Genomic DNA, 55,980 nt, shown 5'->3' on the forward strand with positions numbered 1-55,980 from the left:
CATGCTTGCGCGCCTTCCGTTCCGCCTCACCCTCCGCCTTGATGCCGGTGCTGCCGATTGGCACGTTCAGCGGGCCGTAGGGGATGTTCGGTTTCAGCGTTCGCCGGCGGCGTCCGGTTCATCTCGGGGTCGAACCAGACCGAAAGCGATCCGCGCCGCTTCAACGCTTCATGGTAAGCCGACCCGTTCGTGGTCTTGTAGTTCGTGGGGGTCCAACTGCTCATGCCTCCCGGCTCTCATGCTGGATGCATGCGGTGAACCCCTCAGTCGATTTGTGCGGCAAAGGCCAGTTGCGACCACCCCCAACGACTATCTCGACGGCTTCATCGACGAGACCGACGCCGCCGATTTCCTGTGCCAGAGCGTGCGCACGATCCAGAAATGGCGCGTCACCGGCTTTGGCCCGAAGTTCTACAAATCGGGCCGCTCGATCCGCTATCGCCGCCGCGATCTGCTGGCATGGGGCGAGACCCGCCGCCGCGCGAACACCAGCCAAAACGCAGCCTGAGTTTTGCCCGCGCGGGGTTGGCAGCGCCGCGCGGGATTTTGGGGCCGGACGGCTTCGACAGAGGATGCGGGCGAAACGGTTCCGCATCCTCGCAACCAACCAACGCAAGAGGACATACCCATGGCAAACCAGCCTGCACAGAAATTCAAGATCGGCCTTGTCACCGCCACGATCTGGCAGAATGACGGTTTCTATTCCGTCGATCTGTCCCGGTCCTACAAGACCGACACGGGCGACTGGAAGAACACCGGCAGTTTCCATCATTCCGACCTGCTCAATCTCGCCAAATGCGCGGAACGCGCCGAAATCTGGATCGGTCGTCAAGTCAATGCAAAGTGATTGCAGCGCCGGGCCAAGGCCCGGCCCCAAAACCGATGCTGCCCCGCCGGAGGCGCAGGTTTCATCGACTACCCGCAAGGGACCATTCATTCATATCGGCACCGCGATACGGGCCGCCATTGAGGGGGGTCTTGTAACACCCCCCTCTACCGATACCAAAGCGAAGGCCAGCGCAAATGGACGTGGACATCCTGCATTCGGGCTTTGACGGTCTGAAATTCACCATCCAGACCGATATCCCCCCGGCCCTGCGGGCGGAACTCGCCAGCGCCAAGGCCCATGCCTTTGACGGCAATGCGGATTGCACCTTGGACATCGGCGGCCAGCCCCTGACGGTGCGCAAGGCGGGCGGGTCGGGCTTCACCGCCCATACCGGCGATCATGGCGCGGTCTGGCTGTTTCAGGACCCCGAAAACCGCATTCCGAACAATCCCGGCATCACCGTCGATTTCCGCGCCTTCGGGCTGGCCACCGGCGGCTTGCAGGGGGCCGAGGATCACTTTCGAACCTGCATGGCGGCTTGGGATATTCCCTACGTCGAAACCCAGCTGCGCCTGACCCGTGCCGATTTCGCCGTCGATCTTCTGGCCCCGTGGTTCGAACCGGACCGGAATGCCTTGGTGCTTCCGCCCCGAACCAAGATCACGGAATACACCGGCGTCGATGAAACCGCGACCATGGCCAGCGGCGCGCGCGTCACCGGGTTGCGCGCTGGGGCCGTCGCCAGCCGTCAGATCGCGATTTACGACAAACGCGCCGAGGTGATCCAGCAAGGTAAGGCCGGTTGGCTGACGATCTGGAACGCCGCCCGCGCCGCCGCCGGAAAACCGCCGCTCGACCTGGCCGACCGGGATCAAAGCCAGGTCTGGCGGTTCGAACTGCGCCTTGGCAGCAAGCAACTGCGCAACCGCTTCGACATGCGCAGCTGGCAGGACCTCAACGACATGATCGGCGACGCCTTCACCGACGCCCTGACCCGCATCCGCTATTGCCAGCCCACTGCCGACCGGAACCGCGCCCGCTGGCCCGCCCACGACCTCTGGCATCTCGTCGAAACCGTCATCGCCATCGACCTGCACCAGAACTGCTGCGGCGTCCTGCCCAGCGACATCCGCGAGGCCAACCGCAGCGAGAAAATGCGCGAAATCGACCGGCAATTGCTCGGCCTCTTCGTCACCCGCGCCGCAATCTCGGACAATCCTCCCCGTTTCAGCGGGGTTTGATCGTAGAATTCACGCGGCCATTTTCATCTTCATGGGGAGTGTGATCCCGCTGATGCCCATGTTGGGGCGTTCGTTGTTGTAGGTCCATAGCCATTCGGTTGCGATCTGCTGCACCTCCTCGATGGTGTCAAAGATGTTGAGGTCCAGCCATTCGTGCCGGACCGTCCGGTTGTAGCGCTCGACATAGGCGTTCTGCTGTGGCTTTCTGGGCTGGATGTAGTTCAGGGCGGCGCCCGGCTTCTCAGCCCAGGTCATCAGGGTGGAACTGACGTATTCGGGGCCGTTATCGACCCGAATTGCCAGCGGTTTGCCACGCCACGCGATGATCCGGTTCAAGGCTCGAACGACACGCTCGGCGGGCAGCGAGAAGTCTATCTCGATACCCAGGCCCTCGCGGTTGAAGTCGTCCAGAACGTTCAACAGCCGGAACTGTCGCCCATCGGCTAGGCGGTCGGCCATGAAGTCCATGGACCAGACCAGGTTCGGCGCGCTCGGCACGGCGAGTTCATCGGGCTTTTCGCGTTTCAGCCGGCGTCGCGGCTTGATCCGCAGGTTCAGCTCCAGCTCGCAATAGATCCGGCGCACGCGCTTGTGGTTCCAGGCATGCCCCTTCACGTTCCGCAGGTGCAGAAAGCACAGGCCGAAACCCCAGGTCTTGTGGACATTGGTCAGCCCGACCAGCAGGTCGGCGAACCTCTCGTTCTCGTCGTCGCGCTTCGGGCTGTAGCGGAAACAAGTCTCGCTGACCCCGACGTCCGGCAGGCCGCACGTGGTGACACCCTTCGTCGCCACCGCATTCTCGCCCAGCTCGCGGCGCTGAGCTGGCCGCGTCACTTTTTCCAAGCGCCTCTCGTAGCAGATCCGCCTGCATGCTCAGGTCCGCGAACATGCGCTTCAGCCGCCGGTTCTCATCCTCAAGCGCCTTCATCTGGCTCATCATGGACGCATCCATGCCGCCATACTTCGCACGCCACTTGTAGAACGTCGCGCTGCTGATCCCATGCGCGCGGCACAGCTCGGACACGGGCATCCCGCCCTCCGCCTGACGCAGCACACCCATGATCTGCGGTTCGGAGAAACGGCTCTTCTTCATCGGAATCTTCTCGTCCATCTTGCCGAGAAATTTCTACTTCCGCAGCCCTTTAAGATCGGGGAGATTACCGATCGGCAACTCGATAGGACGCTTTTTCCCCTTAGTTACGTCAAAGGCTGAATAATGATTTTCGAATGCGACGACTTCATCACCGTCAAACATATGCTAGCGAAACACGGCATAGTTGCTGGAAGGCATTAAAGTGAAACTCCATCTCGACGATGTACCGTTTCAACCTTTCCGGGATTCGTCAACTACGTATGCTCAGGGGATACACCCCACAAAAGGTCTGCCTCGGGCTCCGACATGCCGCCCTGATGGCGTTGCAGAAACCCCGCGAGCGGCTGCCCCCGGCTCCCGACCACCTCCCCGTCGGCGACCGACAGGCGGTCGCGGGCGAACGGGCCGGCATGGCCGTGACACCTGAGGCACCGCGTTTCGAAGAATTCGTGCATGCCCACGTCCTGCGTGGCCCCGGCCAGGGGGGCGCCCCCCCAGGCAACGCAGGCCAGCAGGATGATCCGAACCAGAGACCGCATGTCCAAAGCCCCCTCTTCGCGGCTGCCGGGCCGCGATCCGCTGGCCCAGTCTAGCCCCATCGGCAGGGCGGCGTCTTGCGTCAGATCAAAAAGGCGGGGCGCTCAGGCGACCGGCGCGTCCGCCTCGTAGGCTTCGATGATGGCGGCCACCAGCGGGTGGCGCACCACGTCTTTCGAGGTGAAATAGTTGAAGCCGATCTTCGGGATGGTCTTCAGCAGCCGTTCGGCATCCGCCAGCCCCGACGGCACCCCGCGCGGCAGGTCGATCTGGGTGCGGTCGCCGGTGATCACCATGCGGCTGCCTTCGCCCAGCCGCGTGAGGAACATCTTCATCTGCATCGAGGTGGCGTTCTGCGCCTCGTCCAGCACCACGAAGGCATTGGACAGGGTGCGCCCGCGCATGAAGGCCAGCGGCGCGATCTCGATCCGCTTTTCCTCGATCAGCTTGGCCAGCTGCTTGCCGGGCAGGAAATCGTTCAGCGCGTCGTAAAGCGGCTGCATGTAGGGATCGACCTTGTCCTTCATATCGCCGGGCAGAAAGCCCAGCCGCTCGCCCGCCTCCACGGCCGGGCGGCTCAGGATGATCCGGTCCACATGGCCGCCGATGAACATGGTAACGCCGACGGCGACGGCGAGGTAGGTCTTGCCGGTGCCCGCCGGACCGATGCCGAAGGCCAGTTCGTTCTCGAACAGCGACTGGACATAGGCCTGCTGCGCCGCGGTGCGGGGTTCCACCAGCTTCTTGCGGGTCTTGATCTCGATCTTGCCGCTCTTGAACATCTCGAGCTGGTCGCCGTCGCGGACCCCGGTTCCGGCTTCCGATCCGCTCATCCGCAGTTCCCGGTCGATGTCACCGGTTTCGACCTCGCGCCCCGCTTCCAGCCGGGAATAGAGCGCGTGCAGAACCTCTGCGGCCTGTTTCTGCCCGTCCTCGTCGCCGATGATCGACAGCTGGTTGCCGCGGCGCATGATCTGCACCCCGATCTTCTGTTCGATAGCGGCCATGTTGCGGTCATATTCCCCGCACAGGTCGATCAATAGGCGATTGTCTGGAAATTCGATCAGCACCTCGTGCGGCGCCATGTCGGTCTGCGGTGGGGTCAGGGCGCTTGTGGCCAATCCGCTCTCCTGTACTGCCATTTCGGCCTTCTGAATCGAAGGTGCCAAGTTCCGCCCCGCCATGCAAGCCAATGCACCCGCATTTCATCAAAAATTCACGCAGGACGCGGGCAGAGACCAGAATCCGCGCAGCCTCACGCGGCGGGCAGCGCCTCTCCGGCCAGCGAATTGGTCCCGGAAGACAGGATGCGGACCGGGCGGATGTCGCCGGTCGCCGCGCCGGAGCCGGCCACGTGGACCGCGTGCAGGTAGTCCGATTTGCCGACCATCTGGCCGTCAAACCGCCCCGGTTTCTCGAACAGCACCTTCACCACCCTGCCGACCATGGCGTCCTGCGCCGCCCGCTGCTGCCGGGTGATCAGCGCCTGAAGCCGCTGAAGCCGGTCGGATTTCTCCGCCTCGTCCACCTGGGCGCGCTCCGCCGCCGGGGTGCCGGGCCGGGTCGAATACTTGAACGAATAGGCGTAGCCGTAATTCACCTCTTCGATCAGATCCATCGTGGCCCGGAAATCCGCCTCGGTCTCTTCCGGAAAGCCGACGATGAAATCGCCGGACATCAGGATGTCGGGCCGCGCCGCGCGGATGCGCTCGATCAGGCGCAGGTAGCTTTCCGCCGTATGGCTGCGGTTCATCCGCTTCAGGATCCTGTCGCTTCCGGACTGCACCGGCAGGTGCAGATAGGGCATGAGCTTGGCGCAGGTACCATGCGCCTCGATCAGGTCGTCGCTCATGTCGTTGGGGTGGGAGGTGGTGAAGCGGATGCGCTCCAGCCCGTCGATGTCGTTCAACGCCCAGATCAGCCGGGCCAGCGACCAGTCCCCGTCCGCCCCCGCGCCGTGATAGGCGTTGACGTTCTGCCCCAGGAGGGTGATCTCGCGTACGCCCCGTTCCACCAGGTCGCGCGCCTCGGTCAGGATGCGCTCCGCCGGGCGGCTGACCTCGGCCCCGCGCGTGTAGGGCACGACGCAGAAGGCGCAGAACTTGTCGCAGCCTTCCTGCACGGTCAGAAACGCCGTCGGCCCGCGCGCCGCCTTGGGGCGCGAAGTCAGCTTCTCGAACTTGTCCTCTTCGGGGAAATCCGTGTCCAGCGCCTTTTCGCCCTGCCGGGTTTTGGCCTCCATCTCGGGCAGGCGGTGATAGCTCTGCGGCCCCACCACCAGATCGACCAGCGGCGCCCGGCGCATGATCTCTTCGCCCTCGGCCTGGGCGACGCAGCCGGCGACGCCGATCTTCAGGTCGGGCCGTTCGGCCTTCAGCCCCTTGAACCGGCCGAGTTCGGAATAGACCTTCTCGGCGGCCTTCTCGCGGATATGGCAGGTGTTCAGCAGGATCATGTCCGCATCGTCGGGCGTCTGCGTTTCGACATAGCCCCGCCCGCCCAGCGCCTCGGCCATGCGCTCGCTGTCATAGACGTTCATCTGGCAGCCATAGGTCTTGATGAAAAGTTTCTTCGGGGCCGTCATGGGCAGTGCCTTCTGGGAAGATCGGATCAGCGGCCTGATCTAAACCGATTGCCGCCGTCTTGCAATGCACCCGGAATTAACCAATTTTGGGCCAGGTTTTCGCAACGGCGGCACTCCGGGCAGACATCATGGCAGGCGAAACGCTTGAAAGCTTTCTGAAGCGGCAGAAACGCCGGCCCGCCAGGGGGCCGGTGGCGCTGGTCTTTGCCGAGGACCGGGTGGAACTCGCCAGCACCCTGCGCCACCATCTGAACCTTGGATTCGGGTCGGTGCTCGCCCTGATGCCGGACGCCTTCGACCTGCCGCCGGATCTAAACCGCGAGGTGCAGCGCATCGCCTTCGACAGCAGCCGCCCGGCAGAGGTGTTCCAGGCGGTGAACCGGGTGATCGGGGTTCTGCCCGGCACCTGGCTCTATTACTGCTACAACGCCGAATACCTGTATTTCCCGTTCTGCGAGACCCGCAGCATCGGGGAAATGCTCGCCTTTCACGGCGAAGAACGCCGCGACGCGATGCTGACCTATGTCGTCGACCTCTATGCCGGCGATCTGTCCCGGCATCCGACCGCGGTATCGCTGGACAGCGCCCTGCTGGACCGGTCCGGCTACTATGCGCTGGCGCGGATCGCCCCCGACACCGGCGCGCCGCGCGAACGGCAACTGGATTTCTTCGGCGGCCTGCGCTGGCGGTTCGAAGAACACGTGCCGGAAAACAGCCGCCGCATCGACCGGATCGCCCTGTTCCGGACCCGCCCCGGACTGCGCCTGAACCCGGACCACACGTTCAACGACCAGGAATACAACACCTACGCCTGCCCCTGGCACCACAATCTCACCGCCGCGGTCTGTTCGTTCCGCGCCGCCAAGGCGCTGAAACGCAACCCCGGATCGCGCCACGCCATCGACTCGTTTTGCTGGCGCAATTCGACGCCCTTCGACTGGACGTCGGGCCAGTTGCTCGACCTCGGCCTGATGGAACCCGGACAATGGTTCTGACCGCGTCCGCCTAGGTCGCGCCCGGCGTCTCGATCTTCAGCGTTTCGCCGCAATGCTTGCAGTGCACCGCGTCCATGTCATGGCGCAGCAGCCCGCAGGTCGGGCATTTGTGCGTCACCTTGGACGGGCGCAGGACCGCACCTGCCAGTTGCACGAACAGCGCGACCCCGACCACCATGATCACCACCGACAACAGCTTGCCGCCCGGCGTCGTCGGGGTGATGTCGCCGTAGCCGGTGGTGGTCAGGGTCGAAACCGTGAAATACAGCGCGTCCACGTATTGCGCCGGCCCGGCGCTGTCTTCCGCGAACAGGGCAAAGACGAAGGAGGTGGTGACGAAGATGAAGACGATCAGGTTGACCAGCGCCAGCAGCGCGTCCTCGTGCCGGCGGAAGAACGCGCTGTCCCGGCGCAGATCGCGCAGCAGGTGATAGGAATGGATCAGGCGCAGCCCCCGCAGGATCCGCAGCACCGCCAGGTCGTGCAGATCCAGCAGCGGCGCGACCAGCAGGGTGCCCACAACGATGACATCGGCGATCGTGTAGACCTGCCGCAGCATCCTGGCCCGGTCGTCCGCAACCCAGAGCCGGGCGGCGAAATCCATCAGGATCAGCAGCCCGAGAATCGTGTTGATCACGATCAGCGCCGGCGTCAGCTGCACCGCCACCGTCGCCAGGAAGAACAGGATCGTCACCAGGTCGAACGCGATCAGCCCATAGCGGAACCACGTCGCGCGGCGGCTGCGCCCCAGGTAAAGCGACGTCAGGGTCTTCTTCAGGGACGCCTTCATCGTCCGCCCGGCAAACCGCCGTTCAAGACCGTTCCGCGCCGTTCAGGCACGGTGGATCACCGGGAACCAGTCTTCCCGCAGCGTCTGGCCCGGCTGCATGTCATGGCCCGGAAACGGCGGCGAGGTGGGGCCGGGGCGCTGCACATAGCGCGCGTCGTCCCCGACCAGCCGAAGCGAAAACGCGCGCCGCCGGGTCTGGCTGGTGTTGCCGCGCGCGCCGTGCAGCGTCCGGTAGTGGAACGCCACCGCATCGCCCGGCTGCATCGGGAACTCGACGATCCGCATGCCCTCGGCCTCGGGATCGGGCACCGGCATATACTGGCCGTCGTCCGGAAAGAACGCCGATTCCGCGACCCAGCGGGTCGGCAGCACGTCCTTTTCCCACAGATGCGATCCGGCCACGCAGCGCAGCGCCGCCTCCGTCACCGGGTCCAGCGGCGACCAGAAGCTGACGGTCTGTTTGCCTTCCACGAAATAATACGGCCCGTCCTGGTGCCAGGGCGTCGCCATCGAGGTGCCCGGTTCCTTCACCAGCACATGGTCGTGAAACATCTGCACCCGGCGCGCGCGCATGAGATCGGCGGCGACCTCGGCGGCGGGAGAGCTGCGGATCACCTCGGCAAATTCCGGGATACGGGCCCAGTTGCAGTAATCGTCGAAGAACCGGCCGGAATGGCCTTCCTTGCGGTTTTCCGAGGCATGGGGCCCCGGCTCCGCCATGTTGCGCTCGATCCCGGCGCGCAGGGTGTCGACGTGATCGGCAAAGAGGCCGCGGATCAGCACCACCCCGTCACGCTGGTAGGTTTCGATATCGTCTGCGGTCACGAGCGGGTGGGGCATGGCGGCACTGTCTGCTGTTGTTCGATCGGGCAGAGGCTAGCCTACATTCGGCGGCGCCGAAACGCCAATCTGCGCCGGGCGGCGAATTCCGTCAGGTGCGGCGCAGACGGATCACCACATCGACCGACGCGATCTCCGCGCCGTCGGGCGCATCCGGCACGCGGGTGATGACAAGCTGTTCGGACGGCGCGTCGGTCAGCCGACCTTCGTCTTCCCAGAAGAAATGCGGGTGGTCGTGGGTGTTGGTGTCGAAATAGCTCTTGGAACCGTCGACCGTCACTTCCTGGATCAGCCCGGCGTCGCAGAAGGCGCGCAGCGTGTTGTAGACCGTCGCCAGCGACACGCTGGCCCCGGCGGAACAGGCGGATTCGAACAGGCTTTCCGCCGTCACATGCCGGTGCTGCCCGTCCCCGACCAGCAGTTCGGCCAGGGCAAGCCGCTGCCGCGTCGGACGCAGCCCGGCCTGGCCCAGCCATTCCGTCGCATTTTCCATCGCGTCGCGCGTCACTCTCGCATCCCACATTGCCGTCTGACCTTCTATATAAGGCCGGTAGGGCGGCGAGTTCAAATAAAAATCATTCGCAACACCGCGTCCCCCGAGACTCCGCCGCTTTCGCGGGCGCCGCACGTCTGCGTGAGGCCCGCGCAGGCAACGCGACAGGCGGCGGCAAAAGTGCTAGGCTCAACCCCGGATGGAAATCCAGGGGCCTGCCCAGCGGGTCGTCACCATCACCCGCCCGGATCACGGCCCCGCGATGCAGATCAATGCAAGCGAGGTCAAAATGGCAAAGACAATTGGCAACCCGGCATCCTGGACCGCGCAGATGTTCGGGCGCGGATCACACAGCATCGGCACCGGAACCAGCGAACTTTCCGGACCGGACACCGATCCCATCGTGCTGCGCGACCTGACCACGGCGGACCTGCGCAGCGCGCTGTCCAAGGGATATCAGGACTTCACCGCCCTGCGCACCGACGTGATCTTCATCGTCCTGGTCTACCCGGTGCTCGGTGTGCTGCTCACCTGGTTCGCCCTGAACCGCGACATGCTGCCGCTGGTGTTCCCGATGATGTCGGGCTTCGCCATCGTCGGCCCGGTCGCCGCGGTCGGCCTATATGAGATGAGCCGCCGGCGCGAAGCGGGCCAGCCTGCCGGATGGGGCGACGCCTTCGCGGTGATCGCCTCGCCGTCCTTCCTGCCGATCGTGGTGCTGGGCGGTTACCTGGCGGCGCTGTTCATCGTCTGGATCTTCGCCGCCGGCACGATCTACAAGCTGACGCTGGGTCCGGAAACGCCGCAATCTCTGGGCGTCTTCGTGCAGGACATATTCGGCACATCGGCGGGCTGGACGATGCTGATCGCCGGCATGGCGGTCGGGTTCGTCTTCGCGCTGGCCGCCCTGGCGGTCACGCTGGTCTCGTTCCCGCTGCTGATCGACCGTCACGTGGGCCTGCCGCGCGCGGTCGTCACCTCGGTCCGGGTGGTCCGCCGCTCCCCGGTCGCGGCCCTGACCTGGGGGCTGATCGTGGCGCTGTCCCTGGCGCTGGGCGCGGCGACCCTGTTCGTCGGGCTGATCTTCGTTCTGCCGATCCTGGGCCACGCCACCTGGCACCTCTACCGGCGCGCGGTCGAACCGCGCGGCTGACCGCCTCGGGCACGCTCCCGCGGCCGGGCAAGGGACCCTTGCAGGACCCCTTGCCCCTTGCTAGACGGGTTTGCAACCGCAGATCCGAGCAGGAGAGCCGCCCGCATGGCCCAATACCCCACCAGCTTTGACAAAGAGGGCTTGCTCAAATGCGCCCGTGGCGAACTTTTCGGCCCCGGCAACGCGCAACTGCCCGAACCGCCGATGCTGATGATGGACCGGATCACCGAGATCAGCGCCGACGGCGGCAGCCACGGCAAGGGACATGTGGTGGCGGAATTCGACATCCACCCCGACCTCTGGTTCTTCCAGTGCCATTTCCCCGGCAACCCGATCATGCCCGGCTGCCTGGGACTGGACGGATTGTGGCAGCTCACCGGCTTCAATCTCGGCTGGCGCGGGATGCTGGGACAGGGCATGGCCATGGGCGTCGGCGAGGTCAGGCTCAAGGGCATGGTCAAGCCGGACCGCAGGATGCTGACCTACTACGTGGACATGACGCGCATCATCGACCGCAAGCTGAAGCTGGGCGTGGCCGATGGACGGGTTGTCGCCGACGGTGAAGAGATTTATGCCGTCAAGGACATGAAGGTGGGTCTGGCAACCGCCCAGGCCTGATTGCCCGTCAGGGCCGCCAACGAAGGAGACCGCCGATGCGCCGCGTCGTTGTCACTGGGCTGGGGATCGTCTCGTCCATCGGAAACAATGCGTCCGAGGTTCTGGCCGCCCTGAAATCCGGCGCGTCCGGGATCGAGGCCAGCCCCGAAATGGCCGAACACGGCTTTCGCAGCCGGATCGCCGGCACGCTCAAGATCGACGTGGCCGACCACGTGGACAAGCGCACCCTGCGCTTCATGGGTCCGGGTGCGGCCTATGCCCATATCGCGATGGCCGAGGCGATCGCCGACGCGGGCCTTGAGGAATCCGATATCGTCAACCCGCGCACCGGCCTCGTCGCCGGGTCCGGCGGTCCGTCCACCAGCGCCATGCTGACGGCGCATCAGACGGTGCTGAATTCCGGTGCGACCAAACGCATCGGCCCCTTCGCGGTGCCCAAATGCATGTCCTCGACGATCAGCGCCAACCTGGCCACCGCCTACAGGATCAAGGGCATCAACTATTCCATCACCTCGGCCTGCTCCACCAGCCTGCACTGCATCGGCAACGCCGCCGAACAGATCATGCTCGGCAAGCAGGACGTGATGTTCGCCGGCGGCGGCGAGGAACTGGACTGGACGCTCTCCTGCCTCTTCGACGCCATGGGCGCGATGAGCAGCAAGTTCAACGATACGCCGCAGCGCGCCTCCCGCGCGTTTGACGCCAACCGCGACGGCTTCGTGATCTCCGGCGGCGGCGGCATCGTGGTGCTGGAGGAACTGGAACATGCCAGGGCGCGCGGCGCGAAGATCTACGCCGAGATCACCGGCTACGCCGCCACCAGCGACGGCCACGACATGGTCGCACCCTCCGGCGAAGGCGGCGAACGCGCCATGCGGCTGGCCCTCTCCACCCTGCCCGCGGACCGCAGGGTCGGCTATATCAACGCCCATGGCACCAGCACCCCCGTGGGCGACGTGGGCGAGGTCGAAGCCGTGCGCCGCGTGTTCGGGCAAGGCGCAACGCCGCCGATCAGTTCCACCAAGTCGATGACCGGCCACGCCCAAGGCGCCGCCGGCGCGCTGGAGGCGATCTTCAGCCTCCTGATGCTGGACAACGACTTCATCGCCCGCTCGATCAACGTCGAAACGCTGGACCCGGCGCTGGACGCCTCGGAAATCGCGCTGGAAACGGTGGAAAACGCCGGGCTCGACAGCGTGATGACCAACAGTTTCGGCTTCGGCGGCACCAACGGATCGATGATCCTGTCGAAATTCAACGGATAGGACCGGCACATGACCCAAGCACTCGCAGGCAAGCGCGGTCTCATCATGGGCGTCGCCAACGACCGCTCGATCGCATGGGGCATCGCCCGCGCCATGCACGCGGCCGGCGCGGAGCTCGCCTTCACCTACCAGGGCGACGCCTTCGGCAAGCGGCTGGAACCGCTCGCCGCCTCGGTGGGATCGGATTTCATGGTCGACGTGGATGTGACCGACGACGCCTCGCTGGACGCCGCCTTCGACGCCCTGGCCGCCCGCTGGCCGACCATCGATTTCGTGGTCCACGCCATCGCCTTTTCCGACAAGTCGGAACTGACCGGCCGGTTCCTCAACACCTCCCGCGCCAATTTCAAGAACTCGCTCGACATCAGCGCCTATTCCTTCATCGAGATCGCCCGCCGGGCGCATCCGCTGATGGCGGAAAACGGCGGCACGCTGCTGACCCTGACCTACCAGGGCAGCAACCGGGTGGTGCCGAACTACAACGTGATGGGCGTCGCCAAGGCGGCGCTGGAATCGGCTACCCGCTATCTCGCCAACGACCTCGGCCCCGAAGGCATCCGGGTGAACGCGATCTCGCCGGGGCCGATGAAGACGCTGGCCGGTGCCGCCATCGGCGGCGCGCGCAAGACCTACAAGCACACCGACCAGAACGCGCCTTTGCGCGCCAACGCGACGCTGGAGGCGGTCGGCGGCACAGCCGTCTACCTCGCCTCGGACGCCGGCGCCTGTACCACCGGCGAAATCATCCACGTCGATGGCGGCTACCACGTCCTGGGCATGCCGCAGCCGGAATTCCTCTAAACCGCGCGCCCACAGGCCCCGCCCCAAACCCGAACGCGCCATACCCGCGCATCGCCGCGCCGACGCGGAACGCCCGTCATGCGGACAAAGCTGCCCTTACCAATCGCGTTGAGTTCTTCTGCAGTCAGCCGGAACTCGACATTCGAGCCACACGTAGCGACAACTATGCTGCGAATGCGAAGGGCTCAGTCGATTTCCCCATAAGCAGCGCTCAGGCGATGCAGTTCTGAGCAGGCTTCATGCAGCGCTGAAAAGGCATTGCCGACACCTTGCCTGATATCACCGGCTTCGGCCGCATTCCGCACGGCAGTGATCACTTGCTTCGCAATCTCGGACGCGTACCCGGTTGCCGTGGATTGGACGGCCGCTTCGATCTCATCGATATAAAGCGGTATGTTGTCTTGAATATCGCTTTCAGACAAACGCGCAATGAAGGACTTCGAGGGCAATTCTTCCGCTAGCCTGGCGAGCAGCCGGATGTCACTTTCCAATTCCTCTATTGTCGCTGGGCCATCGATCGGGATTCTACAAGCCACGCAAATCTCCCTGTTTAGGAACCGTAAACTCTCTGGACCCGGCTACCCAGACAGGGCAAGACCAGATAAGATCGCCAAAACAGATTACAACCATCTCGCCGTGTGGCGAGCATTGCCGACCGCATCTAGGCAAGGTTAGTATCTCCAAGTACAAATTGAGGGTGCAACGGCCTCAGCATTTACCCCACCCGTCACATTTCTCAAGGATGCTAAAATTGAAGACCTCTCTAATGACCTGCCTTGCTGTTCTGGGCTTTTTGCAAACCGCGCACGCGGAGGAGGAGAACCGCTGCGGATTGCCGTCTTCTCAGGACGCTGATGATCTTTGCGAGAGGCTGACACATTTGCTCCCTCACTTTGCCGATGACTTCGATTTATCCCGGCTTGATGGCCGGTATGCATTGGCTTGCGGGATGATGGAAGGTATCGAACTCTCCGGCGCGTCTGCCGAGAACGAAACGCGGGTGTTTGTGGATCGGCATGAGGCAACCGGCGTTTTCCACCCTAAAGCCTTTTTTGGCCCCTCGAGCAGCCCTCTGAGCTTCGTCCTGGCGATTTCCTATACGGACCCTCAGACCCGCGAGGAAAAGACCTTTTCGGTTAATGGGGATCATCAAGGGTTTTACATACTGGATGATTGGGACGGAGTTCGAAGGTTATCAAAATGTTCGGAGGCCGCGGAATAGGCCAGGGCATTCCAGAAGGCTCCACAACAATGAACTTCCAAGCTCCCAAGTGAAACCGCTAATTTTGCAGCCTGCTATGCGTGCAACCCGCCAGCAGGTAGAGCTTGAACGGCCAGAACAACGCACACATCGGACAGGAATTCGAAAATGTTCAAGAAGCTGATTTTGCTGATTATTTTTTTCACCGCGCCTTTTGCCGCCTGGGCTGATCCGATCAAGAGTGATATCTATTGGGCCGTCCTCAGATCAGACAGTGCCAACCTGGTACATCCAGGAATCGAGATATTCAGGTTCCAGGAGCAGCGACAGTTTTCCAACGAACTTTCGAACAGTGCTTGTGAGGGCAATGAAGTTGCGCATGGCAAACTTGAAGCGGCTGCGGCTTTGGGTAATGCAACGGCGAATACCGCTCTCGCATGGCTTTACGGAAAACGGCACTGCCACTACTTTCAGAACAACCCTGAACTGGTCACGAGCCTGTACAAGCGCGCTGCGGAACAAGGGTACCCCATTGCAATGACCAATTACGGGATCAAGTTGCTTCGAGGCGAGGGAACCGCCAAAAATCATTATGTTGGAACCGTTTACCTGTTGAACGCTGCCATATCCGGTTGGGGTAATGCGGGCTTGTTCCTCGCCGAGCATATTCTTCTCGGTGTGAATGCAGAATATGACCGGGACGTCGCGCAAGCTCTCTATGATGAATTCCGCACCAGCGCGTATAATGACGAACTGATTGGAAGCGTTGAAAACCTATTGGCGCAACACTGAGCAGGCGGCGTCAACATAGGTGAAATCTGCGGGGTAGATGATGCCCGTTTCACAAGCATTCTCTTCCAGACTGCACGTGCCCATTGAGCGGTACAAGCAAGCTCTGGAAGGTCTCGCCCGCCGTGCAGATGCCTGCGGCATATCAGGCTATGAAGAGGAGGGCGATATCGTCCTTGCTTCGCTCTATGATAGCGAAGCGCATGTTGAATTTTTTGACGGTATCATCCGGCAACCGGAGCAGTATCACGCGTTCCTGTTGCTGCAAAAGGTGAACCTGCTGGAGGACACCCTAGGATATCTGCAGCGGTTTGGTGAGCCTTATGCCGATACGACCATTCAGGAGTTGATCCGCGTTTTGCGAGGTCCGGCGATGGGTATTGCCCCCATAGATCCTGAAGCCTAAGGAGCCGGATCCCTCCGGGCTAACCGGCGCGAGGGAAATCCCCGTTTTTCGGGGCTTGGTACGGAATTTCTGCGGCCATTTTCAGTGTTTGGGCAGGCGGTCATCCCGCCGTTACTCAACTTGGGACGATCATCTTTGTCCCGCAGTGTGTGAATTCACCAGCGCCACAACCTCGCAGTCGAAGCGAACGGCAGAAACGGCGGGCTGCACCGCAGCAGAAAACCTCGGCTGGTTGCGTTAAGCGGCCGAGGTTGCAATGGGCGCTTCCTGCGCATCGAAGTCATTCGCGCCTGACGCAGCATCTGTGACTTTGGGCTCAAAGCGGGCCGCCCCCGCGCACGCCCAGCCAATCCTTGAACTCGGTTCTGCACTCCCCGCAGGCCGCTTCAAGCCTCTCCGTCAGAACAATCCCGTGACCTTGCGCAGCCGTCACCCGGTGCGCGGCAGACGGTCCGCCCCGCCACTTAACCCATCCGCAACCTTCCGGCATCGCGCGCCGCGTTAACCCGTCGCCGGGGGCCGGAACCGCACGCCGCGTATGCACACGGTATGCACGGGATATGCACGCCCTGCACAGCCCGCGGATCCTTGCAGACAAGGGCATTAACGCGGTTTCGCCGGAAAACCGCCGCCCCCGTTGCGCGCGCGCCGGACCATTGCGTCAGGATGCGACCGACACCAGTTCGATGTCGAACACCAGATCCTGCCCCGCCAGCGGGTGGTTGGCGTCCAGCGTCACCTCGGTCTCGCCGACCTCGACCACCGTGACCGGCATCACCTGCCCTTCGGAGGACTGCATCTGAAGCTGCAACCCGACTTCCAGCGGGATTTCCGCCGGGATGTTGTCGCGCGGCACGCCCTGGCGCATCTCCGGCCGGACCGGGCCATAGGCGTCCTTGCAGGGCACGTTCACCGTCTTCCTGTCGCCCACTTCCATGCCCGGCAGCGCCACGTCCAGCCCCGGAATGATCTGGCCGGACCCGACTTCGAACTCCAGCGGTTCGCGCCCGCGGGAACTGTCGAAGGTGCTGCCGTCGAGCAGGGTCCCGGTATAGTGGATGCGAACGGTGTCGCCGGTCTTGACCTGGGTCATGATGTCCCTCCCTCGGGCTCGGTGTCGGATTTGACCAGCCCCTCGGGCCGGCAGAAACGCCCAACCTAACCGCTCTGCCCCACATGTAAACCCGCTCCTCCCCAGTTCTTCATCTTTGTCGAAATACTCCGGGGGAGTCGCCGACAGGCGACGGGGGCAGCGCCCCCACCCCCGAGCGAACCCGGCACTTTCAACCCCGCCGCGCCTGTGCCACTCTGCACCGAAATCCGGAGCCCGCGATGCCCATCACCACCTGTATCTTCGATGCCTACGGCACCCTGTTCGACGTATCCGCCGCCGCCCGGCAGGCCGCGTCCGATCCGGCGTTTCCCGCCCTCGCGGACCGCTGGCAGGACGTGGCCTCCCACTGGCGGCTGAAACAGCTGCAATATACCTGGCTGCGGGCCGTGGCCGGCGCCCATGCGGATTTCTGGGAGGTCACGCAGAACGGTCTGGACTGGGCGCTCGACGCCAACGGGCTTAATGGCGACGCGGCGCTGCGCCAGCGCCTGCTGGATCTCTACTGGGAACTGTCCGCCTATCCCGAAGTGCCCGCCATGCTGGCCGCGCTCAGGGCCGCGGGCCAGCGGACCGCCATCCTGTCCAACGGCTCGCCCGCGATGCTGGACGGCGCGGTGCGGTCGGCCGGGATCGGGCCGCTGCTGGATGACATCCTGTCGGTGGAAAGCGTCGGCGTCTTCAAACCGGCCGCCGCCGTCTACGATCTGGTCGGGCAGCGGTTCGGATGCGCGCGCGACGCGGTTCTGTTCGTGTCGTCCAACGGCTGGGACGCGGGCTGCGCCACCGGCTACGGGTTCCGCACCGCCTGGGTCAACAGGGCCGGAGAGCCCCCGGACCGCCTGCCCTGGACCCCCGCCCATACAGTGCCGGACCTGACCGCGATTCCCGACCTGGTGCGCGGCTGATGGCGCGGTTCCGGACCTCCGACGGGCTCGGCCTGCACTTTGAGGACAGGGGCGCGGGGCAACCGCTCCTGTGCCTGCCCGGCCTGACGCGCAACACCCGCGACTTCGATTTCCTAGCGCCGCACATGGCCTCCCGCCGCATGATCGCGATGGACTATCGCGGGCGCGGGCAATCGGATTTCGCGGAGGATTTCCACAGCTACAACGTGATGCGCGAGGCGCAGGACGTGGTCGGCCTGCTCGACCACCTGGACCTCGGCGCGGTCACGATCCTCGGCACCTCGCGCGGCGGGCTGATCGCTATGGCGCTGGCGGCGGCGCATCCGGACCGGGTGTCGGGGGTGATCCTGAACGATGTCGGCCCGGTGGTGGCCGCCGACGGGATCGCGCGGATCATGGAGTATGTCGGCCGCCCGCCCGCAGCCCGGTCTCTCGATGCGGCAGCGGAATCGATGCTGGCCGCGCTGGGACCGCAGTTCCCCGGCGTGCCCGCGGACAGGTGGCGCGCGCTGGCGGCGGCCCAGTTCGCGGACACCGGCGAGGGGCTGGCCCTGCGCTATGACCCGCGCCTGCGCGACGCGCTCCTGGCGCAGGCAGAAGCCGGTCCTGTCCCCGACCTCTGGCCGCTGTTTGCCGCGCTCGCCGGGCGACCTTTGGGCGTGCTCCGCGGCGCCAGTTCCGATATCCTGTCGCAGGACACGCTGGCGCGGATGCAGGACCACAACCCGGCCCTGATCGCTGTCACAGTGCCGGATCGCGGCCATGTGCCGTTTCTGGACGAACCCGAAAGCCTCGCCCTCATTCACCGCATCCTGAAGGACACCGCATGAGCGACATCGCCATGATCGAAGCCGCCGCCGCGCGGCTGACGGGCCGTGCCCGCCGCACGCCGCTGCTGAGTTCGCCGTTCCTGGACGAGATCGCGGGGCGGCGGGTGCTGGTCAAGGCGGAATGCCTGCAACACACCGGCAGCTTCAAGTTCCGGGGCGGCTGGTCCGCGGTATCGGCGCTGCCGCCCGAAGCCCGCGCGCGCGGCGTCATCGCCTATTCCAGCGGCAATCATGCGCAGGGCGTGGCGCTGGCGGCGCGCGAACACGGCGCGCCGGCGGTCATCGTCATGCCCTCGGACGCACCGGCGGTGAAGATCGGCAACACCCGCGCGCTCGGGGCCGAGGTGGTGCTCTACGACCGCGCCACCGAAGACCGCGACGCCATCGGCGACCGGCTGGCCGCCGAACGCGGTCTCACCCTGATCCGGCCCTTCGACGAACCGCTGGTGATCGCGGGACAAGGCACGACCGGGCTTGAGATCGCCGAACAGGCGGCCGAGGCCGGCGTTGACGAGGCCCATGTCCTGGTCTGTTGCGGCGGCGGCGGGCTGGCGTCTGGCATCGCGCTGGCGCTCGAATCCCGCGCCCCCGGCCTGAGGGTGCGGACGGTGGAACCCGAAGGCTTCGACGACGTGGCGCGATCGCTCGCCGCAGGCGCGATCCGGCGCAACAACCGGACATCGGGCAACCTCTGCGACGCGATCCTGACGCCGCAGCCGGGCGACATCACCTTCCCCATTCTCCGCCGGCTCTGCGGTCCCGGCCTCGCCGTGACCGAGAACGAGGCGCTCCGGGCGATGGCGCTCGCCTTCGCGCACCTCAAGGTGGTGCTGGAACCCGGCGGCGCGGTGTCGCTGGCAGCCGCGCTCTTCCAGCCCGATCGGATTGCAGACCCGGCGGTGATCGCGGTGGCGACCGGCGGCAATGTCGATGCCCCGGTCTTCCGCGACGCGCTGCGCCGGTTCGCCCCCTGACCGGCAACCGGAGCTTTGCCTTTCTCCCGCGCAGGCGCTAGGCTCCGCCGAAACAGCGACAGGATCCCCTTCATGCACATCGCCGAACTGGACGACGTAAGGCTGCACTACCGGATCGACGGCGACCCGGACGGAGCGCCGGTGGTGTTCTCGAACTCGCTCGGCACCGACCTCCGGCTCTGGGACGCGGTCCTGCCCTTGCTGCCCGAGGGGCTGAAATTCATCCGCTACGACAAGCGCGGGCACGGCCTGTCCTCGGCCCCGCCCGCGCCCTACACGATGGGCGCGCTGGTGCGCGACGCGGAACGGCTGCTGGATCACCTCGGCGTGCGCGACTGCGTATTCGTCGGCCTGTCCATCGGCGGCATGATCGCGCAGGGGCTTGCGGTCAAGCGGCTGGATCTGGTCCGGGCGCTGGTGCTGTCCAACACGGCCGCCAAGATCGGCACCCCGGCCATGTGGGAAGAGCGGATCGCGGCCATTCACGCGGACGGCATCGAAAGCCTTGCCGACGCGGTGATGGAGCGTTGGTTCAGCGCTGCCTTCCGCAAGACGCCGGAACTCGAACTCTGGCGCAACATGCTGGTGCGCCAGCCCGCCGCCGGCTACGCAGGCTGTTCCGCCGCGATTTCCGGCACCGATTTCTTCACCCCGACCAGCGGGTTGCGCCTGCCGACGCTGGGGATCGCCGGCGATCAGGACGGATCGACGCCGCCCGACCTGGTGCGCGAAACCGTGGAGCTGATCCCCGGCTCGCAGTTTCACCTGATCCGTGGGGCCGGTCATCTGCCCTGCGTCGAGAACCCCGAGGACTACGCGCGGGCGCTGACCCGATTCCTGACCGAAACCGGCCATGTCTGACCGTATGACCCGAGGGCACAATGGCTAGGTTTCTTCTCGTTCACGGCTCCTGTCACGGCGCCTGGTGCTGGCGGGACCTGATCCCGCAGCTGGAATCGCTCGGCCATGCGGCCATCGCCATCGATCAGCCGGGCAGCGGCGACGACCCGACGCCTTATGCCGACGTCACCCTGGGCGCCTGCCGCGACGCGGTTCTCGCCACCAGTGCGCCGGACACCATCGTCGTCGGCCATTCCTGGGGCGGCTACCCGATCAGCGCGGCGGCGGAACGGGACCCGGACGCGATGCGCGCGCTGGTCTTTCTCTGCGCCTATGTGCCGGAACCGGGCCTGTCGATGGTTGACATGCGCAAGCGGGGACCGCGCCAGACCATCGCCGATGCCGTGGTCCGCGCGCCCGACGGGCTGACCTACACGATCCTGCCCGACCGGGTGCCCGACCTCTTCTACCACGATTGTCCGGCGGAAACCGTCGACTACGCGCTGGCGCGTCTCGGCCCTCAGCCGATCCTGCCGCAAACGACTCCGCTGGATCTCACCGAGCGGTTCCATTCGGTGCCGAAATTCTACATCCGGGGCGACGAAGACCGCACCATTCCGCCGGAATACCAGATCGCCATGACCCGGAACTGGCCTTCCGAAGGGGTTTTCGCCATGCCAACATCGCATTCTCCGTTCTTTGCCGATCCGGCCGGGCTGGCCGCCCGGCTCGACCGGATCGCCGGGGCGATCTGATGGCCGCCTCGGTGTTTGACAGCACTCTCTACGCCCGGCTTTTCCCGTTGGGGGAGGTCGGCCGGTTGTTTTCGGACAGCGCCGAAATCCGCGCCATGCTGCTGGTCGAAGGCGCGCTGGCCAGGGCGCAGGGCGCCCGTGGCATCATTCCCGCCGACAGCGCCGAGGCGATTGCCCGCGCCGCGATGGAAGTGCAGATCGATCCGGCGAAGCTGGCGGCGCCGACCGGCGAAAACGGCGTCTGCGTGCCGGGTCTGGCCGCCGCTTTCCGACACGAGATGCAGGCCCCGGATCACGCGCAATACGTGCATTGGGGGGTTACGTCGCAGGACATCATCGACACCGCGCAGATGTTGCGGTTGCGTCAGGCGCTGGCGCTGATCGAAACGGATCTGCGGGCGGTCCTGACCGGTCTTGCGCGGCTGGCCCGCACCCATGCCGAGACGCCGATGGCCGCGCGCACCTATGGGCAGCACGCCACGCCGACCAGCTTCGGCGCGGTGGTGGCCAGCTGGGGCGACCCGCTGCTGGACCTGCTGCGGGAACTGCCGGCCCTGCGCGAGACCAGCCTGCTGGTGTCGCTGGCCGGGGCCGCGGGCACCGCCTCCGAACTCGGCCCCGACCCGGCGGGACTGCGCGCCGATCTCGCCGCTGCCTTGAACCTCGGGGATCCGCGCCGTTCCTGGCACACGGACCGCACCCCGGTCCTGCGCATCGCCGACTGGTGCACGCGGCTGACGCTGGCGTTGGGCAAACTGGGCGAAGACGTCGCCGCGCTGACCCAGACCGGCATTTCCGAGATCACGCTGGGCGGTGCCGGCGCGTCCTCGACCATGCCGCAGAAGCAGAACCCGGTGGTGCCGTCGCTGCTCGTGGCCCTGGCGCGCGCCACGGCGGGCCAGATGGCGGTTCTCAACGGCGCGGCGCTGCACCGGTATCAACGCGACGGCGCGGCCTGGTTCACCGAATGGATGTGCCTGCCCCAGATCGTTCTGGGGGCGGCCAGCGCGGCGCAGGCCGCCGGGCCGCTGAGCGCGGGACTCGCGCCGGACACGGGCCGGATGGCCGCGGCGCTGACCGGAGAGCTTGGCATGATCCATGCCGAAGCGCTCAGTTTCGCGCTGGCCGCGCAACGGCCGCGCCCCGAGGCGCAGGCCCTGGTCAAGGCGCTCTGCCGCGAGGCGCGGGACAGCCGGATGCCGCTGGCCGACCTGGTGCGCCGCGATCATCCGGACATCGACGCTGCGGCGCTGTTTTCCCCGGCCCGGCAGATGGGCGAAGCGCCGGCCGAGGCGCGCCGCTTTGCCGACAGCGCCACGGCGATCCTTGCCGGCGGCACCTGATCCCGACCTCCGGCTGCCGGTTTCCGCCTTGCGATGCGCGGCCGCCCGGTCCACCCTGTGCGCGACAGACAACGGGAGACTTCCATGCAGACCATCAAAGCCGCCGTTTGCCGCGAGTTCGGCAAGCCGCTCGTGATCGAGGAGATTCAACTGGCCGCACCCGGAACCGGCGAAGTCGAAGTCAGCCTCGACGCCGTCGCGATCTGCCATTCCGACATATCCTATGCCGAAGGCGCATGGGGCGGGCATCTGCCCGCCGTCTATGGCCATGAGGCCGCCGGTGTCGTGACCGGCATCGGTGCGGGAGTCGCCGGGTTCGACATCGGCGACAGCGTGATCGTCACCCTGATCCGCGCCTGCGGCACCTGCCCGAACTGCGCCAGCGGCAAGCCGACGATCTGCGAGACCCCCAGCGACGGGGTGCAGGGGTCGATCAGGACGGCGGACGGGGGGCCGCTGCTTCAGGCCATGGCCTGCGGAGCCTTCGCCGAAAAGGTCGTGGTGGACCACAGCCAGATCGTGAAGATCCCCGCCGACATGCCCAAGGACTCCGCCTGCCTGCTGTCCTGTGGCGTCATCACCGGCGTCGGCGCCGCCGTCAATGCCGCCGGGCTGCGCGCCGGACAGGACGTGGTGGTGATCGGTGCCGGCGGCGTCGGGCTGAACGCCATTCAGGGCGCCCGCATCGCCGGCGCGCGGCGCATCGTGGCCGTCGACATGACCGAGGAGAAACTGGCGATCGCCAGGGAATTCGGCGCGACCGATGGGGTTCTGGCCACCGCCCCGAAACCGTGGCGCGCGGCGCAGAAGGCCTTTGGCGGGCGCGGGGCGGATGCGGTCCTGGTCACGGTCGGGGCCGCGGGCGCCTATAACGACGCGCCGCGCTATCTCGGCTGGGGCGGCAAGGCGATCATGATCGGCATGCCACACGCGGACGCCAACGCCGAGTACAACCCGATGGGCATGTCCTATCAGGGCCAAGGCCTGATCGGGTCCAAGATGGGGGACACGGTGATCCAGCGGGACATTCCGTGGATGGTGGACCTTTACCGGCAAGGGCGGCTGAAGCTCGACGAACTGATCTCGGGCCGCTGGACGCTCGACCAGATCAACGAGGCCATCGCCGACACGAAGTCGGGAAGCGCCAAGCGCAATGTCATCCTGTTTCACCGGTAGCAGGGGCTTTGCCCCCGCCGCCTGCCGGCGGCTCCCCCAGAGTATTTCCGCAAAGATGAAGGAGCGCGGGGCGGAATGAAACTGCAGGATCTCGATATCATCGTGACCGCGCCGCCGGCTCCGGGGTGGGGCGGGCGCTACTGGATCCTCGTCAAGGTGACGACGGATACCGGGATCACCGGCTGGGGCGAATGCTATGCCGCGTCGGTCGGGCCCGAGGCGATGCGGGCCGTGATCTCGGACGTGTTTGCCCGGCACATGCTGGGCGAGAACCCGGAGAATATCGAACTGATGTTCCGGCGGGCCTATTCCAGCGGATTCACGCAGCGTCCCGACTTGACCGTGATGGGCGCGTTCTCCGGCCTCGAAATCGCCTGCTGGGACATTATCGGCAAGCACCGCGACCGACCGGTACATGCGCTGATCGGCGGGCGGATGAACGACCGGATCCGCGCCTATTCCTATCTCTACCCGCTGACGCAGCACAATCTGACGGATTTCTGGACCGCGCCGGACCAGGCCGCCGAGAGTGCGGCCGAACTGGTGCGGCAGGGTTATACGGCGGTCAAGTTCGACCCGGCGGGTCCCTACACGATGCGCGGCGGCCACATGCCGGCGATGCGTGACATTTCGATGTCGGTCGCCTTCTGCGCGGTGATCCGCGATGCGGTTGGCGACCGGGCCGACCTTTTGTTCGGCACCCATGGGCAGTTCACCACGGCGGGGGCGATCCGCCTGGGGCAGGCGCTGGAACCCTATATGCCGCTGTGGTTCGAGGAACCGGTGCCGCCGGACAACATCGATGAAATGGCCCGCGTGGCGGCAACGGTGCGCATTCCCGTCGCCACCGGCGAGCGGCTGACGACCAGGGCCGAGTTCGCCGCGGTCCTGCGCTCCGGCGCGGCCAGCATCCTGCAACCGGCGCTGGGGCGGTGCGGCGGGATCTGGGAAGCCAGGAAAATCGCGGCCCTGGCCGAAGCGCATTGCGCGCAGATGGCGCCGCATCTCTATGCCGGGCCGGTGGAATGGGCGGCGAATATCCAGCTGGCCGCCTGCATTCCCAACATCCTGATGTTGGAATCCATAGAGACATCTTTTCACGCGGCCCTGATCAGGGGGACGATTTCGGTTCAGGACGGGTTTGTCGAACCGCCGGAGGCGCCGGGTCTGGGTATCGATGTCGACGAGGATCTGGCGCGGGCGCACCCCTATACCGGCAGCGGTCTGCACCTGGAAATGCAGGAAGCGCCCTGCGATTATGTGAACGGCAACGCGTTTCAGGGGGGTGCGCCCGCGACAGAGGGGTGACAGCGGGGCCAAGGTTGGGGCATGATGCATGCCATGGATTCAATTTTCGGGATTGCATTGTCGTGACACTTCAACCTGTGGAAGGGATTTCTGCCGAAAAACCAATGGATATGGCGGCGCGCGCCTGCGAGGCGGCGGCCTACCTCAAGACGCTGGCCCACGAGGGGCGGCTGATGATCCTGTGCCATCTCGGCGCGGGCGAAAAATCGGTGGGCGAACTGGAGCAGCTTCTGTCCATCCGCCAGGCCGCTGTCAGCCAGATGCTGGCCCGTCTGCGCGAAGAGGGCCTGGTGGCCACGCGGCGGGACGGCAAGACCATCTATTATTCCTTGTCCGATAACAACACCGAACAGGTCATCGAATTGCTCTATTCGCTGTTCTGCAGTCCGGATTGAGCCTCTGACAGGACCCGCTGCCGCCGCGCCGACCGGGTCGTAACCCGGATCTGCGACAGATCACGGGTGGCCGCGGGCAGGAGTGGCTATCCGTTCACGTATCCGGCAACCACCTGCAACAGCTTGAACGCGGTCGCGGCGTCGTTCTCCACCACAGCCAGGAATTCTTCGGCCCCAAGGCGCAGGCATTTCAGATCGGTGGCGGCGACCATGCTGAGTGCGCGGGGTTCGTCGCGGATCAGCCCGAGTTCCCCGACCAGCGTTCCGGGACCGACCGTGGCGATCAGCTGGTCCTGTTCGCCGGTCTTCGGCAGGATCAGGTCGGCTTCGCCTTCCAGCAACACATAGGCGCCATCGGTGGGCGCATCACCCTTGGAAAAGACGACATCGCCCTTTTCGGCCTGGAACCAGCGCGCGCCGAAGGCGAGCAGGCGCAGCTGTTTCCGGTTCAGGCCCGAGAACATGTCGGTCTGTTCCAGCGCCCGCAGCTTGCGCGCCAGATCGGCGCTGGCGACGCTGTCGCCATCGACACCCTCGGGCATCTCGCCGCTGACGATGCGCCCCTGGCGCAGTTCAAAAACCGCGTCGAACACGGCCTCCCGTTCAAAGCCCTCGTTCAGGTAGACCAGCGTTGATTCCGGCAACAACCCCCGCAACCGATTGTGAACGGAGACCTGCGTGGCCATGTCATAGCTGGCCAGGGCGCGGTCCATGATCAGGATGTCCGGCCGTTTGATCGTCGCGCGACCCAGGGCCAGGGGCTCTGCGAACTGGGTCGGAAGATTGGTGCCCCCCAGCGCGATCGGAAGGTCGTAGACCAGCTGGATCACCAGCCGCTGCATGCCGTTTTTCAGAAGAACATCGGCGACCAGCTTGCGGATTTCCTGACCCTTGGCGCCTGCCGTATCCGATACCTTGCCGAACAGAGCGTTGTCCTGCACCGACAGGCCGGGGGCGAAAGCGTCCGGGGCAAGCGGCGCGAAAAGATCGCCCAGCCCACGCTGCAGATCGCTGGCGTGGACCTGGCGCAGCTGCAGGATGCGGTCTTTCATCGCGTCCGGAAACGCCGGGCCGATCTGCTCGGCGGTGATCTGGAACGGCACCGTCAGCAATGTCGCGACCTGGTCCGCGGTCAGGCCATCAATGCCGCCCTTGCGGCTGCGCTCCACCAGGTCAAGCGCCGCCTCATAGGTTTTCGCATCCAGCCCGAGCCTGCGGAACAGGGGGTGATCGGTGCCGTCGGTTCCGAATATCTGCCGCAGCAAGTCGATCACGTCCTGGCTGAGCGCGATCAGGTCGCGGTCCAGTTTCAGTTTCTTCAACTGGTCGATGAAACCGGTCTGCTCGGCCAGCATCTGCTGGGTGATCGGACGGCGCGGTGTGGCGAGCAGAAGGTTCTCCGCGACCGGGAGGCCGGGGTTGTAAAGCTCCGGACTGAAGAAGAACACATGGGGCCGCAAACCGGCATCGCGTATCGCCTGTTGCACCGCGGGCCGCAACCGGACCAGCCGTTCCGCGAGTTCGGGATGAGCTTCGGCGTCGAAACGCTGTTCAAGTCCCCGCTGGAACAGGGCCGTTCCGGATCCCATGCCTTCGACCAGTTGCAACCACCAGTCGCGCAGCGCCTCCGGGTCGTCCGGCCCCGCGATGGCGGGCGTGGTCCAGTCGCCGTGCAGCGGATCGCCGCTGTTGCCGGCCCGGATCGCTTCCCGGATGGCGTCCGAATCCACTCCTTCGGCTGGGGGCTGGATCTTGACCGGCATCATCACGTTGTCCCCGAAAGTCCCCTGAAACAGGACGGGATTGGACGTCGCGTGGCCGATCCGCGCAGCGATGACGGCCTGATGAAGCTTCGCGAGATCCCGCCCCCCGACAGAGACCCTGCCCGTGCTCGGCATGACTTCGCGCGTCAGCAGCTGCGCGAAGGCGCGGCGATCCTCTGAGCTGGGCGCCGCGACCGCGATGACCTTGCCGCCCGGCAGCGTCACGGTCAGATCGTCGAGCACGGTATTGCCGTCCGTATCACGCACGCTGACGTGATCCAGAACGATGTCGCCGGTCAGATGCGGGATCTCGTCCGGCATACCCTCGATCAGCCGTTCATCCACCATGCCTGCGGGATCGAACCGTTCGAGGATGATATCCCAGCGCACCGCCATGTCCTGCGTCTGGTTATAGTAGTCCAGCAACTCCTTCCACGGGCTGGACAAATCCTTGTAGGCGGCCAGCGCCGCCACCAGCGCGCCCAGCGAGACATTCCCCTGAAGCACGAGATAGCCGCCGATGGAAAAGAAGAAGAACGGGGTCAGCTGGGAAATGAAGTTGTTGAGGAACTTCATGAAGAATTTCTTCTGGTAGATCACGAAGCGGATGTCGAACAGCCGGCCCAGCTGGTCGGTGATCTCGGCCAGCCGGTAGCGCCAGCCGCCGTTGCTGCGCAGGGTCGCGGCCCCCGCCGCGCTTTCCCCGATGGCCGAGGCCAGGACCCGCACCTGCTTGATCCGGTCCTTGTTCAGCATGTTGATCTGGCGTTGCAGCATCGGGATCAGCCAGGCCTGCAACGGGATCAGGGCAATCGCCGCCAGCCCGAACCAGAAGCTTTGCAGGAACAGAAAGGTCAGGATGGTCAGCATCTGGCCGCCCTGCAAGACCGGCTGGCTGATCGCATCCCCCATGAGGCCGCCCATCGGTTCGCTTTCCGCCGTCACCATCGACACCAGTTCGCCCTGGCTGACCCTTTCGAAATAGGGCTGCGGAAACCGCAGGATACGCGAGATCATCTGGTACCGGTAGCGGCGCAGCATCCGTTCGGACAACACGCCCTTCATCGTGTTGATCCGCATTTTCATCAGCCCGTGCAGAAGCACGGAAATCAGGAAGGCGGCGCAGAGAACCCAGAGAAACGCCACCTGAGACATCTGGATGCCGGCGAGTTCGACGGTGCTGGTTTCCGATCCGATCGCGTCATTGATGATGCGCTTGGGCAATTCCAGCGTCAGGTAGAGCAGCGGGAAAAGCATTGATGTGACGACCAGAAGGATCAGCTGATCGCGTTTCGAGTATTTCCAGATGAAACCGAAAATCGTACGTTCTATAATGCCATTCCAAATCCGCGGCAGCCGCCCGGAAAACCGGGCGCACCGCCTCTTCTCCCCTAATCCGCGAGCCTAGCAATCAGACCCGTCCCGACGCAATGGGCAAGGCGTGCGCGCCCCCGGCGTTACTTGGACAGGTCCTTGACCCAGGACATCTGCTGCTTGGCCTTTTCGAATTCTGCCTTGACCGTGTCGACCTCTTTTGCATCCTTCCCGAGGTAATTCTTGATCCGGTTCAGAATCCGATCCATTGCCTCGGCCGAATTGAGGTAACTCTGCTTTACATACTGCGCGGCCTGTTCATGGCCTTTCTGAGCCTTCCTGGTCGTGAGGCCGAGGTATAAAAGCTTCTTTTCAGCGGCCTTGCTGGCCTTTTCATAGGCTTTGCCGGCGATTTCCGCCTTCATCTTGTCGCCGGAGCTGTTCGACTTGTTGGCCTTGTCGATGGCCTTGGCCAGCGTCGAATACATGTCCTGCAGCGCGCTCGCCGTTTCCGTCGCGTCCCGAAGTTCGCTGGTATAGGTCTTGGTCAGATTGCGCAATTCGGACGCCGCGCCTTTCATGGCATCGGCCGTATTCGATCCGTAATTGGAAGCCCTAGCCATCTGGTCGAAAAACCTGGTGAAATCCTTCTGCAACTTGTCGGTTTGCGGTGGGACGCTCTTTATCGCCCGGTCCAGTTTGTCCGCGTCCCGATCGATCTCGTCGGCAGCCTTGTCCAGCCGGTCCGAGATCTTCTTGAACGACTCGATTTTCGTTTCGCCCGTGCATCGTTTCATCAGAACCGAAGGAGCGTCGTAATCTTTCAGGTTCATGGATCGTCCTTTCAGGAAATGGGTGCTTCGGAAATACGCGGTGACGCCGGTCCGGCCGTCTGCCGCGTTTACCCTGTCGCCAGCTTGCGCACCGGTCAAGAACTTGCTGAAGGCACGGACCGGTGCAGCGGTCCGTCCAGGCGCATCCGGACGCCGCACCCCTTTTTCGCAGTGGCGGGCCTCCGCCAACGCGATTGCGGCAGGGACCCGAAGCCCCTAAGCTGATCGCATTGCGAAACGGGAGGCGACCGTGTCCGACGTAACCAGTTCGATGTTGCTGCTTTTCTGCCTGTTGCAGATCAAACATATGTTTGCCGACTATTTCCTTCAGACCTCGGCGATGCTGGCCGGGCGTGGAGCCTATGTTCACCTGGGCCGGGCGCAGCACGCCGCCGTGCACGCGGTCGGCTCGGCCCTCGCCTTTGCCCTGGTTGGTGCGCCGGCTCTGTTCATCCTGGCGATCTGCGCCGCCGAATGGGCGGTGCATTTCCACATCGACTGGGGCAAGGCGAAACATTCCGAAATGGCTCAACTCGGCCCGAAGGATGCCGGATACTGGCGCGCCGCCGGGCTGGACCAGGCGCTGCACCAGTTCACCTATATCGGCATGGTCTGGGCCTGGCTCCATTTCACCGTGCCGGCGGCCTGACGCGGCGGCGGCGCCCGCCGCGCCCGCTGCCGTTTACCGCCCGATGTGATGGGTGTCCTGCAAGCCGTAGACCGGCGTGTCGATGCCTTCCATCCGCGCCTTCAACTGGAGCGACAGGAACTGCGAATAGTGCCGTGACTGGTGCAGGTTGCCGCCGTGGAACCACAGCGCCTCCTGCTGGGTCGGTTTCCACATGTTGCGCTGTTCGCCTTCCCACGGCCCCGGATCCTTGGGCGTGTCCGATCCAAGCCCCCAGACCTTCCCGACCTTGTCCGCGGTTTCCTGGTCGATCAGGTCCGCAACCCAGCCGTTCATCGATCCGTAGCCCGTGGCATAGACGATCAGGTCCGCGTCCAGCCGCGAGCCGTCCTCGAAGATCACGCCGTTTTCGTCGATCTCGCTCACCTGCCCGGTCTTCAGCTTGATCTTGCCGTCGATGATCAGCTGGCTGGCGCCCACGTCGATGTAATAGCCCGACCCGCGGCGCAGGTATTTCATGAACAGCCCCGACCCGTCCGCGCCCCAGTCGAGCTGGAACCCGGCCTTTTCCAGCCCGGCATAAAACTCTGCGTCGATCTCCTTGATCCGGTCGTATACCGGGATCTGGAATTCATGCATGATCCGGTAAGGCAGCGAGGCAAAGATCATGTCGGCCTTCTGCGTCGTCACCCCGGCCTCGACCGCGCGTTCGGAATAGAGATCGCCGAGCCCGATCTCCATCAGCGGCTCAGAGCGCACGATATGGGTCGACGATCGCTGCACCATCGTAACGTCCACGTCGTTTTCCCAAAGTGCGGCGCAGATGTCATGGGCCGAATTGTTCGACCCGATCACCACCGCCTTCTTGCCCCTGTAGGCATCCGGCCCCGGATGCTTGCTGGAATGGTGTTGATCGCCCTTGAACTTCTCCATGCCGGGGAAATTCGGCATGTTGGGCTTGGCCGACATGCCGGTGGCAAAGACCAGCTGCTTCGGTTTCAGCGTCACCTTTTCTCCGTCCCGGTCCACGGTGACGGTCCATTCCTTGGCGGTCTCGTCGAATTCCGCATGCTGCACCGTGGAGCGGGTCCAGTAGTTCAGCTCCATGATCTTGGTATACATTTCCAGCCAGTCGCCGATCTTGTCCTTGGGTGCGAAGACCGGCCAGTTCGGCGGAAACGGCAGATAGGGCAGATGATCATACCAGACCGGATCGTGCAGGCAGAGCGACTTGTAGCGGTTACGCCAGCTGTCGCCGGGCCGGTCGTTCTTTTCCACGATGATCGTCGGCACGCCCAGTTGCCGCAGCCGCGCCCCCAGCGCAATGCCGCCCTGCCCGCCGCCGATGATGACCGTATAGGGCTGGGTGGCGTATCCGAGTTCCGCCTGTTCCTTCTCGCGTTCCTCGGCCCAGGACAACCGTCCCTTGCCCGCGCCATGCTTGGCCCCCAGCGGGCGTTCGTAGCCCAAGGGTTCCTCGTGGCCTTTCAGTTCGGTCATCGAGGTCAGCAGGGTCCAGATCAGCCCGTCCTTCAGACGGATCAGCCCATAGCCGCGCGCGACTCCGGTTTCGAAGGTGATCCATGCGGTGGTGATCCCGCCCTCTTCGGTCGCGGTTTCTCCCTCGGCGACCTTCCATCCGCCCGGCCGTATCGCCGGCAGTTGCGCCGCCAGCATGTCGCGGATCTGCGCGCGGCCTTCCAGCGTCTTGATGTTCCAGGTGAAGGTCACGAGGTCGCGCCAGTAGCAATCGTCCTGAAACATCGCCACCGCGGCGTCGACATCGCCGCGTTCCAGAGCACTGCCGAAATCGTCCAGAAAGGTCTGGACCTGATCGTTGATCGTCGAGTCGAGCATGCGATTCCTCCCAAAAGCTGCCGGGCGGAGTGTTGCACGGGCAGCGTTGGTCAGGCGAACCCTTTTATGCGGGGGAAGTTCGTTCTTTCGTATGGGATCGCTTCGCGTCCGGACCGAAGGACGCGCGTTCCTGACCGGTATCCAGGGTCCTGGCGCACCACGACGGCGTTGGGGGGCAACAAGCCGGTCTCGATCTACATTGCGAGGTCGAAGACGTGTTTCCCATGTGCTATGGCAAGGCTCCGGGTCCGGACAGGACCGGTGGTGCGCTGAAACATGGCAGCGGGTTCCCGGCCCGCCGCCTATCAGCAGTCGCCCTACAATAGGCGGATTCGCATCAGCCTAGTGAGCGACCGCATCGCACAGGTCAGGAGAACGGGACATGACGGATTTCCGAAAGGGCAAGAGCAACGATATCGAGGCGCTGGAACGGCTTTATCCGGCGGCCTTCCCGGATGAAGACCTACTGCCCCTGGTGCGCGCCCTGACGAACGCGCCCGGCGTTCTGTCCGTCGTGGCCTGCGACGGCACCGACCTGATCGGGCACGCCGCCTTTACCCGCTGCTCGGTGGCGGGAACGCCGGTCGCGCTGTTGGGTCCGGTCGCGGTCGCCCCGGCGCGGCAGGACAAGGGGCTGGGCGGCGCGCTGATCCGGCAGGGACTCGACGATCTCGGGCAGGCGGGCGTCGCCCAGGTCATGGTGCTGGGCGATCCGGCCTACTATGGGCGGTTCGGGTTCCGTGCCGATGCTGCGGTTGCCGCGCCCTATCCGCTGCCGGAGGCGTGGGCGGCGGCATGGCAGTCGCTGCACCTGGGCGATGGGCCGGCTGCACAGGGCGTGCTGGAGGTGCCGGACCCCTGGCGCGACCCGGCACTGTGGTCCTGAGCGGCCTACAGCGCCTCGACGATGGTCACGTTGGCGATGCCGCCGCCCTCGCACATGGTTTGCAGCCCATAGCGTTTGCCGCGCGCCCGAAGGGCATGCACCAGCGTCGTCATCAGCTTGGCGCCCGACCCGCCCAGCGGATGGCCGAGCGCGATGGCGCCGCCGTTGACATTCAGCCGGTCGGGGTCGGCGCCGGTGTGTTTCAGCCAGGCCAGCGGCACCGGAGCAAAGGCTTCATTCACTTCGAATAGATCGATGTCGCCGATGTTCATCCCGGCCTTTTGAAGCGCCCGGTCGGTGGCGAAAAGCGGTTCCTCGAGCATGATCACCGGATCGCCCGCCGTGACCGTCAGATGATGAATGCGCGCCAGCGGCGTCAGCCCATGCGCCTTGACCGCGGCGTCGGAGGCGACGAGAACCGCCGCCGCGCCGTCGCAGATCTGGCTGGCGTTGGCGGCGGTGATGCGGCCGTTTTCCACCAGGGTTCGGACCGATCCGATACTGTCCATCGTGGCGTCGCGGCGAATGCCTTCATCCGCGTCATGCACGTCGCGCCCGGCCTCGGTCCGGATATCGAGCGGCAGGATCTCGTCCCGGAACGCGCCGCTGTCGGCGGCGGCGGCGGCGCGCCGGTGGCTGGCCAGCGCGTAAGCGTCCAGATCGGCGCGCGACAGGTCCCATTTCTCGGCGATCATCTCGGCCCCGGTAAACTGGCTGAAGATGGTTTCCGGGTAAGCGCGCGCCAGTCCCGGACTCGTCGGACTGCCCGGCGTGGCGCGGCGTGCCCAGCGTCCGGTGGAGCCCATGGCGACGCGGCTCATGCTTTCCGCACCGGCGGCAATGACCAGATCCTGGGTCCCGGACATCACCGCCTGTGCGGCAAAATGGATCGATTGCTGCGAGGACCCGCATTGCCGGTCGATGGTCACGGCGGGCACCGAGCGGGGCAGGCTTGACGCCAGCACCGCGTTGCGCCCGAAATGCATCCCCTGTTCGCCGACCTGGCTGACGCAACCCATGATGACATCGTCGATCGCGTCCGGCGCGACGCCGGCGCGCGCCACCACGTCATCGAGCACGGCGGCGGCCAGGTCGACCGGGTGCCATCCTGACAGGCGGCCTTCGCGTTTACCCCCGGCGGTGCGGGTGGCGGCGACGATATATGCTTCGGGCATGGGTGCTCCTTTCCGGGTCAGAGACCGGCGCTGGGACGCGCCGCGATATTGTCGAACCAGGTCCGCGTGGCGGTGTTTGAATCGGGAATGCGGGTCTTGATGACGCGGGCGAAGTCGATGAAGACAAAGGCGGTGATATCGGCCAGCGTCAGGTGGTCGGTGGCGATGAACGGACTTTCGCCCAGACGCCGTTCCAGGTCGTCGAAAAACGCTGCAAGCCGCGCATGGCCGCGTTCGGCCAGTTCGGGGATCTGGGCATAGTTCCGCGGCCCCGGCAGGGCGCGGTCCTTCATCGCCGGATGCGAATTGCGGAACGCCTCGCCGACGGCCATGCCGCAGTGCTGTTCCGCGATCGCGTTCCACATCAGGACCAGCCCCCTTTCATCCGGGGTGCGTCCCATCAACGGGGGGTCCGGACGCAGGGCTTCCAGACAGGCGGCGATGGCGATGTTCTCGCTCAGGGTGACGCCGTTGTCGGTGACGAGCACCGGGATCGTCGCGCGCGGGTTGACCGCCAGAAAACCGGGTTTCAACTGTTCGCCGTCCCGCATGGAGATGTCGCGGGTTTCGATTTCCAGCCCCTTTTCGGCGATGAACATCCGGGCGCGGCGCGGGTTCGGAGCGGTCGAACAGTCGTAAAACAGCATGGCGGGTCCTTCCGGTCAGTCGGTCAGGGCGGCAGCGACGGCGCGGGCGATCACGCGTTCCTCGTCCGTCGGGATCACCAGAACCCTAACAGGTCCGGCGCCGATGGAAACCGCGCCCGCATCGTTCGACGCAGCGTCCAGTTCGACACCGAGAAACCCCATCTGGTCCAGCACGCGGGCGCGGATGGGTGCTGCGTTCTCGCCGATGCCGCCGGTGAAGACCACGCCGTCCAGCCCGCCCAGAACGGCCGCCATCGCCCCCAGTTCCCGGCGGATGCGGAACACGTAGTAATCGATGGCTTCGGCGGCGCGCGGATCGTCGCTGGCCAGCAGGGTGCGCATGTCGTGGCTGATCCCGGACAGGCCCTTGAGCCCGCTTTCCGTGTAGAGCAGGTGGGCGATCTGATCTCCGGTCATGCCCTGGTCGAGCATGTAGAGCAGCACGCCGGGGTCGAGCTGGCCGCAGCGGGTGCCCATCGGCAAACCGTCGAGCGCGGAAAACCCCATGCTGGAGCCGACGCTGCGCCCGTCCTTGACCGCGCACATGGAAGCCCCGTTACCAAGATGGCAGATCACCGTGCGCCCCCGCGCCAGATCCGGCCAGTCCCGCGCCAGAACGCCCGAGATGTAATCGTAGGACAGGCCGTGGAACCCGTAGCGGCGCACGCCCTGTTCATAGAACCTGCGCGGCAGCCCGAAGGTGTCGTTCACGAAGGGATGGCCGCGATGGAACCCGGTGTCGAAACAGCCGATCTGCGCCGCCTCGGGAAAGGCCTGTTGCGCCGCGCGCAGGGCCGACAGGTTGTGCGGCTGGTGCAGCGGGGCCAGCGGGATCAGCGCCGCCAGTTGCGCGACGACGGCTTCGGTCAACCGCACCGGCGGGCCAAAGGCCTTGCCGCCATGCACGATGCGATGTCCGACGCCGGCGACGGCATGCCCCCCCAGCACCGGCGCGGCGGCGTCGAGAATCGCCCGCACCGCAACGCTGTGGTCGGCAGGGCCGATGTCCCGCGGATCAGCACCCTTGACCGCGAGACGCGCCACGGGGCCGAGGTTCTCCACCTGCCCGGTCAGCAGCAATTCCGGTTCCGTCGCCGTCGCGTAGACCGCGAATTTCAACGATGAACTGCCCGCGTTCAGGGTCAGAATCGCGCTCATGGCGCGGCCCAGGCGGCGTTGAGCGCGGCGATCGCGCAGGATACCAGGCGCGACTTGTCGTCGTCGGACCGGCTGGTCAGGATGATCGGGCATTTTGCCCCGATGACGATCCCGCCCGCCTGCGCCTGCGCCAGGAAGGTCAGTTCCTTGGCCAGCATGTTGCCGGCCTCCATGTTGGGCGCGACGAGGATTTCCGCGCGTCCGGCCACGAGCGACGTGATGCCCTTGGTCGCCGCCGCGCCGAGGTTCACGGCATTGTCCATCGCCAGCGGCCCGTCCACCAGCCCGCCGGTGATCTGCCCGCGATCCGCCATCTTGGACAGGATCGCCGCGTCCAACGTCGAGGGAATCGCCGGGTTCACCGTCTCGACCGCCGAGAGCACCCCGACCTTGGGTTGTTCGATGCCGAGCGACAGCGCAAGGTCGATGGCGTTCTGGCAGATATCCGCCTTGACCTGGAGATCGGGTGCGATGTTGATCGCGGCGTCGGTGACGAAGAGCAGGTGATCCAGGCCCGGCACGTCCATGACGAACACATGGCTGACGCGGCGCCCGCCCCGGCGCAGCCCGCCGTCGCGTTTCAGCACCTCGCTGAGCAGGATATCCGTGTGCAGGTGGCCTTTCATGATCGCCGCCGCCTGGTTTTCCAGCACCATCTTCACCGCGATCTGGGCCGCGATCCGATGATCGCGCGCTTCGACGATGCGGTAGGGCGTGAGGTCAATGCCTTCGGCCAGCGCCGCTTCGGTGATGCGGTCGGGATGACCGATCAGGATCGGGTCGATCAGGGTGTGGCGGGCGGCCAGGATCGCCCCGGCCAGCGCGTCCGGCTTTTCCGGCGCGACCACGGCGGTGGCCAGCGCGGGCAAGGGTTCCGCCCGTTCCAGCAACTTGTCGAAATGCACATGGCTCTGCACCGTCAGGCCCGGCACATCGGCGGCGTCGAACCTGATCAGCCGGTCCGGCGCGATGACCTCGGCCTCTCCCTCGACGATGCGGGTGCCGTCGGCGGTCTGCACGACAGTGTGAAACCGCACCATGCGGTCCGGCCCCTTGGCGATCAGCCGCACCCGGACGATCAGCGTGTCGCCCGGATGCGCCCGGCCAACGAACCGCAGCGTCTGGGAGTGATACAGCGTTCCCGGCCCCGGCATCTGGCAGCCGAGCACACCCGAGATCAGCGAGCCCACCCACATCGCCGGGGCGACGGATTCCGGGATGCCGTCACCATCGCCGTCCGCCTTGGGCAGATGCAGCGGATTGAGATTGCCCGACGTGTTGGCAAAGACGTAGAGATCCTCCGCGCGGCAGATCCGGGTGGTCTCGGCCTCCATCCCGATCCGCAGGTCGTCGTAGGGAATGTTCCGCATCTCGTGCCCTGCCGGTTGCCGCGCTGCCATGCGCGAAGGGTGGCGTATCGCGGCGATCAGTCAACCGCTTTCTGATAGACGAAGCAGCGCCCCTCCACCGCGCCCGCAGGCAACGGCAATTCCATGAGGCCGTCGAAATACATCCGGTCGCTGGACACCATCATCCCGCCGGGGGCCAGCAGCGGTTCGACCAGCGGCGATATCAGGCGCGCGAACCGGTCGTTCTTTTCCAGGTTGTGCCCGCCGAGATCCGCGTGGATCAGGCTGGCGACCGGACCCATTCCGGCCAGCGTCTCGGGCAGCGTATCGGTCACGTCCCCGTGGATCGTCCGGTCTTCGGGCGGGGTGCTGTCGGGATGGGACGCCACCGCGCGTTCGAAAACGTAGATGTCCCGTCCGGCGACCCGGCTGCGGATGTGGTGATAGGTGCGTCCGTTGCCCAGCCCCAGTTCGAACACGGGCCCGGCCATCGCCGCGGTTTCGGCGATGGCGAAATCCAGACAGGCGCGCTGGGACACCATGCGGTCGATGAAAACATCCAGGCGGCTGGACATGGCGTTCTTCCCTTCTTGCTGATCCATCGGGACGCGGCTTCGCCCGGCCCACCGGTCCGTCATGCCAAAGTTGCAGAGCGATGTGTAGGGTGCAGATGCGATTCCGTTCGCATCCCCCGAGCCGGGAAAATGTTGTTTGACTAGCGCCCCGATGCCAAGCGAAGGTATTTCGGCGCGGCCGGAGGGGAACACAGGGACGCCATGCCGCTGGTTTTTGGTCAAAGGGGATCGTCCGCATGACTCCGCTGCTGTCCGTGAGGGATCTGTCCATCGGCTTTGGCCGCGGGCCGGACGTGGTCCGGAATGTCAGCTTCGACGTGATGCCGGGGCAGACGCTCGCGCTGGTCGGAGAATCCGGATCGGGCAAGACCGTGACCTGCCGGGGAATCCTGCGGATCCTGCCGAAAACCGCGCAGATCCGGTCGGGCGAGATCGTGCTGAACGGGCGCAGCGGCGGACTGGATCTCGCCAGCCTGCCGGAACGCCGGATGCGCGATGTGCGCGGCGATGCGGTGTCGATGATCTTTCAGGAACCGATGCGGTCGCTGTCGCCGCTGCACAAGATCGGCAACCAGGTCAGCGAAGTGCTCTGGCTGCACAAGCACATGAACGAGAAGGAAGCCCGCCGGCAGGTGCTGGACACCTTCGCGCGGGTTGGTTTTCCCGATCCGGAACGCGCCTACGATTCCTACCCGTTCGAGATGTCGGGCGGCATGCTGCAGCGCGCGATGATCGCAATGGCCATGGTGTCCAAGCCCGATCTGATGATCGCGGACGAACCAACCACCGCGCTGGACGTGACCACGCAGGCGCAGGTTCTCGGGCTGATGAAGGATCTGCAGCAGGACACCGGCATGGCGATGGTGCTGGTGACCCACGATCTGGGCGTGGTCGCCAACATGGCCGAACAGGTCGTCGTGCTGAACAAGGGCCGCGTCATGGAATCGGGCAGCGCCGCGCTGGTCCTGAACGACCCGGCGCATGCCTACACGAGACAGTTGTTCGATGCCGCGCCCGCCATCCCCGAAGTGGCCGAACTCGCGCCGGCCCTGGTCGAGGAAGACCTGATTCTCGAACTCAGGTCCGTGTCCAAGACCTACAGGATGCGCAGCCAGTCGGTCTGGAAACCCGATGTCCTGATCCACGCCTGCCGCGGCGTCGATCTGAACCTGCCGCGCGGCAAGACGCTCGCCATCGTGGGCGAAAGCGGGTCGGGCAAGACCACCGCGGCGCGGATCGCGCTGGGGGCGGAACCGCCCGACGCGGGCGGCGAGGTCCTATTCCGGCCCGAACGCGGCGCCGACACCGTCGCGGTGCACAAGATGTCCCGCGCGGAACGCACGGCATTCCAGAAACAGGCGCAGATGGTGTTCCAGGATCCCTATTCGTCGCTGTCCCCCCGGATGCGCATCCTCGACGCGTTGACCGAACCGCTGGACATCCACGAAATCGGCACCCGCGCCGAACGGCGGGAGATGGCCGAGCGGAAACTGCTGTCGGTCGGCATGAACCCCGACATGCTGCAACGCTATCCGCACGCGTTTTCCGGCGGCCAGCGGCAGCGGCTTTCCATCGCGCGGGCGCTGATGCTGGACCCGGCGCTGATCGTCTGCGACGAACCGACATCGGCGCTGGACGTTTCGGTTCAGGAACAGATTCTGTCCTTGCTGGAAGACATCCGCGACGAAATGAACCTGTCCTACCTGTTCATTTCCCACGATCTCGCGGTGGTCGCCCGCATCGCGGACGAAGTGGCGGTGATGCGCCAGGGGCTGGTGGTGGAACAGGCGCCGCCCGACACCCTGTTCTACAACCCGAAACACCCCTATACCAAGGCGCTGATCGCGGCGCAGCCGACGCCCGACATCAACCGGCCGATCAACCTGAAACTGGTGGCGCAGGGGGCCGGGTCGCCCGAGAGCTGGCCCGAGGCCTTTCGTTTTTCCGGCACCGTGATACCCTCGCTCATGCAACTCGAACCCGGCCACAAGGTGCGATGCCATGTTTGACCCTATCCGACGTTTCCTTCTGATCGCCGCGGGCGCGGCTCTGGCGGCGACCGCCGCTTTCGCGACACAGCCGCCCAACCTGCAGGAAAGCAGCTTCTGGGCGCATGAGGTCGAACGGGGCGACCTTCCGCCCATCGCCGAGCGCCTGCCCTCCGAACCGCTGGTCGTCGACCTTGCAAGCCGGGGCCGCACGCCTGGCGTGCAGGGCGGCACCCTGCGCACCCTTGTGAGCCGCAGCAAGGACATACGGCAGATGGTGGTCTACGGCTACGCGCGGCTGGTCGGTTACAACCATCTCTATGAACTCCAGCCTGACATCCTTGCCTCTTATGACAACGTCGATGACCGCAAGTTCACGTTGCGCCTGCGCCCCGGTCACAAATGGTCGGACGGCTCGCCCTTCACCTCGGCCGATTTCGAATACTGGTGGAAGGATGTCGCCAACAACAAGCTGCTGAGTCCGGCGGGTCCGCCCGACGTGCTGCGGGTCGAAGGACAGCTACCGACCGTCACCTTCCCGGACGAAACCACGGTGATCTACGAATGGGACCATCCGAATCCGAATTTCATCGCCTCGCTGGCGATGGCACGGCCGCCGTTCATCTACCGCCCGTCCACCTTTCTGAAACAGTTCCACGGCGACTACGCAGACCCGGCGAAACTTGAAGAGATGATCGAAGAAACCCGTGTGCGCAGTTGGGCGGCGTTGCACAACAATCTCGACAACATGTACAAGTTCGACAATCACGAGCTGCCCACCCTTCAGCCCTGGATGAATTCGACCTCGGGCAAAAAGGTGCGCCACCTGTTCGTGAAAAACCCGTACTACCACCGGATCGATCCGAACGGGGTTCAGTTGCCCTATATCGACGTGGTCGAAATGGAAATCGTCAGCCCCGGCCTGATCGCGGCGAAATCCAACGCCGGTGAGACCGACCTTCAGGCGCGCGGACTGGATTTCCGCGACATTTCCATCCTGCGCAAGGGCGAGGCGGACGGCGGCAACTACAGGACGCTGATGTGGGGCAATGCGGTGGCCAGCCAGATCGCGATCTATCCGAACCTCAACTACAATGACGATGGCTGGCGCGCGGTGTTGCGCGACGTTCGGGTACGCCGCGCCCTGTCGCTGGCGATCGACCGGGACACCATCAACAAGGCGCTGTTTTTCAACCTCGCCAAGCCCGGCGCGATGACGGTGCTGCCGGCCAGCCCGTTCTTCAGACAGGAACACCGCGACGCCTGGGCGTCGCTGGACCCGGATCAGGCGAACGCGCTTCTGGACGAGGCGGGTCTCGACAAACGCGGCCCGGACGGTATCCGGCTGCTGCCTGACGGCCGTCCGATGGAGATCGTCATCGAAACCGCCGGCGAACGGCAGGAAGTCGAGAACGCGATCCAGATCATCACCGACGACTGGCGGCAGGTCGGCGTCAAGCTGGTGATGCGCCCGCTGGACCGGGATATCCTGCGCAACCGGATCTTTTCCGGCAACACCATGGCGGGCGTCTGGTATGGCTGGGACAACGGTATACCCCGGCCCTACACCTCGCCGGAATATGTGGCGCCGCGCCAGCAGGAGTTCTTTGCCTGGCCGAAATGGGGCCAGTATTACCAGACCAACGGCGCCGCGGGGGAACCGCCCGACATGCCCGAGGCCATCCGGCTCATGGAACTCGCCCATGACTGGGACGTGGCGACCACGATGGACCAACGCACTGCCGCCTGGAACGAGATGCTGGCGATCCACGCCGACCAGATCTATGCCATCGGCACGCTGGCCGAAGCGCCGCAGCCGGTGGTGGTCAACAAGGCGCTGCGCAACGTGCCGGAAACCGGGCTCTGGGCCTGGGATCCGGGGGCGCATTTCGGCATTCACCGCATGGACGAGTTCTTCTTCGATCCCGACGGAACCCGCTGATGAGCATACTGCGCTATGCGGTGTATCGTTTCGGAACGATGCTGCTGACGCTGCTGGTGGTTTCGGCGCTGATCTTCCTGATCATCAACCTGCCGCCGGGTGACTACCTGTCCAACCAGATCGCCGAACTGCGCGCTTCGGGCCAGTCCGCCGGCGTGGCCAAGGCCGAATTCCTGCGCAAGGAATATGCGCTGGACCGGCCGCTCTGGCAGCAATACCTGATCTGGATCGGCTTCATTCCGGGACCGCAGGGGTTCTCCGGCCTGATCCAGGGGGATTTCGGCTGGTCGTTCGAATTCGACCGGCCGGTGGCCGATATCGTCGGGGAATCGCTTTGGCTGACGGTGCTGGTCAACCTGGCCGCGGTTCTGTTCGTCTATCTCGTGGCCCTGCCGCTTGGCGTGCTCGCCGCCGCACGGTCCAAGACCTGGGTCGATTACACCTCGGCCTTTGTCGGCTATCTCGGCCTCGCGACCCCGAACTTCCTGCTCGCGCTGATCATGTTCTACTACGGGCACAAGTATTTCGACCTGCCCATCGGCGGGCTGATGGACCCGATCTACGAAGGCCAGCCGATGACCTGGGACAAGGCGAAATCCATCCTGATCCACCTGATCGTGCCGACCTTCGTGATCGGCACCTCGGGCGCCGCGGCGATGATGCAGCGATTGCGCGCCAACATGCTGGACGAACTGGGCAAGCCCTATGTGGAAACCGCAATAGCCAAGGGGATGAGCCCGCCCCGGATGCTGGCGAAATACCCGCTGCGCATGGCTTTCAACCCTTTCGTCGCGGATATCGGCAACCTGCTGCCGTCGATGGTGTCGGGCTCGGTCCTGGTGTCTGTCGTGCTGGGCCTTCAGACCATCGGGCCGACTCTGCTGACCGCGCTCAAGACCCAGGACCAGTTCCTCGCCGGCTTCGTGCTGATGTTCGTCGCCCTGCTCACCCTTGTCGGCACCATGATCTCGGACCTGCTACTGGTCCTGCTTGACCCGCGCATCCGCTACGAGGGGCGCGACGCATGACCGAGCTTCCCGATGGCCGCTATGTGGACGACGAACCCTTCGATCCGAAGGCCAATATCCAGGCGCTGGAACGGCGGGACCTGGATGCGCCGAACCGGGTCCTGGTCTGGCGGAAGTTCAAGCAGCACAAGCTCGGCCTCGTGTCGGGCATATTCCTGCTGTTCTGCTACCTGATCCTGCCTTTCGTCGGCTTTGTCGCCCCCTACACGGCAAACGAGCGGAATTCCGATTATCTCTATGCGCCACCGCAATCGGTGCACCTGCTTCACGAAGGCAAATTCATCGGCCCCTTCGTCTATCCGACCGTGGCCGAGGCCGATCTCGTGACCTTCCAGTGGAAATTCGTCACCGATACGACTCGGCCGATGCCGCTGCAATTCTTCTGCGAGGGCAGCGACTACCATCTGGCCGGGCTGATCCCGTCGAACAGGCACCTGTTCTGCGCGCCCGAAGGCGCGACCGTGTTCCTCTGGGGGTCGGACCGTCTGGGCCGTGACGTGTTCTCGCGCATTCTCTATGGCGCGCAACTGTCGCTGACCGTGGGCCTGATCGGCATTTCGGTATCCTTCTTCCTGGGCATCGGTTTTGGCAGCATCGCGGGCTACTTCGGCGGCAAGATCGACTGGGTGATCAACCGGGTCATCGAGATCCTGCGCTCGCTGCCGGAACTGCCGCTCTGGCTGGCGCTATCGGCGGCGGTGCCGTCGAACTGGGGACCGGTCGCGGTGTTCTTCATCATCTCGATCATCCTCGGAATACTCGACTGGCCCGGCCTCGCACGATCGGTCCGCGCGAAATTCCTGAGCCTGCGCGAAGAGGAATATGTCCGCGCCGCCGAAATGATGGGAGCCAGTTCAGGCCGGGTGATCCGCAAACACCTGCTGCCGAACTTCATGAGCCACCTGATCGCTTCGGCAACCTTGTCGATTCCGGCGATGATCCTCGGCGAAACCGCACTCTCCTTCCTCGGGCTCGGCCTGCGGGCGCCCGCGGTGAGCTGGGGGGTGATGCTGAACGACGCGCAGAACCTCGCCAGCATCGAGATCTATCCCTGGACGGCGATCCCGATGCTGCCGATCATCGTGGTGGTGCTGGCGTTCAACTTCCTCGGCGACGGGCTGCGCGACAGCCTTGACCCCTATGCGGACTGATCCGGGCCGGGTAGCGGTCCTTTGCGCCAGCCTGATCGTTGCCTGCGCGCCAGCCCTGGCCGGCGATGTCACGGCGGACGCCTGGACGCGGCAGAAATGCGAACTTTACAACACCGCCTGGCAAAGCGTTTCGGAGAACCACGACATGACCGGGGTGAGCCCGCAGTTTCTGGCCCGGCATCGGGACTTCATCGATTCCGGCTGCAGCAGCGACGAAAAGATCTGCGCCGCCACCGCCAGCGACCTGGACCTGGCCGACCTGATGACCATCCTGTCGATGAACGAAGGCATGGCGAGCACCTTCGTCCCGTTCGGATGCCAGGACTGACCCATCCGGGTATGGTGGGCGCCGCACCCCGTTCCAACCGACGGCGCATTGGTTTCCCAGCCCTCCGCGTGGCGGACTTCGTCGAGCGGAAAGCCACCGCGCAGGACGATATCCATGTGAAAGTCACGGCAAACATCCCGTGTTTCCTGCCAGCCGCCCTTACCAGTCGATTTTCCTACGTGTATCTCGAACTCTACTGGACACGGTTTCGCAGGCCCTATCTCGACCGGACCCCGGCAGGAGCGATGGACCCCCGATAGCGGCGTCCGGAACCGGGACCGCCGCGCGGCACGCGCGGCCCGGCCCAACGCCGAACCGGTCCCGCAAGGGGCCGGATGAGGGGGCGGGAGCCGCCTGCCTTTCGCCGCCAGGCGGATCGGTCAACGATCGTCGCCGCCTGGGCCGATGTCGTCGAGGTCATCCTCGTCGACCGCACCCTGAACTGCGCCCGCGACCGCTTCCTTTTGCGCCGGGGTAAGATCCTCCGCCTTTGCATCCGCCAGGCGGACCGTCACCTCGCGATGGGCGAAATGGATACCTTCACGGGCGAAGAGTTCGCGAATTTCCTCGTAGACCTTCTTGCGGACCAGCCACTGGTCCCCCGGCTTGGTCATGAACTTGACCCGGATGATCATCGCGCTGTCCTGCATTTCGATGACCCCCTGACTTTTCAGCGGCTGGATGAAATTCTCGCCGATCACCGGATCGCTCAGCAACTCCTGCCCCAGTTTCTTGATCAGCTTGCGCACCTTTTCCACGTCGGTGTCATAGGTGACGCGCAGGGGCAGCTTCATGATCACCCAGTCGCGCGAATAGTTCGTCAGCACCTTGATCTCGCCAAAGGGGATGGTGTTGAGCGCGCCGAGGTGATGGCGCAACTGGAACGACCGGACGGAAATCTTTTCCACCGTGCCCTTCACGTCGCCGATGTCGATATATTCGCCCTTGCGGAAGGCGTCGTCGATCAGGAAGAACGCGCCCGAGAAGATGTCCCGCACCAGCGTCTGCGCCCCGAAACCCACGGCCAGACCGACCACGCCGGCGCCGGCGAACAGCGGGCTGACGTTGATCCCCAGTTCCAGCAGCGCGATCAGAACGATCGACACCACGACCACCGCGAGGATGGCCCCGCGGAACAGCGGCAGCAGGGTCGCAAGGCGGCTGGCACTGGCGGCCCCGCCCTCGTCGCCCAGTTCCGCCTCGGTCTCGTCCACGGTTTCCTCGGCGATCTTGCTGTCGATCCAGATGCGGAAGAAATTGTAGAGCACATAGCCTATGAACAGGATGGTGATGACATCCAGCAGGTTGCCCAGAACCGAATCCGGAAGGATCGCGTTTTCCGGATCCCAGACCCGCAGCAGGGCATAGGCTCCGGCAACGAAAGCCAGCACGCCCGCGACCCGCCGGGCCAGCGCTTCGTAGGTCATGATCTGGTAGCCGCGCGCAGGCGGTGTTTCGGGCGCATCCTCAGCGGCGCGCTCATCGGCTTCGGCGGCAGCCAGTTCGCTGTTCATCCGCGCCAGTTGCCGGGACCGGTCAAAGAAGCTTTCGATCACGTAGTTGATGCCGCCATAAACCACGATGATCGACAGGAAGACCGCATAGGCCCCGGCGATCATCGGAATGGACGCCTCCTGTTCCAGCACCAGGTCAAAGGCCAGTTCGAACCATCCGAAGATGATGTAGCCGACCAGCAGGGGCGCCCAGGCAAAGGACAGGAAGCGGGTCAGCCAGGCGACTTCGCCCGCCGGGCGTCCGCCGCGAATGGCATCCGAAATCGCGCCGGCATTGAACAGGATCATCAGGATGTTCGCGACCGCCCCGACCAGGGACAGTACCCCGTAGAGAATCGCGTAAGCGTTGTAGTTCAGACCGAAATCCGCGATCCAGGTGCTGAACATGATGGTGGCGATATTGTAGGTGGCCAGCACCGCCGCCCAATAGTAGATCCGTCGGGCCTGCCGGTCGCTGAGCACCGGGATCCGGTACTGGCTGATGAACGGTGCCAGGATCATGCGCCACAGATCCGACACCGTGCGCGACAGGAAGAACGCGGCGTAGATCGCCGCGATGGTCAGTTCGATCGACTGATCCTCGACCGAACCGAAAATGAGATACCCGGCCACATAGGACAGCAGCATCACCAGCACCGTGCCGCCGATCCCGAGCAGGAAGCGGAACACCAGGAGCGGGATCTTCTCGCGGTAACCTTGCGGGTTCTCCAGCGACCGCGCCAGCATCAGGCCAAGGGCGAACCGCCGGCCATAGGCATATCCCACGATCACCCGCGAGACGGCGAACAGGAGGAGGGTCCAGATCAGGACCTCCACATAGGTCATGATCCGCCCGTCCGGGCTGGTCGCGCGCAGGATGAACGCGACCTCGTTCAGCGACGTCGGCAGCGCCTCAAGGCGGCTGGCAAGCGTTTCGCGGAATTCCTCGACCTCGGACTGCGCCCGCATCAGCGGCGACGGGTGGTCCATCGGATGAAGGGTTGGATCCTGTTCCGCCGTGCCGCCGGATTGCGACGTGACCGCGCCGACAAGTTGCCCCGCCCCATCGATCACGATGACGTTGACGCCGCTTTCGGCGGCCTCGCGGATGGCGGAGGCCAGCGGCGTTTCCGGCTGGGCGGCGGCGGCTTCCCTGCCGCCGCCCAGACCCGGAAGGGACTGCGCCGAAACCGGAAACGACAGCAGGATCGTCAGCAGGCCGGTCAGTGCCACGCAGAGCAGGAAATGGCGCATTGACTGGCTGAGTCCCCGAAATGTTCAATCGTTGCAACGCTACAGGACGAAACATGCGGGTGTAAATGATTTCGCGGCAACGCCCCCGTTCCGGCCAGATTGGGGTTTGCTTTCAAGCCCGGTTTCAATAGTAGGAAACACACGGGCCTCATTGGTCGACTCGGTGCGCCGTCACCCGCAACCGGCCGGGACCCGATCCAATTGCGACGGCTGCGGGGGCGGCTGCGGGGACGAATATGGGACATGACATGGCAAACGATCCGTGGCCGGAGCGCCTTGCGCGATGAGTCCGCACAAGTCCCGCGAGCCGCGCATCATGCTCTACAGCCACGACACTTTCGGGCTGGGTCATCTGCGCCGGTCCCGCGCGCTCGCCGAAGCGATCACCCGCGCCGATCCTTCCGCCTCGGCCCTGATCCTGACCGGCTCGCCTGTCGCCGGTCGTTTCACCTTTCCGCCACGTGTCGATCACATCCGGCTTCCGGGCGTCACAAAGCTGCGCGATGGCAGCTATGTCTCGCAGACCATGGGCATGGACATCGAACAGACGACCGACCTGCGGGCCGGACTGATCAAGACCACTGCGGAACAGTATGATCCCGACATCCTGATCGTCGACAAGGAACCGACCGGATTTCGCGGGGAACTCCTTCCGACGCTCGATCTGCTGGCCGCGAACGGCCGGACACAGCTGGTGCTGGGATTGCGGGACGTGCTGGACGAACCGGAAGTCCTGTCCGCCGAATGGGAGCGCAAGGGCGGGATCGCCGCGACCGAAACCTACTATCACGAATTGTGGATCTACGGGCTGCGATCCGTCTACGACCCGACATCCGGTCTCCCGCTGAGCCGGGACGTCCAGAACCGGATGCACTGGACCGGCTATCTGCGGCGCGACAGCAGTTCCCGGGCGACGGCGCCGCAGCGCCCCTATATCCTGGTGACGCCGGGCGGCGGAGGCGACGGGCAGGCGATGGTCAATCTTGTCCTGTCGGCCTACGAGCACGACCCGGATCTCTCCCCGCGGGCGATCCTGGTCTACGGCCCTTTCCTGTCCGGCGACACCCGCGCGGATTTCGAGGCCCGCGTCGCCAACCTGAACGGGCGTGTCACGGCGGTCGGGTTTGAGTCACAGATCGAGACTCTGTTCACCGGCGCGCAGGGCGTCGTGTGCATGGGCGGATACAACACCTTCTGCGAGGTGCTGTCATTCGACAAGCGCGCCGTGATCGTTCCGCGCATGGTGCCCCGGCTGGAACAGTATATTCGCGCCAGCCGCGCCGAGGATCTGGGCCTCGTGCGCATGCTCGACGAATCCCGCGACGGTCTGACTCCCGACTCGATGATCCGGGCGATCCGCGCCCTGCCCGACCAGCCGCTGCCGTCGGAAGCGATTTCGGACGGTCTGCTGGACGGGCTGGATTATGTCACCCGACGGGTCTCGGCACTGCTGTCGGAGCAAGCGAGACAGGCGGCGGAATGACCCACAGACTGGCCGTCGTGGTCAAGGGCTGGCCGCGCCTGTCCGAAACCTTCATCGCCCAGGAACTGGTGGCGCTGGAAGCCGCCGGACACGCGTTCGACATCTGGTCGCTGCGCCGCCCGACCGACACCAAGACCCATCCGCTGCATGACCGCCTGCGGGCGCGGGTCCGCTATCTGCCGGAATATCTTCACGAGGAACCGGACCGCGTCTGGCGCGCCCGCGCCATCGCCCAGAGACTGCCCGGATACCAGCGCGCCTATGAGATCTGGCGAGCGGATCTGGCGCGGGATCGTGACAGGAACCGTATCCGCCGCTTCGGGCAGGCCTGCGTCATGGCCGCGGAACTGCCGCCGGAAACCCGCGGGCTCTATGCGCATTTCCTGCATACCCCGGCCTCCGTCGCCCGCTATGCGGCGATCATGCGCGATCTGACCTGGGGGTTTTCGGCCCATGCCAAGGATATCTGGACATCGCCGGACTGGGAAATCGGCGAGAAGCTGGCCGCGGATGACACCGGCGCGGCCTTCGGCGCCACCTGCACCGCCTATGGCGCGGCGCGGCTGCGCGGTCTGGCGGACGACCCTTCCCGCATCGACCTGATCTATCACGGGCTGGACCTGTCGCGGTTTCCGGCTCCGCCCGACCGTGCCCCGCGCACCATCGGCGCGCCCTTGCGCTTGCTGTCGGTCGGACGGCTGGTGGAAAAGAAGGGCTTTGACCGGCTGATCGCTGCGCTGGCGCTGCTGCCGGCGCGTATCGACTGGACCTGGACCCATATCGGCGGCGGCCCGCTTGGCGAAAGCCTCGCGCGGCAGGCGGCCGAGGCCGGCCTGACCAGACGGATTCACTGGCGCGGCGCCTGCGATCAGCCGCAGGTGATCGAAGACATGCGCGCCGCCGATCTTTTCGTGCTGCCCAGCCGGATCGCAGCGGATGGCGACCGGGACGGCCTGCCCAACGTATTGATGGAAGCGGCCAGCCAGCGCTTGCCGATCCTGTCAACGCCCGTCGCCGCGATCCCCGAGTTCATTGCCACAACCGTGCATGGCACCCTCAGCGATGACGGCCCCGGCGACCTGGCGGCTGCGATCACGATGCTGTCCGACAATCCGGAGCAGGCGCAACGGATGGCCGACGCCGCATTGAAGCGCCTGCGGTCGGAATTCGCCATGCAGCCGGGCATCGACCGGCTTTCGCGGCGGCTTGACGACCTGACATCCTGACCCCATGCGCCGCATCGCCTTCTATGCCCCGATGAAACCTCCGACGCATCCGGTCCCGTCCGGGGACCGGGCCTTTGGCCGCGCGCTCATGGCCGCCATGGCGACGGAGGACGTCGCCGTGGATCTGGTGTCCGAGCTTCAGCTTCACGATGGCCGGGGCGATGCGCTGCGCCAGACCGAACTGCGCGACCTGGCGCGCAGGGAAACGGCGCGGCTCATCGACCGGCTCGGGTCCGACAGGCCGATGCTCTGGGTGAGCTATCACAACTACTACAAGGCACCCGACCTGATCGGCCCGGCGGTCTGTGCCCGCCTGGGCCTGCCCTATGTTCAGATCGAATCCAGTCGGGCGAAAAAGCGGCTGGCCGGCCCCTGGGCGGGGTTCGCAGCCGCGGCGGAGGCCGCGACAGATGCCGCCGACATGGTCTTTCACGTCACCGCCCACGATCTCATCACCCTGAAGCGGGACCGCCCGCCGGGCCAGACACTGGTCAGCCTGCCGCCGTTCCTGCCGCGCGCCGACCTGCCCGAAGCGGCCGATTGCGGCGGGACGGGCCGCCCGATCCTCGCCGCGGGCATGATGCGGCAGCGGGACAAGCTGGACTCCTATGCGATCATCGCAGAGACGCTCGCCCAGCTGACCGACCCCGGCTGGCATCTGTGGATCGCCGGCGACGGACCCGCGCGGGCAGAGGTCGAAACGCTGATGGCGCCGTTCGCCGGGAGGGTCCGGTTTCTCGGCCGACTGGACGCGGACGGCATGGCCGACGCATATGAACAGGCCGCCCTGTTCTTCTGGCCGGGCGTCAACGAAGCCTTCGGAATGACCTATCTTGAAGCGCAGGCCGCCGGATTGCCGGTCGTGGCGCAGGATCGGCCCGGCGTGCGCGATGTTCTGGCCCCCGGCGCCTATCCGGCGCCCGAAGACGGCGCCACGGCCCTGGCGCTGGCCATCGACGCCCTGCTGTCGGACCCGGCGCTGCGCCGCACACGCGGCGCTGCCGCACGCCGCCGGATCGGTCAGGATCACCTGCTCGGCAGCGCCCGCGACAGGTTCTGGTCGGCGGTCGCCCCGCTTGTCGGAGGCGTCCGATGATCCGCCTTGCCCTTCTGCGCCATGGACACACCGCCTGGAACCGCGCCGGACGGATCCAGGGCCGCAGCGACATCCCGCTGGACGACGCAGCGCGGCGCGACATGGCGAAGCTCCGTCTTCCCGCCCCGTGGGACGAGGCGGAGCTGTGGTCAAGCCCGCTGTCCCGCGCCCGCGAAACCGCGGAGATCGTCGCCGCCCGCCCGCCGCGCGTCGCCGAGAGCCTGACCGAGATGCACTGGGGCGATTGGGAAGGCCAGCGGGGCGTAGACCTTCTGGCGGAACCGCGATCGGGGTTCCGCCATATCGAACATTGGGGGTGGGACTACCACGCTCCCGGCGGTGAAACGCCCGCCGATGTCGATGCGCGTCTGCGGCCCTGGCTGGCGGCGTTGACACGGGACGCGGTCGCCGTCTGCCATATCGGCATCATGCGGGTGTTGCTGGCGCGGGCGCATGGCTGGGATTTCGACGGCGATGCGCCGTTCCGGATCAAGCGCAACCGTCTTTATCTGATGGCAGTCGACGGTGACAAGTTGCGGGCCGATCCGGACCCGGTGCGGCTGGAGCAGCGGCCATGAAAGTAATGATCGTGGTCACGCATCTGCTGGGCACCGGGCACCTGCGCCGGGCGGCGGTGCTGGCCCGCGCATTCGCCGATGCCGGGCATCGGGTATTGCTGGCCAGCGGCGGAATGCCCCTGCGCGACCTGGGTTTGGGCGGGGCCGAACTGCTGCAACTGCCGCCGGTCCGGTCGGACGGGGTGGATTTCGCGCGGCTGCTGGATCGCGACGGGCAGGCGGCCGATCCCGGCCTCCTGGACGCGCGCCGCGATGCGCTCTGCTCGGCCGCCGGGGCATTGATGCCGGACATTCTGATCACGGAACTCTACCCCTTCGGCCGCCGGGTGTTGTCCGGCGAGTTCCAGGCGTTGTTGCTGCAAGTGCGCGGCCTGCCCCGGCAGCCGCTTGTGCTGGCCTCGGTGCGGGACATTCTCGCGCCGCCGTCCACTCCGGCCAAGGCCGAACGCACGGATCGGATGATCGCTGAAAACTACGATGCGGTTCTGGTGCATTCCGACCCGGGGGGAGTGCCCCTGGAGCAAAGCTGGCCCGTCGGTCCGGCCCTCGCGGGCAAGCTGCGATATACCGGCTACATCGCGCCGCCGCCGGCAGGGCCGCATCCGGACGGCACCGGCGCCGGCGAGATACTGGTCAGCGCCGGCGGCGGCGCGGTCGGAACGCCGCTGTTTGAAACCGCGATCCGGGCCGCCCGCCTGATGCCGGACCGGGTCTGGCGTCTGCTGGTCGGCGGGTCGGATGCCGGTCGGGTACGGAACCTCGCGGACAGCGCCCCGCGCGGCGTCATTGTAGAAGCCGCCCGACCGGATTTCCGCCAGATGCTGACAGGTGCCGCTGCTTCGGTCAGCCTCTGCGGCTACAACACCGCGCTCGACATCCTTCAGGCCGGCACGCCCGCGGTTTTCGTGCCTTTTGACGACGGCAACGAGGTCGAACAGACCCTGCGCGCCCAAAGCCTCGCGCAGTTGCCGGGTCTGACGGTTCTCAGGACGGCTGACCTGACGCCCGAAGCTCTCGCGAAGGCGGTTTCCGGGGTGATCGCCGCCCCGGAACGCAGCCCGTCATCCTTGCGGTTTGACGGCGCGGCACAATCCGTGGCAATCGCGGTCGCGATGGCGCAGGCAAGAACATGACCCCGAACTGGACCCCTCTGGACGACGAACTGACCCTCTGGGCCGAGGCTGGGTTGCGCCTGCCGCTGTGGTGGCGCGATGACGACGCGATTGCCCCGACCCCGGCGCTTTCCCGGTTGGACAAGATGGCGGCGAATCTCGGGATGCCGGTGCATCTGGCGGTGATCCCGGCGCGGGCCGAGGGCGGCCTCGCCGATGCGCTGACGCCGCGCTTGGTGCCGGTGGTGCATGGCTGGACGCATGACAACCATGCGCCGGGCGGCGAGAAGAAAGCCGAGTTCGGACGCCACCGGCCGCTGGTGCCGATGCGCGCCGAGGCAGAGGCCGGGCTGGGGCGCATGACCGGCCTGTTCGGCACCGACCTGGTGCCGATGTTCGTGCCGCCCTGGAACCGGATCGACCCGGCGCTGCTGCCGTCCCTGGCCGCGCTCGGATACCGCTGGCTGTCCACCTTCACGCCGCGCGCCACGGCCGAAGCCGCGCCGGGCCTGACCTGCATCAACACCCATTTCGACCCGATCGACTGGAAGGGACACAGAGGCCTGGCCGATCCCGACAAGCTGATCGCGCAGGTTGCCCGGCAGTTGGGCGACCGCCGCAGGGGGCTGGCGGATTCCGCCGAACCCTATGGCATCCTGACCCATCACCTCGTCCATGACGCCGCGATCTGGGCGTTTTGCGACCGGCTGCTGACCCGGTTGCTGTCCGGCCCGGCGTTTGTGATGCCCTCCCTGAAAGGACCGACCTCATGAGCCGACTGGATTCCATGCTGCGCCGCCTTGCCGCGCAACGCGACGGGTTGAACTGGGCGGCCCGGGACATTTCCGATCTGCCGGGAGAGGTGCTCGACCTCGGCCTTGGCAACGGGCGCACCTATGACCACCTGCGGGAAATCCTGCCGGATCGCCGCATCCGGGTGATCGACCGAATCCTGCAATGCCATCCGTCCTGCACCCCGCCGGCAGAGGATTTCTTGCAGGGCGAGGCCGAACCGATGCTGAACCTGCTGCTGGAAGAAGGTGTGCGCTTTGCCCTGGCGCACTACGATTTCGGGAGTGGAATCAAGGAACAAGACGTGGCCGAGGCGGCACGCCTCAGCCCGCTGATCGCGCGCCTGATGGTGCCGGGCGGGCTGATCGTCTCCGGTCAGCCGCTGGTCGGACTGCCCCGGATCGCGGGACCGGACACGATCGCGCCGGACCGCTACCTGTTCTACCGTGCCTGACGGCCCTACCCTCCGGGCGGCGCCGCGCCTATATTGCAGCATGAACCCCTGAAAGGTGTCCCATGTCCTTTGACCGAAAGATCAAGATCGCCCCGTCCATCCTGTCTGCCGATTTCGCCAATTTCGGCGCCGAATGCGAAGCCATCGAGGCGCAGGGCGCCGACTGGGTGCATGTCGATGTGATGGACGGGCATTTCGTACCCAACATCACCTTCGGTCCCACCACATGCGCGGCCATTCGCAAGCATATTCAGGGCGTCATGGACGTTCACCTGATGATCGCGCCGGTCGATCCCTATATCGACGCCTTCGCCGCCGCCGGGGCCGACGTGATCACCGCCCATCTCGAAGCCGGCCCGCATATCCACCGCACGCTGCAGGCGATCCGCGCCAGCGGGGCGAAGGCGGGGCTGGCCCTGAACCCCGGCACCCCGGCCAGCGCCGCCGAACCGCTGCTGGACATGGTGGACCTGATCTGCGTGATGACCGTAAACCCCGGATTCGGCGGACAGAAATTCATTCACAGCCAGATCGACAAGGTGAAGTCGCTGCGGGCGATGATCGGCGACCGGCCCGTCCATATCGAGATCGACGGCGGGGTCGATCCGACCACCGCGCCGCTGGTGGCGCGGGCCGGAGCCGACGTCCTCGTGGCCGGATCGGCGGTATTCAAGGGTGGGTCGGCGGCGGCCCCGGACGCGTATGGCGTCAACATCCGCGCCATACGCGAAGCCGCCGAAGGGGTCTATGCCTGACGGTTTCCGCCGTTTCCTGCAAACCGGAACAGGCAGAACAACCGCCTTGAGAATGTCTCTGCGGCAGGGTCTTGGCGCTTTGCGGGCGGTGTCGGCTGAACGGCAAGGCCCGGCCGGGTCCCCGTCGGGACCGGGCCAGGCCCTGGCACCGGTCAGACGAGGTGGGTCGCCTTGCAGCGCAGGTAATAGATCGCCCCGCCGAGAATCGCGCCGACGATCCAGGCGTAGCCGGACAGTTGCACCAGCGCCGGCACCCAGACCGTGGCGATCGAGAACACGGCCGCAATGCCGAAGGCCACCAGCGCATTGTCGTTCCAGCCATTGTGGAAATGGTAGGTGCCGCCGTCCATGTCATAGAGATCGTCGCGCTTGAGTTCCTTCTTCCGCAGCAGGTAGTAGTCCACGATCATGATCCCGTAGAGCGGCGCCAGCGTCGCGCCCAGTGTGTTCACGAAACCGCCGATGCCGAACTGGCTGATGAAGCTGGTCCACAACCCGCCGATCAACAGGGCGAAGCCCGACGTGATGAGACCGGCCTTGCGGAACCCGATCCTGTTCGGAGCGAGGTTGGCGATGCCATTGACCGCCGGGATGAAGTTGGCGACCAGATTGATGCCCACGGTGGCGGCAAAGAAGGTGATGGCGGCGATGACGCCCAGAAGCACGCTGTCGGTGCGCGCCACGATCTCGGTCGGGTTGGTGATCTTTTCGCCATAGACCACTGCGGCCCCGGCGGTGGTCAGCAGCGCGAGCGCCGAAAACAGGATCATGTTGAAGGGCAGACCGGCCAGATTGCCCTGCACCATCGCCTTTCGATCCCTGGCATAGCGGGAAAAGTCGCTGAAGTTGATCATCACGGCGGCGAAATAGGCGACCATCGTGCCGATGATCGCGATGAAGCCCGACAATTCCGTGCCCCAGGTCGCTTCGGGATTGGCGAAGATCGTCTGCGCCTGCGACAGGAGCTGGCCGTCGGACTTGACCCACAGGACGATCACGAGCCCGATCATCACCGCATAGACGAAGGGACCGGCGATGTTCAGGAAGGTTTCCACCCAGTTCATGCCGCGCCAGAAGATCACGATGTGAAAGGCCCAGACGATCACGAACGACAGCCAGTCGATCGCATCCAGGCCGAGCGTTTCCGCGCCGGGCGCGATGCCCGTGATTGAACGGATCAGCAGGGCGACGGCGGTGGAGGCGAAATAGACCTGCACCCCATACCAGAAAACCGCCACGGTGGCGCGCAGCACCGCCGGAAGCTTCGCCCCCGCCGTCCCCATGCTGGCGCGGGCAAATACCGGGTATGGAATGCCGTAGCGTTCGCCCGCATCCCCGGACAGGTTGACGAAGAACATGACCAGAAGTCCGGCCGCGATCAGGGCTGCGAAGGCTGTCCAGCCGCTGACGCCGTAGGATATGAACAGCGACGCCACCAGAGAATAGCCAAAGAGCGACTGGATGTCGTTGGCCCAGATGTTGAAGATCGCGAACCATCCCCAGGTCTTTTCCTCCTTGCGGACCGGGTTCAGCGTGTCGGTATCGGCATGCAGCGGGTCAGCCTGCGCGTGTGTGGCATTTGTCTTGTCCATGAATCTCCATCCCATCTTTTAGATCTGGCTGGCGGATCCCGCGCGGAGCCGGCCCATCTTCCTGAAACAGGCCCCGCCCCTTGAAGAAGGCCGGACCTTGCCGAATTTCGTGCCGCCGCGAGGGAAGCGGCCCGTCGCATTCTATCGTTGCAGAATTTCAGAAATTCCGCCCGACATGCCCGATAGAATGCCACAATGATGACTATACACGAATGGGATTTCAGGAAATTCCTGAAAATGATCGGCGA

The 55,980-nt window shown here is 65.3% G+C and carries 55 protein-coding genes and 1 pseudogene; 36 read left to right on the plus strand and 20 right to left on the minus strand.

Going from position 1 to position 55,980, the window contains the following annotated elements; genetic code table 11:
• Positions 1–224, minus strand: a pseudogene (locus QO034_RS16655) (hypothetical protein); the annotation flags it as partial.
• 14 nt (positions 225–238) lie between these two features.
• Between QO034_RS16655 and QO034_RS16660 the strand changes: the two are divergent.
• From QO034_RS16660 to QO034_RS16670, 3 genes are all read left to right on the plus strand, one after another.
• Positions 239–508, plus strand: coding sequence for a helix-turn-helix transcriptional regulator (locus QO034_RS16660; RefSeq protein ID WP_284486659.1), 270 nt, complete (start codon positions 239–241; stop codon positions 506–508).
• 120 nt (positions 509–628) lie between these two features.
• The gene (locus tag QO034_RS16665) at positions 629–847 is read left to right on the plus strand and encodes a hypothetical protein (RefSeq protein ID WP_284486660.1); all 219 of its coding nucleotides are present in this window, start codon (positions 629–631) and stop codon (positions 845–847) included.
• Between the two features lie 176 nt (positions 848–1,023).
• Complete coding sequence (locus tag QO034_RS16670; protein ID WP_284486661.1) at positions 1,024–2,070, plus strand: hypothetical protein; 1,047 nt, start codon at positions 1,024–1,026, stop codon at positions 2,068–2,070.
• Between the two features lie 9 nt (positions 2,071–2,079).
• Here the strand turns inward: QO034_RS16670 and QO034_RS16675 are convergent.
• The 4 genes from QO034_RS16675 to miaB all read right to left on the minus strand — a co-directional run bounded on the left by QO034_RS16675 (position 2,080) and on the right by miaB (position 6,284).
• A protein-coding gene (locus tag QO034_RS16675; RefSeq protein ID WP_284486662.1) for an IS3 family transposase occupies positions 2,080–3,163 on the minus strand; the annotation gives its coding sequence in 2 pieces (ribosomal slippage) (positions 2,080–2,908 and positions 2,907–3,163; 1,086 coding nt in all).
• A 254-nt stretch (positions 3,164–3,417) separates the two neighbouring features.
• Positions 3,418–3,702 (minus strand): hypothetical protein, encoded by a 285-nt coding sequence (locus QO034_RS16680; RefSeq protein ID WP_284486663.1) that lies wholly within the window; start codon positions 3,700–3,702, stop codon positions 3,418–3,420.
• Between the two features lie 102 nt (positions 3,703–3,804).
• Positions 3,805–4,821: a PhoH family protein gene (locus tag QO034_RS16685; RefSeq protein WP_407696778.1), complete on the minus strand. Its 1,017-nt coding sequence runs from the start codon at positions 4,819–4,821 to the stop codon at positions 3,805–3,807.
• A 134-nt stretch (positions 4,822–4,955) separates the two neighbouring features.
• Complete coding sequence (gene miaB, locus QO034_RS16690) at positions 4,956–6,284, minus strand: tRNA (N6-isopentenyl adenosine(37)-C2)-methylthiotransferase MiaB (RefSeq protein WP_284486664.1); 1,329 nt, start codon at positions 6,282–6,284, stop codon at positions 4,956–4,958.
• A 128-nt stretch (positions 6,285–6,412) separates the two neighbouring features.
• Between miaB and QO034_RS16695 the strand changes: the two genes are divergently transcribed.
• Positions 6,413–7,279: a glycosyltransferase family protein gene (locus QO034_RS16695; RefSeq protein ID WP_284486665.1), complete on the plus strand. Its 867-nt coding sequence runs from the start codon at positions 6,413–6,415 to the stop codon at positions 7,277–7,279.
• 10 nt (positions 7,280–7,289) lie between these two features.
• Here the strand turns inward: QO034_RS16695 and QO034_RS16700 are convergent, their stop codons facing one another.
• From QO034_RS16700 to irrA, 3 genes are all read right to left on the minus strand, one after another.
• Positions 7,290–8,069, minus strand: coding sequence for a potassium channel family protein (locus QO034_RS16700; protein ID WP_284486666.1), 780 nt, complete (start codon positions 8,067–8,069; stop codon positions 7,290–7,292).
• Between the two features lie 42 nt (positions 8,070–8,111).
• Positions 8,112–8,909 (minus strand): phytanoyl-CoA dioxygenase family protein, encoded by a 798-nt coding sequence (locus QO034_RS16705; protein WP_284486667.1) that lies wholly within the window; start codon positions 8,907–8,909, stop codon positions 8,112–8,114.
• Positions 8,910–9,000: 91 nt separating this feature from the next.
• Complete coding sequence (irrA, locus tag QO034_RS16710) at positions 9,001–9,432, minus strand: iron response transcriptional regulator IrrA (protein WP_284486668.1); 432 nt, start codon at positions 9,430–9,432, stop codon at positions 9,001–9,003.
• Between the two features lie 259 nt (positions 9,433–9,691).
• On the opposite strand from irrA, the gene QO034_RS16715 reads away from it, so the two are divergent.
• From QO034_RS16715 to QO034_RS16730, 4 genes are all read left to right on the plus strand, one after another.
• Positions 9,692–10,555, plus strand: a complete 864-nt coding sequence (locus tag QO034_RS16715; RefSeq protein ID WP_284486669.1) for a DUF2189 domain-containing protein — start codon at positions 9,692–9,694, stop codon at positions 10,553–10,555.
• Between the two features lie 105 nt (positions 10,556–10,660).
• On the plus strand, positions 10,661–11,173 hold the full coding sequence (fabA, locus tag QO034_RS16720) for a bifunctional 3-hydroxydecanoyl-ACP dehydratase/trans-2-decenoyl-ACP isomerase (RefSeq protein ID WP_284486670.1): 513 nt from the start codon (positions 10,661–10,663) through the stop codon (positions 11,171–11,173).
• Between the two features lie 35 nt (positions 11,174–11,208).
• Positions 11,209–12,438, plus strand: a complete 1,230-nt coding sequence (fabB, locus tag QO034_RS16725; protein WP_284486671.1) for a beta-ketoacyl-ACP synthase I — start codon at positions 11,209–11,211, stop codon at positions 12,436–12,438.
• A 9-nt stretch (positions 12,439–12,447) separates the two neighbouring features.
• Positions 12,448–13,239, plus strand: coding sequence for an enoyl-ACP reductase FabI (locus QO034_RS16730; protein WP_284486672.1), 792 nt, complete (start codon positions 12,448–12,450; stop codon positions 13,237–13,239).
• 185 nt (positions 13,240–13,424) lie between these two features.
• Here QO034_RS16730 and QO034_RS16735 read toward each other — a convergent pair whose 3' ends face one another.
• Complete coding sequence (locus QO034_RS16735; RefSeq protein ID WP_284486673.1) at positions 13,425–13,775, minus strand: hypothetical protein; 351 nt, start codon at positions 13,773–13,775, stop codon at positions 13,425–13,427.
• Between the two features lie 215 nt (positions 13,776–13,990).
• Here QO034_RS16735 and QO034_RS16740 point away from each other — a divergent pair, with 215 nt between their 5' ends.
• From QO034_RS16740 to QO034_RS16750, 3 genes are all read left to right on the plus strand, one after another.
• Entirely contained in the window at positions 13,991–14,461 is a 471-nt protein-coding gene (locus QO034_RS16740; protein ID WP_284486674.1) for a hypothetical protein, read from the plus strand.
• Between the two features lie 147 nt (positions 14,462–14,608).
• Positions 14,609–15,232, plus strand: a complete 624-nt coding sequence (locus QO034_RS16745) for an SEL1-like repeat protein (protein ID WP_284486675.1) — start codon at positions 14,609–14,611, stop codon at positions 15,230–15,232.
• 37 nt (positions 15,233–15,269) lie between these two features.
• Positions 15,270–15,635, plus strand: coding sequence for a hypothetical protein (locus tag QO034_RS16750; protein ID WP_284486676.1), 366 nt, complete (start codon positions 15,270–15,272; stop codon positions 15,633–15,635).
• Between the two features lie 661 nt (positions 15,636–16,296).
• On the opposite strand, the gene QO034_RS16755 is transcribed toward QO034_RS16750, so the two are convergent.
• Positions 16,297–16,728: an FKBP-type peptidyl-prolyl cis-trans isomerase gene (locus QO034_RS16755; RefSeq protein ID WP_284486677.1), complete on the minus strand. Its 432-nt coding sequence runs from the start codon at positions 16,726–16,728 to the stop codon at positions 16,297–16,299.
• Positions 16,729–16,967: 239 nt separating this feature from the next.
• Here QO034_RS16755 and QO034_RS16760 point away from each other — a divergent pair, with 239 nt between their 5' ends.
• The 9 genes from QO034_RS16760 (at position 16,968) to QO034_RS16800 (ending at position 25,275) form a co-directional block, all read left to right on the plus strand.
• A complete protein-coding gene (locus QO034_RS16760; protein WP_284486678.1) occupies positions 16,968–17,654 on the plus strand; it encodes a haloacid dehalogenase type II in 687 nt (228 codons plus the stop codon).
• On the plus strand, positions 17,654–18,484 hold the full coding sequence (locus QO034_RS16765; RefSeq protein ID WP_284486679.1) for an alpha/beta fold hydrolase: 831 nt from the start codon (positions 17,654–17,656) through the stop codon (positions 18,482–18,484). Before QO034_RS16760 ends, QO034_RS16765 begins: the two co-directional genes overlap by 1 nt.
• Positions 18,481–19,458, plus strand: coding sequence for a threonine ammonia-lyase (locus tag QO034_RS16770; RefSeq protein ID WP_284486680.1), 978 nt, complete (start codon positions 18,481–18,483; stop codon positions 19,456–19,458). Before QO034_RS16765 ends, QO034_RS16770 begins: the two co-directional genes overlap by 4 nt.
• Positions 19,459–19,530: 72 nt before the next feature.
• A complete protein-coding gene (gene pcaD, locus QO034_RS16775; protein ID WP_284486681.1) occupies positions 19,531–20,319 on the plus strand; it encodes a 3-oxoadipate enol-lactonase in 789 nt (262 codons plus the stop codon).
• Positions 20,320–20,339: 20 nt separating this feature from the next.
• The gene (locus QO034_RS16780; RefSeq protein ID WP_284486682.1) at positions 20,340–21,053 is read left to right on the plus strand and encodes an alpha/beta fold hydrolase; all 714 of its coding nucleotides are present in this window, start codon (positions 20,340–20,342) and stop codon (positions 21,051–21,053) included.
• Complete coding sequence (locus tag QO034_RS16785; protein ID WP_284486683.1) at positions 21,053–22,396, plus strand: class-II fumarase/aspartase family protein; 1,344 nt, start codon at positions 21,053–21,055, stop codon at positions 22,394–22,396. The genes QO034_RS16780 and QO034_RS16785 overlap by 1 nt, the downstream gene beginning before the upstream one ends.
• Positions 22,397–22,480: 84 nt before the next feature.
• A complete protein-coding gene (locus tag QO034_RS16790; protein ID WP_284486684.1) occupies positions 22,481–23,572 on the plus strand; it encodes a Zn-dependent alcohol dehydrogenase in 1,092 nt (363 codons plus the stop codon).
• Positions 23,573–23,647: 75 nt separating this feature from the next.
• On the plus strand, positions 23,648–24,880 hold the full coding sequence (locus QO034_RS16795; RefSeq protein ID WP_284486685.1) for a mandelate racemase/muconate lactonizing enzyme family protein: 1,233 nt from the start codon (positions 23,648–23,650) through the stop codon (positions 24,878–24,880).
• Between the two features lie 110 nt (positions 24,881–24,990).
• Positions 24,991–25,275: an ArsR/SmtB family transcription factor gene (locus tag QO034_RS16800; protein ID WP_284486725.1), complete on the plus strand. Its 285-nt coding sequence runs from the start codon at positions 24,991–24,993 to the stop codon at positions 25,273–25,275.
• 86 nt (positions 25,276–25,361) lie between these two features.
• Here the strand turns inward: QO034_RS16800 and QO034_RS16805 are convergent, their stop codons facing one another.
• Positions 25,362–28,295, minus strand: a complete 2,934-nt coding sequence (locus QO034_RS16805) for an ABC transporter transmembrane domain-containing protein (RefSeq protein ID WP_284486686.1) — start codon at positions 28,293–28,295, stop codon at positions 25,362–25,364.
• A 200-nt stretch (positions 28,296–28,495) separates the two neighbouring features.
• Positions 28,496–29,185: a hypothetical protein gene (locus QO034_RS16810; protein WP_284486687.1), complete on the minus strand. Its 690-nt coding sequence runs from the start codon at positions 29,183–29,185 to the stop codon at positions 28,496–28,498.
• A gap of 250 nt (positions 29,186–29,435) precedes the next feature.
• Between QO034_RS16810 and QO034_RS16815 the strand changes: the two genes are divergently transcribed.
• Entirely contained in the window at positions 29,436–29,834 is a 399-nt protein-coding gene (locus QO034_RS16815; protein ID WP_284486688.1) for a DUF3307 domain-containing protein, read from the plus strand.
• A 33-nt stretch (positions 29,835–29,867) separates the two neighbouring features.
• Here QO034_RS16815 and QO034_RS16820 read toward each other — a convergent pair whose 3' ends face one another.
• The gene (locus QO034_RS16820; protein ID WP_284486689.1) at positions 29,868–31,670 is read right to left on the minus strand and encodes an NAD(P)/FAD-dependent oxidoreductase; all 1,803 of its coding nucleotides are present in this window, start codon (positions 31,668–31,670) and stop codon (positions 29,868–29,870) included.
• Positions 31,671–32,052: 382 nt separating this feature from the next.
• On the opposite strand from QO034_RS16820, the gene QO034_RS16825 reads away from it, so the two are divergent.
• Positions 32,053–32,556, plus strand: a complete 504-nt coding sequence (locus QO034_RS16825; protein WP_284486690.1) for a GNAT family N-acetyltransferase — start codon at positions 32,053–32,055, stop codon at positions 32,554–32,556.
• Positions 32,557–32,561: 5 nt separating this feature from the next.
• Here QO034_RS16825 and QO034_RS16830 read toward each other — a convergent pair whose 3' ends face one another.
• From QO034_RS16830 to QO034_RS16850, 5 genes are read right to left on the minus strand one after another with little or no spacing between them, the layout of a single operon-like run.
• Positions 32,562–33,731: an acetyl-CoA C-acetyltransferase gene (locus QO034_RS16830; RefSeq protein ID WP_284486691.1), complete on the minus strand. Its 1,170-nt coding sequence runs from the start codon at positions 33,729–33,731 to the stop codon at positions 32,562–32,564.
• Between the two features lie 17 nt (positions 33,732–33,748).
• On the minus strand, positions 33,749–34,378 hold the full coding sequence (locus QO034_RS16835; protein ID WP_284486692.1) for a glutathione S-transferase: 630 nt from the start codon (positions 34,376–34,378) through the stop codon (positions 33,749–33,751).
• Between the two features lie 15 nt (positions 34,379–34,393).
• Positions 34,394–35,536, minus strand: a complete 1,143-nt coding sequence (locus QO034_RS16840; RefSeq protein ID WP_284486693.1) for an acetate/propionate family kinase — start codon at positions 35,534–35,536, stop codon at positions 34,394–34,396.
• Positions 35,533–36,906: a bifunctional enoyl-CoA hydratase/phosphate acetyltransferase gene (locus QO034_RS16845; RefSeq protein WP_284486694.1), complete on the minus strand. Its 1,374-nt coding sequence runs from the start codon at positions 36,904–36,906 to the stop codon at positions 35,533–35,535. The genes QO034_RS16840 and QO034_RS16845 overlap by 4 nt, the downstream gene beginning before the upstream one ends.
• Positions 36,907–36,962: 56 nt before the next feature.
• The gene (locus QO034_RS16850; RefSeq protein ID WP_284486695.1) at positions 36,963–37,460 is read right to left on the minus strand and encodes a class I SAM-dependent methyltransferase; all 498 of its coding nucleotides are present in this window, start codon (positions 37,458–37,460) and stop codon (positions 36,963–36,965) included.
• A 236-nt stretch (positions 37,461–37,696) separates the two neighbouring features.
• On the opposite strand from QO034_RS16850, the gene QO034_RS16855 reads away from it, so the two are divergent.
• From QO034_RS16855 to QO034_RS16880, 6 genes are all read left to right on the plus strand, one after another.
• Entirely contained in the window at positions 37,697–39,469 is a 1,773-nt protein-coding gene (locus tag QO034_RS16855; RefSeq protein ID WP_284486696.1) for an ABC transporter ATP-binding protein, read from the plus strand.
• Positions 39,462–41,390 carry an ABC transporter substrate-binding protein gene (locus tag QO034_RS16860; RefSeq protein ID WP_284486697.1) on the plus strand — a complete coding sequence of 643 codons (1,929 nt, stop codon included), beginning with the start codon at positions 39,462–39,464 and terminating at the stop codon, positions 41,388–41,390. The genes QO034_RS16855 and QO034_RS16860 overlap by 8 nt, the downstream gene beginning before the upstream one ends.
• Complete coding sequence (locus QO034_RS16865) at positions 41,390–42,418, plus strand: ABC transporter permease (RefSeq protein WP_284486698.1); 1,029 nt, start codon at positions 41,390–41,392, stop codon at positions 42,416–42,418. The genes QO034_RS16860 and QO034_RS16865 overlap by 1 nt, the downstream gene beginning before the upstream one ends.
• Positions 42,415–43,569, plus strand: a complete 1,155-nt coding sequence (locus QO034_RS16870) for an ABC transporter permease (RefSeq protein ID WP_284486699.1) — start codon at positions 42,415–42,417, stop codon at positions 43,567–43,569. Before QO034_RS16865 ends, QO034_RS16870 begins: the two co-directional genes overlap by 4 nt.
• Entirely contained in the window at positions 43,559–43,897 is a 339-nt protein-coding gene (locus QO034_RS16875; RefSeq protein ID WP_284486700.1) for a hypothetical protein, read from the plus strand. Before QO034_RS16870 ends, QO034_RS16875 begins: the two co-directional genes overlap by 11 nt.
• Positions 43,898–43,965: 68 nt before the next feature.
• On the plus strand, positions 43,966–44,157 hold the full coding sequence (locus QO034_RS16880; protein WP_284486701.1) for a hypothetical protein: 192 nt from the start codon (positions 43,966–43,968) through the stop codon (positions 44,155–44,157).
• Positions 44,158–44,277: 120 nt separating this feature from the next.
• Here the strand turns inward: QO034_RS16880 and QO034_RS16885 are convergent, their stop codons facing one another.
• Positions 44,278–46,644, minus strand: a complete 2,367-nt coding sequence (locus QO034_RS16885) for a mechanosensitive ion channel family protein (RefSeq protein ID WP_284486702.1) — start codon at positions 46,642–46,644, stop codon at positions 44,278–44,280.
• A 283-nt stretch (positions 46,645–46,927) separates the two neighbouring features.
• Between QO034_RS16885 and QO034_RS16890 the strand changes: the two genes are divergently transcribed.
• From QO034_RS16890 to rpe, 8 genes are all read left to right on the plus strand, one after another.
• Positions 46,928–48,127: a glycosyltransferase family protein gene (locus tag QO034_RS16890; protein WP_284486703.1), complete on the plus strand. Its 1,200-nt coding sequence runs from the start codon at positions 46,928–46,930 to the stop codon at positions 48,125–48,127.
• The gene (locus QO034_RS16895) at positions 48,124–49,353 is read left to right on the plus strand and encodes a glycosyltransferase (RefSeq protein WP_284486704.1); all 1,230 of its coding nucleotides are present in this window, start codon (positions 48,124–48,126) and stop codon (positions 49,351–49,353) included. The genes QO034_RS16890 and QO034_RS16895 overlap by 4 nt, the downstream gene beginning before the upstream one ends.
• Positions 49,354–49,357: 4 nt before the next feature.
• Entirely contained in the window at positions 49,358–50,449 is a 1,092-nt protein-coding gene (locus QO034_RS16900) for a glycosyltransferase family 4 protein (RefSeq protein WP_284486705.1), read from the plus strand.
• Complete coding sequence (locus QO034_RS16905; protein WP_284486706.1) at positions 50,446–51,027, plus strand: histidine phosphatase family protein; 582 nt, start codon at positions 50,446–50,448, stop codon at positions 51,025–51,027. Before QO034_RS16900 ends, QO034_RS16905 begins: the two co-directional genes overlap by 4 nt.
• Positions 51,024–52,160: a glycosyltransferase family protein gene (locus tag QO034_RS16910; protein WP_284486707.1), complete on the plus strand. Its 1,137-nt coding sequence runs from the start codon at positions 51,024–51,026 to the stop codon at positions 52,158–52,160. Before QO034_RS16905 ends, QO034_RS16910 begins: the two co-directional genes overlap by 4 nt.
• Entirely contained in the window at positions 52,157–52,912 is a 756-nt protein-coding gene (locus QO034_RS16915; RefSeq protein ID WP_284486708.1) for a polysaccharide deacetylase family protein, read from the plus strand. The genes QO034_RS16910 and QO034_RS16915 overlap by 4 nt, the downstream gene beginning before the upstream one ends.
• Complete coding sequence (locus QO034_RS16920; protein WP_284486709.1) at positions 52,909–53,385, plus strand: class I SAM-dependent methyltransferase; 477 nt, start codon at positions 52,909–52,911, stop codon at positions 53,383–53,385. Before QO034_RS16915 ends, QO034_RS16920 begins: the two co-directional genes overlap by 4 nt.
• Positions 53,386–53,447: 62 nt before the next feature.
• Entirely contained in the window at positions 53,448–54,140 is a 693-nt protein-coding gene (gene rpe, locus QO034_RS16925) for a ribulose-phosphate 3-epimerase (RefSeq protein WP_284486710.1), read from the plus strand.
• A gap of 152 nt (positions 54,141–54,292) precedes the next feature.
• Here rpe and QO034_RS16930 read toward each other — a convergent pair whose 3' ends face one another.
• The gene (locus QO034_RS16930) at positions 54,293–55,732 is read right to left on the minus strand and encodes an NCS1 family nucleobase:cation symporter-1 (protein WP_284486711.1); all 1,440 of its coding nucleotides are present in this window, start codon (positions 55,730–55,732) and stop codon (positions 54,293–54,295) included.
• Positions 55,733–55,980 lie beyond the last annotated feature (248 nt).

It is taken from the genome of Sedimentitalea xiamensis (genome assembly GCF_030164465.1).
Taxonomy (GTDB): domain Bacteria; phylum Pseudomonadota; class Alphaproteobacteria; order Rhodobacterales; family Rhodobacteraceae; genus Sedimentitalea; species Sedimentitalea xiamensis.

Bases quoted from the DNA above. Each gene is read 5' to 3' on its own strand.
- QO034_RS16890 (WP_284486703.1), top strand. From the start codon at position 46,928: ATGAGTCCGCACAAGTCCCGCGAGCCGCGCATCATGCTCTACAGCCAC.
- QO034_RS16750 (WP_284486676.1), top strand. From the start codon at position 15,270: ATGATGCCCGTTTCACAAGCATTCTCTTCCAGACTGCACGTGCCCATT.
- QO034_RS16780 (WP_284486682.1), top strand. From the start codon at position 20,340: ATGGCTAGGTTTCTTCTCGTTCACGGCTCCTGTCACGGCGCCTGGTGC.
- QO034_RS16835 (WP_284486692.1), bottom strand. From the start codon at position 34,378: ATGCTGTTTTACGACTGTTCGACCGCTCCGAACCCGCGCCGCGCCCGG.
- QO034_RS16665 (WP_284486660.1), top strand. From the start codon at position 629: ATGGCAAACCAGCCTGCACAGAAATTCAAGATCGGCCTTGTCACCGCC.
- QO034_RS16900 (WP_284486705.1), top strand. From the start codon at position 49,358: ATGCGCCGCATCGCCTTCTATGCCCCGATGAAACCTCCGACGCATCCG.
- QO034_RS16810 (WP_284486687.1), bottom strand. From the start codon at position 29,185: ATGAACCTGAAAGATTACGACGCTCCTTCGGTTCTGATGAAACGATGC.
- fabA (WP_284486670.1), top strand. From the start codon at position 10,661: ATGGCCCAATACCCCACCAGCTTTGACAAAGAGGGCTTGCTCAAATGC.
- irrA (WP_284486668.1), bottom strand. From the start codon at position 9,432: ATGTGGGATGCGAGAGTGACGCGCGACGCGATGGAAAATGCGACGGAA.
- QO034_RS16695 (WP_284486665.1), top strand. From the start codon at position 6,413: ATGGCAGGCGAAACGCTTGAAAGCTTTCTGAAGCGGCAGAAACGCCGG.
- QO034_RS16700 (WP_284486666.1), bottom strand. From the start codon at position 8,069: ATGAAGGCGTCCCTGAAGAAGACCCTGACGTCGCTTTACCTGGGGCGC.
- QO034_RS16915 (WP_284486708.1), top strand. From the start codon at position 52,157: ATGACCCCGAACTGGACCCCTCTGGACGACGAACTGACCCTCTGGGCC.
- QO034_RS16910 (WP_284486707.1), top strand. From the start codon at position 51,024: ATGAAAGTAATGATCGTGGTCACGCATCTGCTGGGCACCGGGCACCTG.
- QO034_RS16865 (WP_284486698.1), top strand. From the start codon at position 41,390: ATGAGCATACTGCGCTATGCGGTGTATCGTTTCGGAACGATGCTGCTG.
- QO034_RS16680 (WP_284486663.1), bottom strand. From the start codon at position 3,702: ATGCGGTCTCTGGTTCGGATCATCCTGCTGGCCTGCGTTGCCTGGGGG.
- QO034_RS16830 (WP_284486691.1), bottom strand. From the start codon at position 33,731: ATGCCCGAAGCATATATCGTCGCCGCCACCCGCACCGCCGGGGGTAAA.
- QO034_RS16930 (WP_284486711.1), bottom strand. From the start codon at position 55,732: ATGGACAAGACAAATGCCACACACGCGCAGGCTGACCCGCTGCATGCC.
- QO034_RS16875 (WP_284486700.1), top strand. From the start codon at position 43,559: ATGCGGACTGATCCGGGCCGGGTAGCGGTCCTTTGCGCCAGCCTGATC.
- QO034_RS16820 (WP_284486689.1), bottom strand. From the start codon at position 31,670: ATGCTCGACTCGACGATCAACGATCAGGTCCAGACCTTTCTGGACGAT.
- miaB (WP_284486664.1), bottom strand. From the start codon at position 6,284: ATGACGGCCCCGAAGAAACTTTTCATCAAGACCTATGGCTGCCAGATG.
- QO034_RS16770 (WP_284486680.1), top strand. From the start codon at position 18,481: ATGAGCGACATCGCCATGATCGAAGCCGCCGCCGCGCGGCTGACGGGC.
- QO034_RS16730 (WP_284486672.1), top strand. From the start codon at position 12,448: ATGACCCAAGCACTCGCAGGCAAGCGCGGTCTCATCATGGGCGTCGCC.
- QO034_RS16895 (WP_284486704.1), top strand. From the start codon at position 48,124: ATGACCCACAGACTGGCCGTCGTGGTCAAGGGCTGGCCGCGCCTGTCC.
- QO034_RS16800 (WP_284486725.1), top strand. From the start codon at position 24,991: ATGGCGGCGCGCGCCTGCGAGGCGGCGGCCTACCTCAAGACGCTGGCC.
- QO034_RS16870 (WP_284486699.1), top strand. From the start codon at position 42,415: ATGACCGAGCTTCCCGATGGCCGCTATGTGGACGACGAACCCTTCGAT.
- QO034_RS16755 (WP_284486677.1), bottom strand. From the start codon at position 16,728: ATGACCCAGGTCAAGACCGGCGACACCGTTCGCATCCACTATACCGGG.
- rpe (WP_284486710.1), top strand. From the start codon at position 53,448: ATGTCCTTTGACCGAAAGATCAAGATCGCCCCGTCCATCCTGTCTGCC.
- pcaD (WP_284486681.1), top strand. From the start codon at position 19,531: ATGCACATCGCCGAACTGGACGACGTAAGGCTGCACTACCGGATCGAC.
- QO034_RS16920 (WP_284486709.1), top strand. From the start codon at position 52,909: ATGAGCCGACTGGATTCCATGCTGCGCCGCCTTGCCGCGCAACGCGAC.
- QO034_RS16850 (WP_284486695.1), bottom strand. From the start codon at position 37,460: ATGTCCAGCCGCCTGGATGTTTTCATCGACCGCATGGTGTCCCAGCGC.
- QO034_RS16670 (WP_284486661.1), top strand. From the start codon at position 1,024: ATGGACGTGGACATCCTGCATTCGGGCTTTGACGGTCTGAAATTCACC.
- QO034_RS16805 (WP_284486686.1), bottom strand. From the start codon at position 28,295: ATGCTTTTCCCGCTGCTCTACCTGACGCTGGAATTGCCCAAGCGCATC.
- QO034_RS16840 (WP_284486693.1), bottom strand. From the start codon at position 35,536: ATGAGCGCGATTCTGACCCTGAACGCGGGCAGTTCATCGTTGAAATTC.
- QO034_RS16825 (WP_284486690.1), top strand. From the start codon at position 32,053: ATGACGGATTTCCGAAAGGGCAAGAGCAACGATATCGAGGCGCTGGAA.
- QO034_RS16860 (WP_284486697.1), top strand. From the start codon at position 39,462: ATGTTTGACCCTATCCGACGTTTCCTTCTGATCGCCGCGGGCGCGGCT.
- QO034_RS16855 (WP_284486696.1), top strand. From the start codon at position 37,697: ATGACTCCGCTGCTGTCCGTGAGGGATCTGTCCATCGGCTTTGGCCGC.
- QO034_RS16715 (WP_284486669.1), top strand. From the start codon at position 9,692: ATGGCAAAGACAATTGGCAACCCGGCATCCTGGACCGCGCAGATGTTC.
- QO034_RS16760 (WP_284486678.1), top strand. From the start codon at position 16,968: ATGCCCATCACCACCTGTATCTTCGATGCCTACGGCACCCTGTTCGAC.
- QO034_RS16790 (WP_284486684.1), top strand. From the start codon at position 22,481: ATGCAGACCATCAAAGCCGCCGTTTGCCGCGAGTTCGGCAAGCCGCTC.
- QO034_RS16905 (WP_284486706.1), top strand. From the start codon at position 50,446: ATGATCCGCCTTGCCCTTCTGCGCCATGGACACACCGCCTGGAACCGC.
- QO034_RS16785 (WP_284486683.1), top strand. From the start codon at position 21,053: ATGGCCGCCTCGGTGTTTGACAGCACTCTCTACGCCCGGCTTTTCCCG.
- QO034_RS16765 (WP_284486679.1), top strand. From the start codon at position 17,654: ATGGCGCGGTTCCGGACCTCCGACGGGCTCGGCCTGCACTTTGAGGAC.
- QO034_RS16660 (WP_284486659.1), top strand. From the start codon at position 239: ATGCTGGATGCATGCGGTGAACCCCTCAGTCGATTTGTGCGGCAAAGG.
- QO034_RS16795 (WP_284486685.1), top strand. From the start codon at position 23,648: ATGAAACTGCAGGATCTCGATATCATCGTGACCGCGCCGCCGGCTCCG.
- QO034_RS16745 (WP_284486675.1), top strand. From the start codon at position 14,609: ATGTTCAAGAAGCTGATTTTGCTGATTATTTTTTTCACCGCGCCTTTT.
- QO034_RS16705 (WP_284486667.1), bottom strand. From the start codon at position 8,909: ATGCCCCACCCGCTCGTGACCGCAGACGATATCGAAACCTACCAGCGT.
- QO034_RS16845 (WP_284486694.1), bottom strand. From the start codon at position 36,906: ATGCGGAACATTCCCTACGACGACCTGCGGATCGGGATGGAGGCCGAG.
- fabB (WP_284486671.1), top strand. From the start codon at position 11,209: ATGCGCCGCGTCGTTGTCACTGGGCTGGGGATCGTCTCGTCCATCGGA.
- QO034_RS16885 (WP_284486702.1), bottom strand. From the start codon at position 46,644: ATGCGCCATTTCCTGCTCTGCGTGGCACTGACCGGCCTGCTGACGATC.